Source organism: Marinobacter sp. R17 (assembly GCF_003789045.1).
Classification (GTDB): domain Bacteria; phylum Pseudomonadota; class Gammaproteobacteria; order Pseudomonadales; family Oleiphilaceae; genus Marinobacter_A; species Marinobacter_A mangrovi.
Genome location: NZ_RHGZ01000031.1, coordinates 1 through 57,479, shown reverse-complemented (window position 1 = coordinate 57,479; position 57,479 = coordinate 1). Strand labels below are relative to the sequence as shown.

General features: G+C 62.7%; 50 protein-coding genes and 1 riboswitch. Of the genes, 31 read left to right on the top strand and 19 right to left on the bottom strand.

What is annotated here, in order from left to right; translation table 11 throughout:
- The first annotated feature begins 53 nt into the window (after positions 1-53).
- The 5 genes from EB809_RS18230 to EB809_RS18210 all read left to right on the top strand — a co-directional run bounded on the left by EB809_RS18230 (position 54) and on the right by EB809_RS18210 (position 6,543).
- On the top strand, positions 54-1,238 hold the full coding sequence (locus EB809_RS18230; RefSeq protein WP_123636273.1) for an acetyl-CoA C-acyltransferase: 1,185 nt from the start codon (positions 54-56) through the stop codon (positions 1,236-1,238).
- Positions 1,239-1,480: 242 nt separating this feature from the next.
- Entirely contained in the window at positions 1,481-3,283 is a 1,803-nt protein-coding gene (locus tag EB809_RS18225; RefSeq protein WP_123636272.1) for an acyl-CoA dehydrogenase, read from the top strand.
- 229 nt (positions 3,284-3,512) lie between these two features.
- A complete protein-coding gene (locus EB809_RS18220) occupies positions 3,513-4,619 on the top strand; it encodes a zinc-binding dehydrogenase (protein ID WP_123636271.1) in 1,107 nt (368 codons plus the stop codon).
- Between the two features lie 20 nt (positions 4,620-4,639).
- On the top strand, positions 4,640-6,055 hold the full coding sequence (locus EB809_RS18215) for an aldehyde dehydrogenase family protein (protein ID WP_123636270.1): 1,416 nt from the start codon (positions 4,640-4,642) through the stop codon (positions 6,053-6,055).
- A 56-nt stretch (positions 6,056-6,111) separates the two neighbouring features.
- The gene (locus EB809_RS18210; RefSeq protein WP_190294958.1) at positions 6,112-6,543 is read left to right on the top strand and encodes a hotdog fold thioesterase; all 432 of its coding nucleotides are present in this window, start codon (positions 6,112-6,114) and stop codon (positions 6,541-6,543) included.
- Between the two features lie 39 nt (positions 6,544-6,582).
- Here the strand turns inward: EB809_RS18210 and EB809_RS18205 are convergent, their stop codons facing one another.
- Positions 6,583-7,209 carry a QsdR family transcriptional regulator gene (locus EB809_RS18205; RefSeq protein ID WP_223808030.1) on the bottom strand — a complete coding sequence of 209 codons (627 nt, stop codon included), beginning with the start codon at positions 7,207-7,209 and terminating at the stop codon, positions 6,583-6,585.
- Between the two features lie 496 nt (positions 7,210-7,705).
- Between EB809_RS18205 and EB809_RS18200 the strand changes: the two genes are divergently transcribed.
- Together EB809_RS18200 and EB809_RS18195 are read left to right on the top strand one after the other, a co-directional pair.
- Complete coding sequence (locus EB809_RS18200; protein WP_123636269.1) at positions 7,706-8,680, top strand: NAD(P)H-dependent flavin oxidoreductase; 975 nt, start codon at positions 7,706-7,708, stop codon at positions 8,678-8,680.
- A gap of 11 nt (positions 8,681-8,691) precedes the next feature.
- Entirely contained in the window at positions 8,692-9,591 is a 900-nt protein-coding gene (locus EB809_RS18195; RefSeq protein ID WP_123636268.1) for an SMP-30/gluconolactonase/LRE family protein, read from the top strand.
- Positions 9,592-9,605: 14 nt separating this feature from the next.
- Here the strand turns inward: EB809_RS18195 and EB809_RS18190 are convergent, their stop codons facing one another.
- Complete coding sequence (locus tag EB809_RS18190; RefSeq protein ID WP_123636267.1) at positions 9,606-11,285, bottom strand: phytoene desaturase family protein; 1,680 nt, start codon at positions 11,283-11,285, stop codon at positions 9,606-9,608.
- Positions 11,286-11,514: 229 nt separating this feature from the next.
- Between EB809_RS18190 and EB809_RS18185 the strand changes: the two genes are divergently transcribed.
- Entirely contained in the window at positions 11,515-11,922 is a 408-nt protein-coding gene (locus EB809_RS18185) for a globin (RefSeq protein WP_123636266.1), read from the top strand.
- 153 nt (positions 11,923-12,075) lie between these two features.
- Here EB809_RS18185 and ccoM read toward each other — a convergent pair whose 3' ends face one another.
- Positions 12,076-12,198: a cytochrome c oxidase subunit CcoM gene (gene ccoM, locus EB809_RS21255; protein WP_317848734.1), complete on the bottom strand. Its 123-nt coding sequence runs from the start codon at positions 12,196-12,198 to the stop codon at positions 12,076-12,078.
- Positions 12,199-12,407: 209 nt separating this feature from the next.
- On the opposite strand from ccoM, the gene EB809_RS18180 reads away from it, so the two are divergent.
- Positions 12,408-13,769, top strand: coding sequence for an MBL fold metallo-hydrolase RNA specificity domain-containing protein (locus tag EB809_RS18180; protein ID WP_123636265.1), 1,362 nt, complete (start codon positions 12,408-12,410; stop codon positions 13,767-13,769).
- 287 nt (positions 13,770-14,056) lie between these two features.
- Here the strand turns inward: EB809_RS18180 and EB809_RS18175 are convergent, their stop codons facing one another.
- Complete coding sequence (locus EB809_RS18175; protein WP_223808031.1) at positions 14,057-14,476, bottom strand: GGDEF domain-containing protein; 420 nt, start codon at positions 14,474-14,476, stop codon at positions 14,057-14,059.
- 305 nt (positions 14,477-14,781) lie between these two features.
- Between EB809_RS18175 and EB809_RS18170 the strand changes: the two genes are divergently transcribed.
- Positions 14,782-15,849: a BMP family ABC transporter substrate-binding protein gene (locus tag EB809_RS18170; protein ID WP_190294956.1), complete on the top strand. Its 1,068-nt coding sequence runs from the start codon at positions 14,782-14,784 to the stop codon at positions 15,847-15,849.
- Between the two features lie 276 nt (positions 15,850-16,125).
- On the opposite strand, the gene EB809_RS18165 is transcribed toward EB809_RS18170, so the two are convergent.
- Positions 16,126-17,484, bottom strand: coding sequence for an amidohydrolase family protein (locus EB809_RS18165; protein ID WP_123636262.1), 1,359 nt, complete (start codon positions 17,482-17,484; stop codon positions 16,126-16,128).
- Between the two features lie 525 nt (positions 17,485-18,009).
- On the opposite strand from EB809_RS18165, the gene EB809_RS18160 reads away from it, so the two are divergent.
- The 3 genes from EB809_RS18160 (at position 18,010) to EB809_RS18150 (ending at position 20,544) form a co-directional block, all read left to right on the top strand.
- Entirely contained in the window at positions 18,010-19,008 is a 999-nt protein-coding gene (locus EB809_RS18160) for an ABC transporter substrate-binding protein (RefSeq protein ID WP_123636261.1), read from the top strand.
- A 127-nt stretch (positions 19,009-19,135) separates the two neighbouring features.
- Positions 19,136-20,140 (top strand): 2OG-Fe(II) oxygenase family protein, encoded by a 1,005-nt coding sequence (locus EB809_RS18155; RefSeq protein ID WP_123636260.1) that lies wholly within the window; start codon positions 19,136-19,138, stop codon positions 20,138-20,140.
- 113 nt (positions 20,141-20,253) lie between these two features.
- Positions 20,254-20,544 (top strand): helix-turn-helix domain-containing protein, encoded by a 291-nt coding sequence (locus tag EB809_RS18150; RefSeq protein WP_123636259.1) that lies wholly within the window; start codon positions 20,254-20,256, stop codon positions 20,542-20,544.
- A 436-nt stretch (positions 20,545-20,980) separates the two neighbouring features.
- Here EB809_RS18150 and EB809_RS18145 read toward each other — a convergent pair whose 3' ends face one another.
- Genes EB809_RS18145 through xdhA form a run of 7 tightly spaced genes read right to left on the bottom strand, consistent with a single transcriptional unit; the run spans position 20,981 to position 29,109 of the window.
- A complete protein-coding gene (locus EB809_RS18145; RefSeq protein WP_123636258.1) occupies positions 20,981-22,192 on the bottom strand; it encodes a urate hydroxylase PuuD in 1,212 nt (403 codons plus the stop codon).
- Positions 22,173-23,534 (bottom strand): guanine deaminase, encoded by a 1,362-nt coding sequence (gene guaD, locus EB809_RS18140; protein ID WP_190294955.1) that lies wholly within the window; start codon positions 23,532-23,534, stop codon positions 22,173-22,175. The genes EB809_RS18145 and guaD overlap by 20 nt, the downstream gene beginning before the upstream one ends.
- Before the next feature lie 5 nt (positions 23,535-23,539).
- A complete protein-coding gene (gene uraH, locus EB809_RS18135) occupies positions 23,540-23,884 on the bottom strand; it encodes a hydroxyisourate hydrolase (protein ID WP_123636257.1) in 345 nt (114 codons plus the stop codon).
- Positions 23,881-24,381, bottom strand: coding sequence for a 2-oxo-4-hydroxy-4-carboxy-5-ureidoimidazoline decarboxylase (uraD, locus tag EB809_RS18130; RefSeq protein ID WP_123636256.1), 501 nt, complete (start codon positions 24,379-24,381; stop codon positions 23,881-23,883). The genes uraH and uraD overlap by 4 nt, the downstream gene beginning before the upstream one ends.
- Positions 24,382-25,260 carry a xanthine dehydrogenase accessory protein XdhC gene (gene xdhC, locus EB809_RS18125; RefSeq protein WP_123636255.1) on the bottom strand — a complete coding sequence of 293 codons (879 nt, stop codon included), beginning with the start codon at positions 25,258-25,260 and terminating at the stop codon, positions 24,382-24,384.
- Entirely contained in the window at positions 25,245-27,614 is a 2,370-nt protein-coding gene (gene xdhB / locus EB809_RS18120; RefSeq protein ID WP_123636254.1) for a xanthine dehydrogenase molybdopterin binding subunit, read from the bottom strand. The genes xdhC and xdhB overlap by 16 nt, the downstream gene beginning before the upstream one ends.
- Positions 27,607-29,109, bottom strand: coding sequence for a xanthine dehydrogenase small subunit (gene xdhA, locus EB809_RS18115; RefSeq protein WP_123636253.1), 1,503 nt, complete (start codon positions 29,107-29,109; stop codon positions 27,607-27,609). Before xdhA ends, xdhB begins: the two co-directional genes overlap by 8 nt.
- A gap of 262 nt (positions 29,110-29,371) precedes the next feature.
- Here xdhA and EB809_RS18110 point away from each other — a divergent pair, with 262 nt between their 5' ends.
- The 10 genes from EB809_RS18110 to EB809_RS18065 all read left to right on the top strand — a co-directional run bounded on the left by EB809_RS18110 (position 29,372) and on the right by EB809_RS18065 (position 39,566).
- Positions 29,372-30,913: an ABC transporter ATP-binding protein gene (locus EB809_RS18110; RefSeq protein ID WP_123636276.1), complete on the top strand. Its 1,542-nt coding sequence runs from the start codon at positions 29,372-29,374 to the stop codon at positions 30,911-30,913.
- A complete protein-coding gene (locus EB809_RS18105; RefSeq protein ID WP_123636252.1) occupies positions 30,900-32,009 on the top strand; it encodes an ABC transporter permease in 1,110 nt (369 codons plus the stop codon). The genes EB809_RS18110 and EB809_RS18105 overlap by 14 nt, the downstream gene beginning before the upstream one ends.
- 1 nt (position 32,010) lies before the next feature.
- On the top strand, positions 32,011-32,937 hold the full coding sequence (locus EB809_RS18100; protein WP_123636251.1) for an ABC transporter permease: 927 nt from the start codon (positions 32,011-32,013) through the stop codon (positions 32,935-32,937).
- 161 nt (positions 32,938-33,098) lie between these two features.
- The gene (locus EB809_RS18095) at positions 33,099-33,875 is read left to right on the top strand and encodes an outer membrane protein OmpK (protein WP_123636250.1); all 777 of its coding nucleotides are present in this window, start codon (positions 33,099-33,101) and stop codon (positions 33,873-33,875) included.
- A gap of 57 nt (positions 33,876-33,932) precedes the next feature.
- Positions 33,933-34,625 (top strand): TetR/AcrR family transcriptional regulator, encoded by a 693-nt coding sequence (locus EB809_RS18090; protein ID WP_123636249.1) that lies wholly within the window; start codon positions 33,933-33,935, stop codon positions 34,623-34,625.
- Entirely contained in the window at positions 34,622-35,554 is a 933-nt protein-coding gene (puuE, locus tag EB809_RS18085; RefSeq protein WP_123636248.1) for an allantoinase PuuE, read from the top strand. Before EB809_RS18090 ends, puuE begins: the two co-directional genes overlap by 4 nt.
- Before the next feature lie 180 nt (positions 35,555-35,734).
- Positions 35,735-36,751: an allantoicase gene (alc, locus tag EB809_RS18080; protein ID WP_123636247.1), complete on the top strand. Its 1,017-nt coding sequence runs from the start codon at positions 35,735-35,737 to the stop codon at positions 36,749-36,751.
- On the top strand, positions 36,748-37,239 hold the full coding sequence (locus EB809_RS18075) for an ureidoglycolate lyase (protein ID WP_123636246.1): 492 nt from the start codon (positions 36,748-36,750) through the stop codon (positions 37,237-37,239). The genes alc and EB809_RS18075 overlap by 4 nt, the downstream gene beginning before the upstream one ends.
- A 6-nt stretch (positions 37,240-37,245) precedes the next feature.
- Positions 37,246-38,592, top strand: a complete 1,347-nt coding sequence (locus EB809_RS18070) for an amidohydrolase family protein (protein WP_123636245.1) — start codon at positions 37,246-37,248, stop codon at positions 38,590-38,592.
- A gap of 20 nt (positions 38,593-38,612) precedes the next feature.
- Complete coding sequence (locus tag EB809_RS18065) at positions 38,613-39,566, top strand: isopenicillin N synthase family dioxygenase (RefSeq protein ID WP_123636244.1); 954 nt, start codon at positions 38,613-38,615, stop codon at positions 39,564-39,566.
- 367 nt (positions 39,567-39,933) lie between these two features.
- On the opposite strand, the gene EB809_RS18060 is transcribed toward EB809_RS18065, so the two are convergent.
- The 5 genes from EB809_RS18060 to EB809_RS18040 all read right to left on the bottom strand — a co-directional run bounded on the left by EB809_RS18060 (position 39,934) and on the right by EB809_RS18040 (position 45,740).
- Positions 39,934-40,431, bottom strand: a complete 498-nt coding sequence (locus EB809_RS18060; RefSeq protein ID WP_123636243.1) for a 6,7-dimethyl-8-ribityllumazine synthase — start codon at positions 40,429-40,431, stop codon at positions 39,934-39,936.
- 184 nt (positions 40,432-40,615) lie between these two features.
- A riboswitch (FMN riboswitch) is annotated at positions 40,616-40,766 on the bottom strand.
- A gap of 109 nt (positions 40,767-40,875) precedes the next feature.
- Complete coding sequence (gene tkt, locus EB809_RS18055; RefSeq protein ID WP_123636242.1) at positions 40,876-42,864, bottom strand: transketolase; 1,989 nt, start codon at positions 42,862-42,864, stop codon at positions 40,876-40,878.
- A gap of 21 nt (positions 42,865-42,885) precedes the next feature.
- Complete coding sequence (gene tal / locus EB809_RS18050) at positions 42,886-43,845, bottom strand: transaldolase (protein ID WP_123636241.1); 960 nt, start codon at positions 43,843-43,845, stop codon at positions 42,886-42,888.
- 219 nt (positions 43,846-44,064) lie between these two features.
- Positions 44,065-44,718 (bottom strand): dihydroxyacetone kinase subunit DhaL, encoded by a 654-nt coding sequence (gene dhaL / locus EB809_RS18045; RefSeq protein ID WP_123636240.1) that lies wholly within the window; start codon positions 44,716-44,718, stop codon positions 44,065-44,067.
- Between the two features lie 26 nt (positions 44,719-44,744).
- A complete protein-coding gene (locus tag EB809_RS18040) occupies positions 44,745-45,740 on the bottom strand; it encodes a dihydroxyacetone kinase subunit DhaK (protein ID WP_123636239.1) in 996 nt (331 codons plus the stop codon).
- 434 nt (positions 45,741-46,174) lie between these two features.
- Here EB809_RS18040 and rpiB point away from each other — a divergent pair, with 434 nt between their 5' ends.
- From rpiB to EB809_RS18005, 7 genes are all read left to right on the top strand, one after another.
- Entirely contained in the window at positions 46,175-46,660 is a 486-nt protein-coding gene (gene rpiB, locus EB809_RS18035) for a ribose 5-phosphate isomerase B (protein WP_123636238.1), read from the top strand.
- A 93-nt stretch (positions 46,661-46,753) separates the two neighbouring features.
- Positions 46,754-47,734: a sugar-binding transcriptional regulator gene (locus EB809_RS18030; protein WP_123636237.1), complete on the top strand. Its 981-nt coding sequence runs from the start codon at positions 46,754-46,756 to the stop codon at positions 47,732-47,734.
- 282 nt (positions 47,735-48,016) lie between these two features.
- Entirely contained in the window at positions 48,017-49,129 is a 1,113-nt protein-coding gene (locus EB809_RS18025) for an MDR/zinc-dependent alcohol dehydrogenase-like family protein (protein ID WP_123636236.1), read from the top strand.
- 64 nt (positions 49,130-49,193) lie between these two features.
- Positions 49,194-49,850, top strand: a complete 657-nt coding sequence (locus EB809_RS18020; protein ID WP_123636235.1) for a DUF2291 family protein — start codon at positions 49,194-49,196, stop codon at positions 49,848-49,850.
- Positions 49,847-51,394 carry a sugar ABC transporter ATP-binding protein gene (locus EB809_RS18015; protein WP_123636234.1) on the top strand — a complete coding sequence of 516 codons (1,548 nt, stop codon included), beginning with the start codon at positions 49,847-49,849 and terminating at the stop codon, positions 51,392-51,394. The genes EB809_RS18020 and EB809_RS18015 overlap by 4 nt, the downstream gene beginning before the upstream one ends.
- 119 nt (positions 51,395-51,513) lie before the next feature.
- Positions 51,514-52,662 carry an ABC transporter permease gene (locus EB809_RS18010; RefSeq protein ID WP_123636233.1) on the top strand — a complete coding sequence of 383 codons (1,149 nt, stop codon included), beginning with the start codon at positions 51,514-51,516 and terminating at the stop codon, positions 52,660-52,662.
- A gap of 57 nt (positions 52,663-52,719) precedes the next feature.
- Positions 52,720-53,676 (top strand): D-ribose ABC transporter substrate-binding protein, encoded by a 957-nt coding sequence (locus EB809_RS18005; RefSeq protein WP_123636232.1) that lies wholly within the window; start codon positions 52,720-52,722, stop codon positions 53,674-53,676.
- A 132-nt stretch (positions 53,677-53,808) separates the two neighbouring features.
- On the opposite strand, the gene EB809_RS18000 is transcribed toward EB809_RS18005, so the two are convergent.
- Both EB809_RS18000 and EB809_RS17995 read right to left on the bottom strand, forming a co-directional pair.
- On the bottom strand, positions 53,809-55,194 hold the full coding sequence (locus EB809_RS18000; RefSeq protein ID WP_411711082.1) for a sigma-54-dependent transcriptional regulator: 1,386 nt from the start codon (positions 55,192-55,194) through the stop codon (positions 53,809-53,811).
- Positions 55,191-56,684, bottom strand: a complete 1,494-nt coding sequence (locus tag EB809_RS17995; RefSeq protein WP_223808027.1) for an ATP-binding protein — start codon at positions 56,682-56,684, stop codon at positions 55,191-55,193. Before EB809_RS17995 ends, EB809_RS18000 begins: the two co-directional genes overlap by 4 nt.
- Positions 56,685-56,908: 224 nt before the next feature.
- On the opposite strand from EB809_RS17995, the gene EB809_RS17990 reads away from it, so the two are divergent.
- Entirely contained in the window at positions 56,909-57,298 is a 390-nt protein-coding gene (locus EB809_RS17990) for a DUF4168 domain-containing protein (RefSeq protein ID WP_123636230.1), read from the top strand.
- Positions 57,299-57,479 lie beyond the last annotated feature (181 nt).

The window sequence follows — 57,479 nt, the reverse complement described above, 5'->3', positions numbered from 1 at the left end:
CGGGGTAGCGCGTTTCACGCTAATAACCAGAAAACGCTTCCCAGGAGGCTCTCATGTCAGATGCCGTTATCGTCTCCACCGCCCGCACCGGTCTGGGTAAATCCTACCGGGGTGCCCTGAACAACACCCACAGCGTCGACCTGGCCGGTCACGTGATCCAGCACGCGGTCCAGCGCGCCGGGATTGATCCCGCCATCGTCGAGGATGTGATCCTGGGCGCGACCTTCCATGAAGGCGCCCAGGGCAAGAACATGGCCCGCCTGGCAGCCATCCGTGCCGGTCTGCCGGTCACCACCGCCGGCCTGTCCATCAACCGCTTCTGCAGCTCCGGCCTGCAGTCCATCGCGCTGGCGTCCCAGCGGGTGCTGTCCGAGAAGGTCCCGGCCATGGTCGCCGGCGGCGTCGAGTCCATCAGCCTGGTGCAGAACGACAAGATCAACCAGTTCCACGCCACCAACGAATGGCTGATGCAGAACAAGCCGGAACTGTACCTGTCCATGATCGAAACCGCCGACATCGTGGCCCAGCGCTATGGCGTCAGCCGTGAAGCGCAGGACGAGTATTCCCTGATCAGTCAGCAGCGCACCGCGGCCGCGCAGGAAGCCGGTAAGTTCGACGATGAGATCGTCCCTTACGACGCCACCATGCTGGTGAAGGACAAGGAGACCGGCGAGGTCAGCGAAAAGCAGGTCACGCTCACCAGGGACGAGTGCAACCGTCCCAACACCACGTTGGAAGGTCTGGCGGGCCTGAACCCGGTACGCGGTGACGACCAGTTCGTGACCGCCGGCAACGCCAGCCAGCTGTCCGACGGCGCGTCGGCGTGTCTGGTCATGGACAGCACCTACGCCGAGAAGAACAACATCGAACCGATGGGCATCTTCCGCGGCTTCGCCGTTGCCGGCTGCGAGCCGGATGAAATGGGCATCGGTCCGGTCTTCGCGATACCGCGTCTGCTGGATCGCACCGGCCTGACCATGGACGACATCGACCTGTGGGAACTGAACGAAGCGTTCGCATCCCAGGTGGTGTACTGCCGTGATCGCCTGGGCATCCCGATGGAGAAACTGAACGTCAACGGCGGCTCCATCTCGATCGGCCATCCGTACGGCGTGACGGGCTCCCGTCTGACCGGCCACGCGCTGATTGAAGGCAAGCGCCGCGGCGCCAGGTATGTGGTGGTCACCATGTGCATCGGTGGCGGCCAGGGGGCAGCCGGGTTGTTTGAGGTCGTTTGAGACCTGAGTAAGCAGAAGGGTTAAGGTGCCTGACGACGTCGCGGTGATGGCCGTTGCGGGCGCCGATGGCGCCTCAGAAGCTGAAGCATCTGCGACATGCTCGAGTGGGCGGCCCAATGTAGCCGACGCTTCAGCTTCGGAGCAGCCCGAGAGGGCTGCTGTTCATACCCCGAGCGCCCAGGTGAAAACGACACAAGAAATCCACGTCTTTGCAGCAAAACCAAAAACAACAGGTCAACGCCATGCAGCAGCACATCATCAACCCCCACGATCTCGCCTTCCAACTGTTTGAACTGCATCAGACGGAAGACGTCCTCCAATACGACCGTTACGCCGATCACAGTCGCGACACCCTCGAAGCGGCGCTGGATCTGGCGCTGAAAGTGGCCGCGGAAGAATTCGCGCCCCACGCCCGTCTGGTGGATGAGGAAGAGCCCACCTTCGAGAACGGCCGGGTCGAGATGCGTCCGGAAGTGAAGAAGGCGCTGGACGTGCTGCGCGAGACCGGTTTGATGGCCGCGGGCCAGGACTACGAACTGGGCGGTATGCAGCTGCCCGCTACTGTGGCGCAGATGTGCGTGGGCCTGCTCAAGGGGGCCAATGTCGGCACCCAGGGCTACGCCGGCCTGACCATTGCCGCCGCCAACCTGATCCTGGCGCACGGCAGCGAGGAACAAAAGGAACGCTACGCCCGTCCTATGCTGGCGGGGCGCTTCTTCGGCACCATGTGCCTGACCGAACCCCATGCCGGCTCGTCACTGGGCGACCTGAAAACCCGGGCCGAGCCGGCCGGTGACGGCAGCTATCGCCTGAAAGGCAACAAGATCTTCATCTCCGCCGGCGACCACGAGCTGAGCGAGAACATCGTGCACATGGTGCTGGGCCGTCTGCCGGACGCGCCGGCGGGCGTTAAGGGCATTTCCCTGTTCCTGGTACCCAAGTTCCTGGTGAACGAGGACGGCTCTCTGGGCGAGCGCAACGATGTGGCGCTGGCCGGATTGATCCACAAGATGGGCTATCGTGGCACCACGTCCACCATGCTCAACTTCGGCGAAAAAGACGGCGCCGTCGGTTACCTGGTGGGCGAACCCCACAAAGGGCTGGCCGCCATGTTCCACATGATGAACGAGGCGCGTATTGGCGTCGGCCTGGGCGCGGTCATGCTCGGCTATACCGGTTACCTGCACGCGCTGGATTACGCCCGCGATCGCAAGCAGGGTCGCCCCATGGGTGAGAAGGACCCGAACACCGGCCAGGTGCCATTGACCCGGCACGCCGATATCCGTCGTATGCTTCTGACCCAGAAAGCCTACGTCGAGGGCGGCCTGTCCCTGTGTCTGGAGGGGGCGCGACTGGTCGATGAAAAGAAATTTGCCGAGAGCGAGGCCAACAGGAAAGAAGCCGCCGGTCTGCTGGATCTGCTGACGCCGCTGATCAAATCCTGGCCGTCACAGTATTGCCTTGAGGCCAACAGCCTGGCGATCCAGGTGCACGGCGGCTATGGCTACACCCGGGAGTACCCGGTGGAGCAGTTCTATCGTGACAACCGGTTGAACCCCATCCACGAGGGTACCCACGGCATCCAGGGCATGGACCTGCTGGGCCGCAAGGTGATGCAGGCGGAGGGGCAACACTACCGGGCATTGCTCAAGCGCATTCGGCGGACGATTGCCGAGGCGCAGGAAGTGCCGTCGCTGGCGGACAACGCGGCGCGACTGAACAAGGCGCTCGCCCAACTGGTCGAGGCCACCGATGCGATCAACGTCGTGCGCGCCACCGGTGCCACCGAGCGCGCGTTGGCCAATGCCTCGCTGTACCTGGAGGCCTTCGGTCATACGGTTGTGGGTTGGCTGTGGCTGAGACAGGCCCAGGCGGCGCTGGCCGGTATCGAGAACGCTGGTCCGCAACCGGAAGCCTTCTACCGCGGCAAGCTGCGGGCCTGTGACTATTTTGCCCGATACGAACTGCCGCGGGTCGGCTCACTGGCCGGACTGTTGGCTGAGGTGGATACGACCGCCCTGGACATGGCGGAATCGGAGTTTTAACAGTTGACGTCGGGGCCTGACGCCGCGTTTACGCCCCCCCAAGTTAGCGGGGCGCGAATGGTCACCCTGGCCGGAGGAAGCACAAGGACGTGCTGGTCGGAATAGCGGCCAGGGACGGCCGTCTATTCCAGCGTAGGCCAGGGTGACCATTGGTGTCCCTGGCACGGACTGGAAGTCAGGGACGACATGGCAAAGTAATCAGGCGAAAACAACAAAGGAGATCGGACGAATGACACGTGAAGCAAAAGCCGTGATCTGCCGGGAATGGGGCCAGCCCATTACCGTCGAGACCATCCAGGTCGCACCACCCAAGCGCAACGAAATCACCATCAAGGTCGCCGCCTGTGGCGTCTGCCACAGTGATCTGTCCGCCACTACCGGCAAGATCCAGTATCCGCCACCCCTGGTGCTCGGCCACGAGGCCGCCGGTGTGGTCATCGAAGTGGGTGAGGGCGTGTCCGACTTCAAGGAAGGCGACCACGTCGTCAGCTCCTTCATCTCCATGTGCGGCAAGTGCCGCCAGTGCGTCCGGGGCCGCCCGGTACTGTGTGAAAATGCCCGCAAGGCCATGTTCACCCTGCCCGATGGAACGGTGCGCACCACCGACGCCGACGGCAACGACCTCAATGTGTTCGGCGCCTGCGGCGTGATGGCGGAATACGCCACGCTGCATGTGGACAACGCGGTCAAGATCGAAGAGGGCGTGCCCCTGCAGAACGCGGCGCTTGTGGGCTGCGCCGTGATGACCGGTGTCGGTGCCGTGTTCAACACCGCCAAGCTGGAACCCGGCTCGCGGGCCGCGGTGTTTGGTATCGGGGGCGTGGGTCTAAATGCGATCCAGGGCTGCGCCACGGCCGGCGCCGAGATGATCGTCGCCGTCGACACCAACGACAAGAAACTGGAAATGGCCAAAGAATTTGGTGCCACCCACACCGTCAACATCAACGAAGTGGACGATGCGGCCAAAGCGGTCAAGAAGCTGACCGGCGGTGTCGACTACGCGTTTGAGTGCGTCGGCGCGGGCGCTGTGGCGGCCCAGGCGTACAAGTGTCTGGGACGGGGCGGCACCGCGGTGGTCGTCGGCGTCGCCGATCCCAGGGACAAGACCGAAATCGGCACCCTGTCGCTGCCGGCGGACGAGCGCACCCTCAAGGGCAGCTGGCTGGGCTCGGCGCGGCCGCAGCACGATTTTCCCCGTATCCTGGCCCTGTACAAGGCCGGTAAGCTCAAACTGGATGAACTGATCACCCAGACCTACCGCATCGACCAGGCGCCCCAGGCGTTCGATGATATGGTGGCTGGCAAGAACGCCCGTGGCGTTATCGTGTTCGACTGAGGTCAACCAAGGAGCGCATCATGAACGATCTGAGCAAGCTTTACATCAACGGCCAGTGGGAAGACTGGACGGGCGACACCCTGGACGTGCACGAAGCGGCCACCGGTGAGGTCATGGCCAAAGTGCCGGCCGCCGGACGGGATGAAATGGAGCGCGCGATCGCCGCCGCCCACGCCGCGTTCGACAGCTGGTCGGAATCCACGCTGGAGCAGCGTACAAAAGTGCTTGAGCAACTGCTGGACGGCCTCAAGGCCCGCGCCGACGAGATCGCCGAGACCGTGAGCCGGGAAGTGGGGATGCCACTCAAGCTGGCCGGCCAGATCCAGGCGGGCATGCCGATCCTGACCACCCAGTCCTACCTGAAACTGCTGCCCGAGTTTGCCTTCAGCGAACGGGTGGGCAATTCCGAGGTGCAATACGCGCCGGTGGGCGTCGTGGGCTGTATCACGCCGTGGAACTACCCGCTGCATCAGGTGATGCTGAAAATCGTCCCGGCGATTGCGGCCGGTTGCACCGTCGTCCTCAAGCCCAGTGAGATCGCGCCAGGCACGGCGTTCATCCTGGCGGACATCCTGGATCAGACCGATCTGCCCAAGGGCGTGTTCAACATGGTCTGCGGCCTGGGCCAGACCGCCGGCGACACCCTGATCAAGCACCCGCAGGTGAACATGGTGTCCTTCACCGGGTCCACCCGCACCGGTCATCTGATCGCCCATGCGGCGGCGGACGACTTTAAGCGGTATGCCCTGGAAATGGGCGGCAAGTCGGCTTCGGTGATCCTTCCGGACGCCGATCTCAAGGCGGCGGTGAAAGGCACGGTCAACAACTGTCTGCTGAACTCCGGCCAGACCTGCACGGCGTTGACCCGCATGCTGGTGCCGGCCAGCCAGCACGATGAGGCCTGCGAGCTGGCGGCGGAAGCCGTGGCGAAAATGACCCCGGGCAATCCGCTGGAAGAGACGACCCGTCTCGGGCCACTGGCTTCCGCCCAGCAGCGCGACAAGGTGTTCGACTACATCCGTCTGGGCCAGGAAGAGGGTGCCACGCTGGTGGCTGGCGGCGCCGGTGCGCCCGATGGACTGGAGCAGGGCTATTTCGCGAAAGCCACTGTGTTTGGCAACGTGAAGCCCGACAGCCGTCTGGCGCAGGAGGAAATCTTCGGCCCGGTGCTGTGTGTGATTCCCTACGCGGATGAAGCGGAGGCGATTCGCATTGCCAACGGCACGGCCTACGGTCTGTCCGGCGCGGTCTGGTCTGGTGATGCGGACAAGGCGAAGAAAATCGCCGGCAAGCTGCGCACCGGTCAGGTGTTCGTCAACGGCGGTGCCTTTAACCCGCAGGCGCCGTTTGGTGGCTTCGGACACTCCGGTGTCGGCCGCGAGTTCGGCAAATGGGGACTGGAAGAGTTCCTGGAGGTCCGTTCTCTCCAGCTCTGATTGGTGGTTTAATAGGTCGCTAATCAAAGTGAGGCCTACCGAGAGGATCAACGACAATGAGCAGTATCTGGACGCGGACCCCAACCGTCGAGGCGATGACCGAAGGCTCAGCCAACACCGCTGTGCGCAGCCTCGGCATTGAATACCTGGAAGTGGGTGATGACTTCATCAAGGCGAAGATGCCGGTGGACGAACGCACCCGTCAGCCATTCGGCATTCTTCATGGCGGTGCGTCCGTGGTCCTCGCGGAAACCCTCGGCAGCATGGCGGCCAACTACTGTTTGCGTAAGCCGGACCAGGTGGCGGTGGGGCTGGAGATCAACGCCAACCACATCCGCTCGGTGGCGTCGGGCTGGGTCTATGGCACAGCCCGTCCTTTCCACATCGGTGGCAGCACTCAGGTGTGGGAGATCCGGATCGAGAACGAAGAGGGCAAGCTGACCTGCGTCTCGCGGATCACCATGGCCGTCATCAACAAGCCCGGCTGATCGCCGTTCTTCGGGGCCTGGAAGGTTCCAGGCTCGCGCTCAGTCTGCCGTGCCGCCCAGCAATATGCGTACGGCGCGGCAGGCGTCTTCCAGCTCGTCCTGCCGCGGCGCCCGACCGCTGATCACGTCACTGTAGAGGCAGGATTCCGCCAGTCGCACCATGAAATAGGACAGGCTCTCCACCTTCATCGATGGTTTGGGCAGGTGGCCTGCGTCGATCTGTTCCCACAGCATGCGGGTATTGGCCTGCACCACCCGATTGTGCAGTGTTGAACTGGCGGACGTGAGAATGCGCAGGGCGTATTCCGGATCCTGGCTGATAAAGCGGCGCAGGGCGGCGTCGTTGAGCAGCACGGAATTGATCCGGTGATAGACACCGGCGATGTAGTCGATGCCTTCCCCAGGCGTCTGTTCCCGGGCCCACTCACGGATGGGCGCGTAAAGGGACCAAAGGATCTCCCCCAGCAGCAGGTTCTTGTTGCCGACCCAGCGGAACAGGGTCGCGCGGCCGATATTCAGTTCTTCCGCCAGTGAGGCCAGATGGATGCGCTCGCCGGCGAGCCACAGCTCCCGGGCGCGATTGAAGGCATCATCGGGCGTGGCCCGGGTGGGGCGCTCGGTAGCGTGTCCGGGGGTCGATCGGAGTGAGTTTGCGTGTCGTGCCACAGTTACCTTTCCTGTCCGGTCGTTTGTTGTTATTGGGTGTCGAGTCATGCACTGCCGGTTCCGTCCGCACTGCGAAACTAACCATATCACGGTTTGGTGGCCACCCAATGCTCTGTCGGCGTTTCGGTGACCGGAATGTGATCTGTAAAGCGCCCGCTGATCGGGCGGTCAATTGATTCAGGGCATCTCCGTTCATGGCTGCCGGGAACTTGACGTGGATCCCACCGTCTTGAACACGTCGGACGGTCAGGTACTCCCCCTGACCGCTTGACCATTGGAGTGTTCTCATTGCTCCCGGATGGCACGCTTCGGAGCCGTTTTATGCGTCTCGGCTACCGGGGAAGTCTCCAGCCCTCTTTTGGCGGGCACGTGCCCTGCCCGCCTTTTTTCCTGCCTTTCTTGTCGTTCCGTTCGTTGATTCTGCTCGCCGCAGCATTAATAATGAAATCTAGTTCCAATAAACAGAATAGTCGAATCATTTTTAACTGGGGTGCCCATGAAGACACGAATTACCGAACTGTTCCGGATCCAACATCCCATCATCCAGGGCGGCATGCACCACGTGGGGTACGCTGAACTGGCGTCGGCGGTCTCCAACGCCGGCGGGCTCGGCATCATTACCGGTCTGACCCAGCCCACGCCGGAGGATCTGGCCCGGGAAATCGCTCGCTGCCACGAGATGACCGACAAGCCGTTCGGCGTGAACCTGACGTTCCTGCCCAGCTTCAAGGCGCCGCCCTATCCGGAATACATCCAGGCGATCATCGAAGGTGGCGTCAAAGCGGTGGAGACCGCCGGCCGCAGCCCGGAGCAGTACATGCCAGCGCTCAAGGACGCGGGCATCAAGGTGATCCACAAGTGTACCTCGGTCCGCCACGCGCTGAAGGCGGAGAAGATCGGCTGTGACGCGGTCAGCGTCGACGGCTTCGAGTGTGGTGGTCATCCCGGTGAAGACGACATCCCCAACTTCATCCTGCTGCCCCGGGCAGCGGAAGAACTGACCATTCCGTTCGTGGCCTCCGGCGGCATGGCGGACGGCCGAAGTCTGGTCGCCGCCATGGCCCTCGGCGCCGAGGGCATGAACATGGGCACGCGCTTTATCGCCACCACGGACGCGCCGGTCCACGAGAACGTGAAGCAGGCCCTGGTCGAAGCGGACGAGCGCCAGACCCGGCTGATCATGCGCGGCCTGCGCAATACCGAGCGGGTCATGAAGAACGCCGCCGTGGACGAAATCGTACGGATCGAAGCCGAGAAGGGCGACGACGTCAGCATCGACGACATCCGCCATCTGGTGACCGGCGTCAAAGGTCGCAAGGTGCTGCAGGAGGGCCAGATGGATGAAGCGGCCTGGAGCTGCGGCATGGTGGCGGGCCTGATCCACGACATCCCCAGCTGCGCCGATCTGCTGGCGCGCATCATGGACGAGGCCGAAACGCTGATCCGCCAGCGGCTCGTCGGCAGCCTGTAAGGAGGTGTGTTATGGCAACACTCGAACCGTTTATTGAAGGTGGCACGTTCTTCGAAGGCCCGCGCTGGCACGACGGTGCCTGGTGGGTGTCGGACTTTTACGCCCACACGGTCAGTCGCATTGGACCGGGCGGCACGATGGACACGGTTCTGGAAGTACCCGGCCAGCCTTCCGGGCTCGGCTGGCTTCCGGATGGGTCGATGCTGGTCGTCTCCATGCTGGACCATCGGGTGTTGCGACGCTGGCCGGATGGGCAGGTCACCACCCATGCGGACCTCAGCGAACTGGCCACGGGTCATGCCAACGACCTGGTGGTGGCACGCGACGGTAGCGCCTGGGTCGGCAACTTCGGCTTTGACCTGATGGACGGGGACGCCATGCAGCCGGCCTGTCTGGCTCGCATCGCACCGGATGGCTCCGTCAGTCGGGCGGCCGATGACCTCTACTTTCCCAACGGCGCGGTCATCACCCCGGACGGCGGCACGTTGATTGTCGGCGAGACGTTCGGCAACGGCATGACCGCGTTTACCATCGCGGCCGATGGCGCACTGACGGACCGGCGCGACTGGGCCCGGTTTGGTCCCAGGCCATCGCCGGGAACCGACCGCGCCGATCTGCTGAAACAGCTGTCGGTCGGCCCGGATGGTTGCTGCCTCGATGCGGAGAATCACCTGTGGATCGCCGACGCCTTCAACCAGCGCTGTATCCGGGTGGCACCGGGCGGCGAGATTGTCGACGAGCTGAAGCCGGCCAACGGGCAGGGCGTGTTTGCTTGCATGCTCGGCGGCGACGATGGCCGCACGCTGCTGGTCTGCGTCGCGCCGGATTCCAGCGCACGCCGGCGCCGGACTGTCCGGGAGGCGACGTTGTGGACCGCCCGGTTGGAGGTGCCCCACGCCGGGCGTCCCTGAATCGTCTGCGATGCTTAGCCGGTCTCGGTCACCAGTTGCAGGTCGGGGCCGGCTGGCCCACGGTCCACGAAGATCTGTTTGGCCAACCCCGCGCCTTTGACGCCCTGGATCGCCAGGGTCGTCACCAGCCCGCCAATCATGGCGCCCACCACACCGCAGGTCAGGACGTCCTGGCCGGTCAGGTAGAGGCCGGGAATTTCGGTTTTCGGCCGTAGCCAGGCCTGATCGAAGCGCTCCGGCGTGTGCTCCAGCCCGTAGATTTCGCCCTGGCCGTAGCGACAGAACCAGTCGGTCGACAGCGGGGTTGAGGTCTCCACGTAGTCGATCTTGCCCCGCAGCTGCGGCAGCTTGTCGTAGAGGTGTTCCAGAATCCGCTCGGTCAGTTGCTGCTTCAGGGCTTCGTATTCCTCACCGCGCTTGCCCCAGGTGGTGTCCTTCCAGGGGGCGAACTGGGCCCAGGTGGTGGGGGCGACAATTTCAATGGTCGCCGTGCCGGGACAGCGGTTCAGGTAATCCGGATCCTTGGCCGACGGGAAGGAAACGTAGACCACCGGGAGCGGCGATTCCGGATCGTCCAGGAACCGTTCCACATTGGCGTCGTGGTGCTCGTCCGGGTAGATCCAGAAGTTGGTCTTGGGCAGGCCCAGTTCCTGCGCCGTTCCCTTCAGGCCGATATAGAGACCCAGGTGGGACATGGACGGCTCAATATGCCGGCGCTGGCGTGGGTAGCGGGTCCCCCTGATCACCTCGGCGGGCAGGAGCGATTCAAACGTGTTGATCACCCCGGCATTGCTGATGATGCGGTCCGCGCGAATCGTGTGGTCATCCGCCAGACGCACCCCGCAGGCGCGACCGTTTTCCACCAGGATCTCCGTCACGTCGGCGTAGGTCATCACCTCACCGCCGCCCGACTGGATCACCGGGATGATGGTTCGGGCCATTTCCGCCGCGCCGCCCACGGGGTAGTAGCCGCCGTGGATGTAGTGCTTGGCAATCAGCGCATGGATCAGGAAGCTGGAGTGCTTCGGCGTTACCCCGCAGTCGCCCCACTGGCCGGTCAACGCGCCAATCAGGGCCTCGTTACGGGTCAGGCCGGAGAGCACCTCGTAGGTGGTCTGGTTAAAGCATTTGGGCAGCACGAACCGCAGGGCCCGGCAGATCACCGGCGAGGCGATGGCCGGCGACAACTTGGACAGGGTGTACCACTGCATGCCGGAGGCCACTTTATCCAGCAGCTTGATGTAGCGATCAATGGCCTTGTTCTCGCCGGGGAAGGCGTCGAGCAGCGACTGGCGGAAACCGTCCTTGCCAGCGCGCAGGTTGACCACCTGACTGCCGAGATAGAAGCGGTCGTAATTGTCGTCCATCGGCGCCCATTTCAGTTGGCCGTCGGTAATCGTATCGAACAGCTTGCGACCCAGCGTATTGGGGCTGCCCATATCGCCGATGTAGTGAACCCCCACATCCCACTCATAACCGTTGCGGCCATAACTGTGGGTGAAGCCGCCGGCGGTGTAATGCTGTTCCAGCACCAGGACTTTCTGGCCGGCTTTGGCCAGCAGCGCAGCGGTGGTCAGCCCGCCGATGCCAGAGCCGATCACAATGGCGTCGTAATGATCGTCGACCCGGGAAGCGCGATAGCGCTTGCCGATGCGGATGGTACTGGGTTTGAGTGCGGAAGCGGTGGTGGTCATGTGGTGCCTCTGGGTATTTATTATACGGCGCAGTTTACGACGAAAGTCGGATTGGGCCCAGCCGTCACGTTTCAAACGGTTACACCGGGATGCCCCGTTTATTGATGGACGTCAATGAAGCGGACGATCGTTGCTCCGGATACTGTCCCGGCGCTGAGAATCGGCGACGGCGTCTGTTATTGTGCGCCGCGCCCCTCCGTGCTCCCCTGGCTGATACAAGGAACCCACCATGCCGCTGGTCGCGTCAAAAGACAGTGATATCGTTTTCCAGAGTTACGGTCGCTGCTGTAACAACCCGATTTTCTTCGTGGACTTCTACGACCGCTTCATGGGCTGTTCCGACGCGATCCGCGATCAGTTTCGCGACACCGACATGAAGCAGCAGCGCCACCTGTTGCGCAACGGCATCATGCAGCTGGTGCTCTATGCCCGCGGCATGTCGGACGCCAAGCTGAAGGCGCTGGGCGAAAGCCATAACCGGCACGGTTACAACATCCGGCCGGAGTGGTACACCCAGTGGGTGGATGCCCTGATCACCACCCTGCGGGATCACGATCCCCAGTTCGACCTGAACGTGGAAGCCGCCTGGCGCCGGGCGATCGCCCCCGGTGTCGAGCTGATTCGCAGTGCTTACTAACTGACCGCGCCGTTGACCCTGCCGGGACACCGGCCGCTCCTGAATCCAGCGGACATAAAAAAGCCCCCGCGGCGGACGGAGCCGGGAGGCGAAGCTTGCTACCCCAATTTTCCTGCGATGCAATCCGGGTGCTTTTTGCGGCCCGGTTGCTTCTCAGTGCCTGTGTTTCGTGCCCTTGTGCGAATCCCGATAGATGAAGTAACCCACCCCGCCAAAGAAGGCGAACATCAGGGCCACTGTGGCAATGCCTGCAATTACGAACGCATCCATATACATGGTGGCTCCCCCGTTTTCATTCGTCAGGCTTACTGTAGGTCCGGAATGGGGGCCGAGCCTTGACTTGCATCAAGGGTGAGCGGGGCGTTTATTGATTGGCGTCAATTGTCGACCGATTGCCCGGGAATGGCGTTCGGGTTGCGCTGGGTCAATATGACGCCTCCGTCATTCTGTTATTACTGCACACTGACGGTGATTCGGGAGGGGGTATGGAACTACAGTTTCTTGGCGGTGTGGGCACCGTCACCGGCTCCCGTTACCTGGTCTCCAGCGGTCCGTCCCGATTGTTGGTGGACTGCGGCCTCTACCAGGGCGTCAAGACCTTGCGTAAACGCAACTGGAACCGCTTTCCTGTGGATCCCGCCACCCTGGATGCCGTGGTTCTGAGCCACGCCCATATCGATCACTCGGGCTACCTGCCGGCCCTGGTCAAACAGGGGTTCCGGGGGCGCATCTACGCGACGGCGGCCACCTGTGCCCTGTGCCGTGTGCTGTTGCCGGACGCCGGCTTCCTGCAGGAGGAAGACGCCCGTTACGCCAACCGAAAGAAGTACTCCCGCCACCGTCCGGCGGCGCCGCTGTTCACCGAACTGGACGCGCGGAAAGCCCTGGAGCAGTTTGAAGCCATGCCCTTCCAGATTCCGTTCGAGCCGGTGCCCGGCCTGCGGGTCCGCTTCACCCATGCCGGGCATATCCTGGGATCGGCCTGTGTCCACGTCACCGAGACGGGCACCGGGCGAACCTTGGTTTTCAGCGGGGATGTGGGGCGACAGCGGGCGTTGCTGATGGACGCGCCGGAGCCCATTGACGAGGCCCGTGTGCTGGTGTGCGAATCCACCTACGGCGACCGGTTGCACCCGGCCGAAGACCCGGAAGACACGCTGGCCGCAGTGATCGGCCGCACGGTGGAACGCGGAGGGTTGGTGTTGATTCCGGCGTTCGCCGTGGGCCGGGCCCAGGCGATCCTGTACCTGATCCACAAACTGATCGGCGAGAAGCGGATTCCATCGGTACCGGTCTTCCTCAACAGTCCGATGGCGATCCGGGCGACGGAGATCTTCTGCCATTTCCACAAGGAACATCGCCTCACACCGGAACAGTGCGCCCTGATCGACGATCACACCACCTACGTGCGCACCGTGGACGAATCCATTGCGCTCAATCGGCGGCGGTCGCCCTGCGTTATCGTGTCGGCCAGTGGCATGGCCAGCGGTGGGCGTGTCCTGCATTACCTCAAGACGCTGTTGCCGGATCCCCGCAACAGCGTGATCTTTGCCGGTTTCCAGGCCCCGGGTACCCGGGGAGACGCGTTGGTCAGCGGGGTCGAGCGGGTGAAAATCCACGGCGAGTACTGGCCGGTGAAAGCGGAGATCCTCAACATCGACACCCTGTCCGCCCACGCCGACTATCAGGAAATCCTGGACTGGCTGGGGCAGGGCCGGCTCAAACCCGAACAGGTCTATCTGACCCACGGCGAACCGCTGGCCAGTGACCTGATGCGCAAACGGATCGAGGAACGTTTCGGCTGGAAAGCCGACGTGCCCGACCTGTATGAGGTGGTGTCGGTCTGAGGTGCTGGACTGAATCAGGTCATTACCGCCAGGGACTGTGGGCCACGCCATGACCTTCACCACCCTTGTTTCTGGAACGCCTGGTGCTGGGCAGCCAGACCCTATTGATCGTGGTTCGGGGCCTCTGGGCCGGTCGCCTGGAAGGCTGGCCCTGGCGGGATGCGCTCGATTGGGCCTGCATTACCGGAACCGCCGTGGGTTATGGTGATAGGTCCCCCAGCGCAGCGGGGCTCGGGCGCTGGCGGTTGTCTTGCGCCCGCTCCGGCGCCGTCTGCGTTTGGGCCGGATCAGCTGCGGTGTCTTGGGCCAGAGCCGGAAGGGCCCAGCAGGGCAGCAGAATTACCGCGGTCAGGGGCGCGGGGAGAAGGCCGAGCTGTCGCATCATCGTTGTCTTCCTTGAAGACCGGGGCCACCTGGACGCAGTTTCGACCGCAATCCTTGGCCCGATAAAGCCCCTCATCGGCCCGGTTGATCAGCGTGTCCGGACTGTCGCCGGAACACCAGATCGCCAGGCCGACACTGATGGTGACGTGACGCGGGATGGAAAAGCAGTGCCCCTCCACCGTCTGGCGCAACTGCTCTGCCACATTGCGGGCACCGCTTAGATCGGTTTCCGGTAACAGGATAAGAAATTCTTCGAGTACCCATTGCTCTATAGTGAATTGGCATTTGTATGCGGTGACCATTGTTGAGCATGCTGTTTGCAAAGCTTGGATAGAAGAAAATCCGAAATTTTGTTTTGGACTAAAAGGATGTGCACTTCGATGGCAGGCAATTGGATTTGCACAATTTGGGTGCTTGCTCAACAGAGTGATTACCGTAATCCAAGCAGGGAAGAACGCTTTAATACGCGATCAGAGATTTCCTGAACAGTTGGCCAGCTTTTTGCTGATGTATTGGCCAGTGCTGATTCTTGCCCGGGGCCTGCTATCTTTTGCGGATGTCAGGTTAAACTCACGGGCCACGAATGAGTCGCTCATAAAAGAAAGTGACATAACAGGAGACGGTGCGAATGCGCTTTTTAAAGAAACTGGCTGTGCTGGCGGCCCTGATTATCCCCATGCACGCCTTTGCGGACGATCCATTGAAAGTCGGTTTTATCTACGTGGGCCCGATTGGTGACCATGGCTGGAGTTACCAGCACGATCAGGGACGTAAGGCCCTGGAAGAGCATTTTGGCGACAAGGTCCAGACCACCTACGTTGAGAACGTCAACGAGGGCGCGGACGCCGAGCGGACCCTGCGCCGTCTGGCCCAGGCCGGCAACGACGTGATCATTGCCACCTCCTTCGGTTTCATGAACGCGATTGCCCGCGTGGCCAAGGACTACCCGGACAAGGTGTTCCTGCACGCGACGGGCTACAAGCGCGCCAAGAACCTGGGCACCTACCTGTCCGTAACCTATGAAGGCCGCTACGTCAGCGGTACCGCGGCGGGTCTGGTGACCAAGTCCAACAAGATCGGTTACATCGCCTCCTTCCCGATTCCGGAAGTCATCCGCGACATCAACGCGACCTTCATGGCAGCGCGTAAGGTCAACCCGGACGTCGAGCTGAAAGTGGTTTGGGTCAGCACCTGGTTCGATCCGGCGAAAGAAGCCGACGCCGCGAACACCCTGATGGATCAGGGCGTGGACGTGATCATCCAGCACACCGACAGCCCGGCGGCCATGCTGGCGGCCGAGAAGCGCGGCAAGTGGGCCGTGGGTCAGGCGTCTGACATGTCCCATTTCGGTCCGCACGCGCATCTGCTGTCTGTGGTGGACGACTGGGCACCGTACTACATCCAGGCGGTCCAGCAGGTCATGGACGGCACCTGGAAGTCCACCGACTACTGGGGCGGCATCAAGGAAGGCGACATCAAGATTGTGGGCCTGAGCGACCGTCTGACCGACGAGCAGACCAAGAAGGTCAACGACACCATCGAAGCCATCCGCACCGAGAAGCTGCATCCGTTCACCGGTCCGATCTACGACCAGGACGGCAAGCTGCGCGTGAAGGAAGGCGAGGTGGCGACCCGTGAACAGCTGTCCAGCATGGACTGGTACGTTCAGGGGATGACCGCGACCTATCCGCAGTAAGACACACGACAAGGCGGAGCCCGGCTCCGCCAACGATCGCTGTCAGGCCCGAAGCTCCATGCGACGGGCCTTTTTGGTGTCTGGGGAATGGGGGGCTGCGATAAAGGCAGTGCGGTGCAGATTGACCACCCTCAGGTGACACCTCAGGCAGGCCTTTCGGCCGGCTCGGAAGCTGAAGCGTCCGCTACATTGAATGGCGTCAACGCAAACGTTGGCGGTTGGGCACGACCATGTAGCCGACGCTTCAGCTTCGGAGGCGCCGGCAGACGCCCGTTTTCAGGCCACTCGGGCCATCAGATCCGCAAGCCCGTTCCGAACATTCCCAACCAGTTCCCGTTCTTCCAGCCCCAGCACCGAACCGTCCTCGACCACCGGCTTCCCGTCCACGAAACTGTGACTCACCTGCACCGGCTCGCCACACATCAACGGCGCAAACAGGGGCGTATGCACGCCGGCAAAACGCGGCGAATCAATGTCGTAGATCGCCAGATCGGCGGCCTGACCCACGGCCAGTTCGCCGATGGCTTCAAGACCCAGCAGCCGGGCGCCGTCGCGGCTGCCCCATTGCAGCACCTGTTCCAGGGTGGTGGCTTCCGGCCCGTGCAGGGCGCGGTGGATCAGCCAGGTCAGGTTCAGTTCCTGCAGCATGGAGCCGGATTCCGCCGACGCCGAGCCATCCACGCCAATGCTGATGGGCATGCCTTTTCCGGCCATCTCGATGACCGGTGCGACCCCGCTGCCCAGGCGACAGTTGGACGTGGGGCAGTGGGCGATCCCGGTGCCGGTGGCGGCCAGCCGCTCAATGGCGTGGGGATCGCTCTGCACAAGGTGGGCGAACCACACATCGGGGCCCAGGAAGTCGCAGCGCTCGGCATAGTCGATGGCCGCCATGTCGAACTTCTCCCGCGCCTGCACCTCATCGAACCCGACTTCCAGCAGGTGGGAGTGCATGCGCAGGCCATTTCCGCGGGCGTAGGCGGCCATCTCCTTCAGGAAATCCGGCGGGCTGGAGTGAATCAGGCTGGTGGGAGCGACCACCAGGCGTCGCATCGCATCCGGGGCGGCCTGGTGATAGCGGGTCCGGGTGTGTTCCATGCGGTCAATCACCTGGCCCGTGGTTTCCGGCTCGATGTTGTGCCGGCCGAGGCCCTTGTGGCTGCCTTTCTCCACCGCGCTGCCCCGGCACAGCACCAGGCGGATGCCCAACTCGTCGGCCGCCTGCCAGACGGCATCTTCCAGCTCGTCCGGCGTGTCCCGGTGATACAGGTAGTGGTGGTCGGCACAGGTGGTGGTGCCCGAGCGCAGCAGTTCATACAGTCCCAGCCGGGCAGCGTGGTACAGCAGCTCCGGCGTGATCTGCGGCCAGAACCGGTAGGGCACCGAACCCAGCCAGTCGCCGAGGCCCTGGTTCAGCCCCTCAGGCACGCCCTTGAGAATGGATTGGGCCAGATGATGATGGGTGTTCACCAGGCCGGGGTAGATCACGCCGCCGCGGGCGTCGATCACGGTATCGCCGTCCTCGGGCTGGAGGTCGCGGCCCAGGGCTGTAATGCGGTTGCCGTCGATCCGGAGAGCGGTGGCATCGGGCTGCTCCGGCGAGAAGATCGCCGTGGCGTTGCGAATCAGGTAGGACATAAGGGCTCCTCAGTGTACAAAGAGCAATGTCCCGGAGGCTGGGTGCAGCTCCTGACCGCTTCTACTCTTGGGGTTGAATCTGTGGCTGTTCTAAAACTGTCTCTCTGGTCAGTTTTATGGATGACTGGGAATGAAGCAACTTTCACTCCATATCCCGTCCGTGGTGCTGGCCTGTTCCTATTATTTTGAACACCCATTCTGCTTCAATGTCGTGCAATGGCTCCGAAATTGCGCTGATCTGGTGCGAAATAATTCAATCTGAAAATGCTGTGATGCAAGATGCGCCCGGACCTTTGTGCGTTTTGATGAGCTGGCATGGCAACTGCAACCATCCGGGCACGTGACTGAGTAGAAGCAGTCAGATTCTCCCAACGGAGGATCGGGGCATTGCTCATCGCGCATCGGCGGGTGTTGGACACCGCGGCCGGGCGTGATTGGTGCAATGTCCGATACCGATCGTCCCGCCGTTCTGTCCGCACCTCCCTTGAACGATGGCCTGCAACGCAGGTCCACAGGAGACAGGACATGACCATCAAAGCAAAACGGCTTCGTGCACTGACGTTCGCTGCGCTGGCACTCGGTGCCTCGTTGAGCCATGCCGCTGACAAGGTGACCTTCCAACTGGACTGGCTGCCCGGCGGTGACAAAGCCCCCATCTACGTCGGTCTCGAACAGGGCTACTTCGCGGACGAAGACCTGGACGTCACCATCGCGTCCGGACGCGGTTCCACCGATGCCATTACCAAGCTGGTCACCGGCCAGGCCGATGTCGGCCTGTCGGATCTGGTGTCGCTGCTGGTGGCCCGGGCCCAGGACGATGTGCCCGTCAAAGGGATCTATTCCGTATTCAGTGAAGCGCCCCACGCGTTCTTCACGGTCAAGGGCTCCGGCATCGACAGCGTGAAGGACGTGGCCAACAAGACCATTGCCACCTCGCCGTTCACCTCGTCGAATCTGTTCCTGCCATTGCTGCTGGACGTGAACCACGTTGATGAAGGCAGCATCAAGCTGGTCAAGACCGACCCGGGTGCGCTCAACCCGATGCTGCTGACCGGCCGCACGGACGTGGTGATCAGTTGGGTGACCGACACCGAAAAATATCGGGCCATGGCGAAACAGGCCGGCAAGGAACTGAACGTGATGCCTTGGTACGACGCCGGGCTGGCCTTCTACTCCACCTCGGTGATCGCCAGCGAGAGCTTCCTCAAGGAGCGTCCCGACGTGGCGCGCCGGTTCGTGAAGGCCTACGCGAAGGCGATCCAGTACACCTGGGCGCACCCGGATGAAAGCGGGCAGGACGTCCACAACGTGGTCCCCGAGGTGGATGCGGAGACGGCCGCAGCCACCATCCGCTCGATTCGCCCGCTGGTCTACAACAACGTCAGCAAGGCGCAGGGCATGGGCGCTTTCAATCCGAAGCGCCTGGGCACCACGTGGGAATGGACGGCCAAAGCGCAGCACATCGCCGTCGATTCATTTGATCCGGAAATGGCGGTGGACCGCTCGTTCATGCCGGAATCCTGAGTGCGGACTGGCCGCTACGGCGGCCGGCCCTGTAACGGAGTAGAAGCGGCAGGCGAGGGGATGATCTCTCGCCAGGCATTGCTCCAATCACTGGCGGGGCAGCCCGCCAAGCCATTGGAGAAACATCATGACAAGCAGCAAAGCATACGGCCTGAAAGAACTGGAATTCGAAAGCACCCTGGGCGGCGAAGGTGTGGAGACCGACCGCCAGATCCCGATGATCGACCTGAGCGATTTCGAGACGCGTCGGGCTGAGATCACTGGGCAGCTGTGGGAGGCCGCCTGCGAGGTGGGCTTTTTCCAACTGGTGAATCACGGTCTGGATGTGAAGAAGGTGCGTGAGGCGTTTTTGGCCGCCGAAGCCTTCTTCGCTCTGGACGCCGACACCAAGGGCAAATTCCCGCTCAAGGAAGGGCTGAACACCGGCTGGGAGTTCAAATCCCAGGTGCGTCCATCGACCGGTACGGCCGATGAAAAGGAATCCTTCCAGATCACGCTGCCCTACATGGACGACCTCTGGCCGGGCCAGACCACCTTGCCGGAATTCCAGCGCATCATGCTGGATTTCGAGCACCGGGCCTGGCAGGTGGGGATGGATATCCTGTCCTGCTTCGCCGACCGGCTGGGCTTCGAGCGGGACTTTTTCACGCGTGCCCACGACCGCAGCTCACCGGAATACCAGAGCACCCTGCGGCTGCTGCATTACCTGCCGCTGCCGGAGGGCGCCGAGTACCCGCCCGGCACTTGGCGCGCCGGCGCCCACACCGACTTCGATTGCCTGACCATGGTGTTCCAGAAGGAAGGGCAGTTCGGGCTCCAGGTCTGTCCCGGGAAGGACGCCCAGGGCCGCGCCGATCAGGCGTGGACCAGTGTGGTCCCGCGGGACGACGTTATCACCTGCAACATCGGCGACATGCTGATGCGCTGGAGCGACGACACACTCAAATCCACCCTTCACCGTGTACGCATGCCCCGGGCCGGCGAATACCAGGGCCCGCGCTACAGCATGGCGTTCTTCTGCCAGGCCAATAAGGACGTGATGATCCAGGGACCGGAGAAGAAGTATCCCGAAATATCGGCACGGGATTACCTGTTGCAGCGGATCAACGCGAACTTTGCCGGGAAGATGTAGATCGTTGTGAAAGTGAGGAAGCCCGTGCCGGGAGGTGCGGGCTTTTTTGTGGCCGGCCTGATATTTTGAGTTATCATAAATGATAACTTTTGAGCGTTTAGGCAATAGAAACTATGGCGCTGAAGGCACTTAAGCAGAAAGCATTTCAAAACGAAGCGGTCCGGAAAGAATACGAGGAATTGGCTGGTGAGTTCGAATACATCGAGCAGCTGATCAGCATGCGTGCTCATGCTGGCTTGACCCAGGATGACGTTGCAAAGCGAATTGGCACTGCGAAGAGCAATATTTCCCGGCTGGAAGGAGGTCGGGGTAATCCAAGCTGGAGTACCCTGAAAAAATACGCCTCTGCTTGTGGGTATCGCATCAAATTGGAAGCGATTGAGGACAAGCCGGCAGGTGCCTGAGGAGATGGCTTTGCATGCTTCGGGAGGCTGAAACCAATGGATGCCATCGCTTCCGCCGCCCTAGAGGGCCATCCATGGCCCGCTATTGCGGTCAAAGACATCCCTGTCTTTTTCTCCAGCGATGGCATCCATTGGTTTCGATTGAAACGGGTGCAAGCCGCCTGTTAGCACTGACTGGGGTGAGAGAACCAACGTGCTCTCATTGGCGATAACGCCAAAGTCAGAAAGAAGCGAGTGGATGCCCTTGCCGAAGGAGGGACAAGGACGTCCCGGTCGCATTAGCCGGCCAGGGACGGCCGTCTAATGCAGCGTAGGCAAGGGTGTCCATTGGCTTCCGGCTCGAGGGCGCAGTCTTACCAAGCCCAGCCTTCCTCAAAAAAGGCACCTGGCGGCGCCTCAGAAGCTGAAGCGTCTGCTACATGGACTCCCCGGGCTGTTACTTCTGGGCCTGTATCCAGCTTCCCAGTTCTTTCCGTTCCTTCTCCGTCATCCCGGTGGTGTTGCCCAGCGGCATGTACTGGCTGTTCACCGCCGCCTGCATGATCTGGGCGCTGTGGTCTTTGACCGCTTTGAGCGAGTCGAGCGCAATGCCCGCGGGCGGCGCCTGGAAGGCCGGGTTGCTGGGATCCTTCGCGTGACACGCCGAGCAGTGGGTATCCACCAGTTGCCGGATGTCGGTATCGGCCACCTTGGGCGCGTCAGCGTTCGTGGCGGCGGTTTCCGCCTGCTTGCCGGTGGGCGGGGCGATCACGCCGATCAGGATCACGGTCATGATGCCGCAGGCCAGGAGAATCGACGGCCGGTAGACGCCCCGGTGCTTCAGGTTGAAGAAGTGCCGCGCGAAGGCGGTGATAAAGCCGATCGCCGCCAGGATCATCCAGCCTTCCGGATGCCCGTACAGCATCGGGTAGTGGTTGCTGATCATGATGAAGATGATCGGCAGGGTCAGGTAGTTGTTGTGGGTCGAGCGCAGCTTGGCCAGCGCCGCCAGGCGCTCCACCCGCGCGTCCGGTTCCCGGCCCTGTTCCACCGTCTCCACCAGCGCCCGCTGGGACGGCATGATGCCGAGGAACACGTTGCCCACCATGATGGTGCCGATCACCGCGCCCACGTGGATGAACGCACCGCGTCCGGCAAAGATGTGGAACAGTGCCCAGTCCACCGCCACCAGCAGGACAAACAGCACGGCGCCGAAGGCCATCCCGTTCTTCGCCAGCGGGCTGCGGATCAGCAGCTCATAAACCAGCAGCATGCCGCCGATAAAGCCCAGGCCGATCAGTGCGGCAGACAGGGTGGTCAGTTCTACCTTGGAGTTGTCGATCAGGTAGCTGCTGGAGCCGAAGTAGTACACCGAGAACAGCAGCGCGGTGCCGGAGAGCCAGGTGCTGTAGGCCTCCCACTTGAACCAGTGCAGGATGCCGGGCATTTTCTCGGGCCCCAGCTTGTACTTGGCCACTTCGTAGAAGCCGCCGCCGTGGACGGCCCACAGGTCGCCCTTGATGCCTTTTTTCTTCTTCCACTCGGGCGGATCTTCCAGGTGGTTATCCAGCCAGATGAAATAGAACGACGCCCCGATCCAGGCGACGCCTGCAATCACATGAAACCAGCGGATGAGCAGGCTGAGCCATTCACTGAGGTACGCGGCCATCGGTTACTCCTTTTTCTGAAACATGGTCTGCATCCCGATCGAACCGACACTGGCCGGCAATGTAGGTGCGTTGGATGACCCGGTCGTCGCCCAGGATCATCAGGTCGAACAGCCTGTCGCGCAGACGGGTGCTGTGCTGCTTGAGACTCAGCATGGGGGTGGCGTCCGTATCCAGCAGCACGAAATCGGCGACCTTGCCGGGGGCGAAGTTGCCGATCTCGTCGTCCCGGTGCAGCGCTTTTGCGTTGCCCAGGGTGGCCAGGTAGAACGCCTGGAAGGGCGTCAACGCCTGCTCGCGCAGCTGACAGACCTTGTAGGCCTCGGCCATGGTCTTGAGCAGCGACAGGCTGGTGCCGCCGCCCACGTCTGTGGCCAGACTCAGGGTGACGCCCGCCTGGTGGGCGCTGCGCAGGTCGAACAGGCCGCTGCCGAGGAAGGTGTTGGAGGTCGGACAGAAGGCGATGCGCGCGCCGGTTTCCACCAGCCGCTGGCGATCACCGTCGTTGATGTGGATGCCGTGGGCCAGCACCGCACGGTCAGTGAGCAGGCCGTAGTGGGCGTAGACGTCCAGGTAATCCGCCCGGTCCGGGAACAGTTCGCTCACCCAGGCGATTTCCGCCTTGTTCTCGGCCCAGTGGGTCTGCATCAGCACGCCCGGGTTGTCCGCCACCAGTTTGCCGGCCAGCTCCAGCTGACGCGGGGTGGAGGTGGGTGCAAAGCGCGGGGTCACGGCGTATTGCAACCGGCCGTGGTGGTGCCAGCGGTCGATCAGCGCCTGGCAGTCCTGGTAGCTGCTCTCGGCCTCGTCGCAAAGGCCTTCCGGCGCGTGGCGGTCCATCATCACCTTGCCGGCGGTGATGGCCTGGCCGCGGGCTTCGGCGGCCTCGAACAGGGCGTCCACCGACTGCGGATGCGACGTGCAGAACACCAGTCCGGACGTGGTGCCGTGGCGCAGTAACTGATCCAGGAACAGGTTGGCCTGGCTCTTGGCCCAGTCGGTCTCGGCAAAGCGCATTTCCGCCGGGAAGGTGTAGGTCTCCAGCCAGTCCAGCAACTGGGCACCGTAGCTGCCGATCACCCCGAGTTGCGGCAGGTGCACGTGGGTGTCGATAAAGCCGGGCAGGATGACGTGCTCCGGCCAGTGCTCGATCGGCGTGCCTTCGGGCAGCGATCCGATCAGCTCATCCGCGGAGCCCACGGCTTTGATCCGGCCGTCTTCGACCACCAGCAGCCCGTCCTCGAACCACTCGTAACTGTTGTCCGCCGGTGTCTCCAGGCCGGGGTCGGCCAGGAAATGCAGCAGCCGACCCCGGTAGGCCTGCACCGGTTGCGATGACGCCATGGTGATCAGCTCCCGCGATACGTCGAGTAGCCCCACTGATTCAGCAGCAGCGGCACGTGGTAGTGGTCCTGGTCACCGCTGACGGAGAAGTCGATGGTCACCTGGGGGTAGAAGCAGTCCTTGCCGTAGGCCTGGAAGTAGTCGCCGGTAGCGAAGGTCAGGCGATACAGGCCGGTCACCAATGGGCCGTCGAACCATTGGCCGATGCGGCCGTCGCTGTCGGTGGTGCCCTTGGCCACCTGGGTCCAGCCGTCGCCGTCCTGCTGCTCGAGGGTCACGACGACGCCTTCGGCGGGGTAGCCGCTGCCGAGGTCGAGGATATGGGTCGTAATCGGGCTGCGTTCGCTCATACCAGTTTATCCAGTCTCAGGTGGGTGATTTTGGCCTGCTCGCGGCCGGCGTTCTCGATTTCCTGCTCGCGGGTGTTGGGCAAACGGGCTTCCAGCAGGGCCAGCATCTCGTCGGCGGACTTGCCGGTGGCACAGACGATGAAGATAAACCCGAACTTCTCGTGATAGGCGTCGTTGCCGTCCTTTAGACGGTGCAGGACGTCATCGCTGGCGACGGCCGTGGAAGACTGCTCGCCGCTGGCCAGGGCGTGGGTGTTGGCGTACTTGGCCTTGAGGCTCTTCACGTCGCCGATCTTGGGGTGCGCGTCGAACGCCGCGAGCCAGTCGCGCTCGGTCATGGCCGGCCACAGGGCCTCCGCTTTGCTATGCAGGTCATCGCGATCGGCAAACGGACGGGCGGCGACCATGCCCTCGACCCAGCGGTCGGCGGCGCAGCAGGTGCGCAGCACCTCGGCGGCCTCGGTCGCGCTCATCGCGTTGAGGGATTCCAGGGACATTCAGTTCTCCAGTTTCGGGTTTGATGCGGGCGCGGGTTCGGCGTCTTCCCGCATCAGGGTTTTCAGGTTGGACCAGGACAGGCCGCGGCGGGCCGGTTTGTCCATCGTTTCGGTCGCCAGCGTCAGCAGCTCGGCGGAAATCGACACTGCCACTTCCATGGGCCGCTTGCCGGGCACGTCGCGCCGGCCGACCGGGCAGCGGATGCTGTCGATCTGGGCCTCGCTGTAACCGCGATGGGCCAAGCGCTGGCGGAAGCGGTCCGCCTTGGTGTCGGAACCGATCAGGCCGATGGAGGCGGCGTTGCCCGCGTCCAGTAGCGTGCGGCACAGGTCGAAATCCAGCTGGTGATTGTGGGTCAGGATCACCACGTGGGCGCCATCGGCCAGCGCGGCGGCATCGCCCACCGGATCGTCGGTGTGGTGGCGGCGCACGTTCTCCGGCAGCGCGTCCGGGAAACTGTCGGCACGGCTGTCCACCCAGGTGATCTGCCAGGGCAGCTCGCCCATGATGGTAATCAGCGATTTGGCCACGTGACCGGCGCCGAACACCACCAGCCGGCCATCACCGCCGGCGTGGCCTTCCATCAGGACCGCGACGCTGCCGCCGCAGCACTGACCGAGGCTGGCGCCCAGCGGGAAATGGGCCATCTCGTAGGTGTAGTCCCGCGCCGCCAGACGCTCCCGGGCGCTGGCGATGATGCGGTACTCCAGGTGGCCGCCGCCGATGGTGTCGTGGCTCTGCTCGCCGGTGACCACCATCTTGCTGGCGGGCTCGCGCGGCACCGAACCGGTCACACCCAGCACGGTCACCAGCACATAGGGTTCACCGCGCCGCTCGCAGTCGGCCACGGCTTCGTACCAGGTCAGGCGCTTTTGCATGAGGCATCGCCTCCGTTGTCGGCCAGCCACTGCCGGGTGGCGGTAACGGCCTTGAGAACCTGCTCCGGCGTGGCCGGGCTGTCAAAAGGCGGGCTGTAGCGGTAGTCCGCCAGACTGGCGACGGCGTCGCGCAGGGCGCACCAGACCGCAATGCCCAGCATCAGCGGCGGCTCGCCCACCGCCTTGGAGCGGAACACCGTCGCTTCCCGGTTGGGGCTGTGGGGCAGCAGGGACACCCGGAAATCTTCCGGCGCGTCGGACACTGCCGGGATCTTGTAGGTGGCCGGTCCGGTGGTCATCAATTGGCCCTTGTCGCTGTACATCAGCTCCTCAGTCGTCAGCCAGCCCATGCCCTGGATGAAACCGCCCTCGATCTGGCCGATGTCGATCTCCGGATTCAGGGACTGGCCCACGTCGTGGAGGATGTCGGTGCGCACCACGCGGTATTCACCGGTCAGGGTGTCCACGACCACTTCGGAGCAGGCGGCGCCGTTGGCGTAGTAGAGGAACGGGCGGCCCTTGCCGGTGTCCGGGTCGTAGTGAATCTTGGGGGTGGCGTAGAAGCCGGAGGACGACAGCGACACGCGGGCCATGTAGGCCTGCTGCACGAAGTCGGCCCAGCCAAAGAGGTCCTTGCCCACACGCACCTGGTTGTTGGCGAATTCGACGTCGTCGGCCGAAACACCGTAGGTCTCAACCGCAAACTCCACCAGCCGCGCCTTGATCTTCTCGCAGGCGTCCAGCGCCGCCATGCCGTTCAGGTCGGAGCCGGAGGAGGCGGCGGTGGGGGAGGTGTTCGGCACCTTGTCCGTGCGGGTGGCGGAGACCTTGATGCGGTCGATGTCCACCTGGAACGCGGAAGCCACCACCTGGGCGACCTTGATGAACAGGCCCTGGCCCATCTCCGTGCCGCCGTGGTTCAGGTGGATGCTGCCGTCGGTGTAGACGTGCACCAGCGCGCCCGCCTGGTTCAGGTGCTTGGCGGTGAAGGAGATGCCGAACTTCACCGGCGTCAGCGCCAGCCCGCGTTTGACCACCGGGCTGCGGCGATTGAATTCGGTGATGGCCTGTCGACGTTCGCGGTAATCGGAGCTGGCTTCAAGCTGTTCAATCAATTCCGGGAGCACGTGCTGCTCCACGGACTGGCCGTAATGGGTCTCGTCCCGGCCCGGGCCGTAGAGGTTGCGCTTGCGCACGTCCAGCGGGTCGAGGCCGCGGTGCCGAGCGATGTCGTCCATGGCCCGCTCGATGATCATCATGCCCTGCGGCCCGCCGAAGCCCCGGAACGCGGTGTTGGACACCGTGTGGGTCTTGCAGCGGTGACCGACTACCCGGGCCTGGTCCAGGTAATAGGCGTTGTCGGCGTGGAACATGGCGCGGTCGACGATGGCGTCGGACAGGTCGGGCGAGTAGCCGCAGCGTCCGGCCACCATGATGTCGGCACCGTGGATCATGCCCTCGTCGTCGAAGCCGATGTCGTAGGTGTTGTAGAAGTCGTGGCGCTTGCCGGTCTGGACCATGTCGTCCGGCCGGGCCATGCGGTATTTCACCGGGCGGCCGGTGTGCCGGGCCAGCAGGCTGGAAATGCAGGCCAGCGGCGCCGCCTGGGTTTCCTTGCCGCCAAAGCCGCCGCCCATGCGACGCACTTCCACCTGCACTTCGTGAATCGGCAGGGCCAGGACCTCGGCCACCAGTTTCTGCACCTCGGACGGGTGCTGACTGGAGGTGTGCACGAACACGCCGGCGTCCTCGGTAGGTTCCACCAGGCAGGCCTGGCCTTCCAGGTAGAAGTGTTCCTGCCCGCCCACGTGCATCTCCGCCTGCAGGCGATGGGGGGATTCGGCCAGGGCCTTGTCCGGATCGCCCCGCTCCTGGGTGTGGGAGGGGCGAACGAAGAACTGTTGGGCCAGCGCGTCTTTGGTGGTCAGCACCGGCTCCAGTGGCTCGTACTCCACCTTCGCCAGTTTGGCGGCCTGGCGCGCGGCGCGCAGGGAGGTGGCCGCCACCGCAAACAGGGGTTGGCCGATGAATTCCACCAGATCGCCGGCCAGCACCGGATCGCCGGGAAAGACCGGGCCGATGTCGGTGTGGCCGGGCACGTCGTCGACGGTCAGCACGGCTTCCACGCCGGGATAGGCGCGCACGGCGCTCAGGTCCATGGACTTGATGCGGGCGTGGGCCTGGGTGCTTTGGCCGACGGTGGCGTGCAGCAGGCCGGGCGGCTCGGGCAGGTCGTCGATGTAACGGGCTTGTCCGCTGACGTGCTTCCAGGCGCTGTCGTGGGCGATGCGTGAACCCGCGGTGCCGCGCGCGCGCGCCGGCGGCTGGACAATGTTTTCGGGCAATTTACGCATAGTCGGTCACCGTCAGGGGCATTGCAGAGTCGAAGTGGCTGCCGGTCTCCAGCAGGGCGCGTTGCAGCAGGTTGCCGGCGACCTGCAGGCGGTATTCGGCGGACGCACGCACGTCCGACATGGGCTTGAAGTCGGTGGCCAGGGCGGCCATTGCAGCGGCGACGGTGGCGTCGTTCCACGGCTGGCCCAGGATGGCCTGTTCGGCGGTGCTTGCCCGCTTGGGAATGGCCGCCATGCCGCCAAACGCGAGCCGGCCGTCGCGCACGGTGCCTGCTTCGATGTGCAGCCAGAACGCGCCCAACACGGCGGAGATATCGTCGTCCAGGCGCTTGGAAATCTTGTACAGCAGCAGGTGCTCGTTGGCCTTGGGCGGCGGTACCCGCACGCCGCGGATGAATTCATGGGGCTGCAGGTCGGTCTGCTTGTAGTCCTTGAAGAAGTCGGCGAGTGGCAGTCGGCGCACGCCGTCCAGGCTGTCCAGTTCCACCTCGGCGTTCAGGGCGATCAGGGCCGGCGGCATGTCGCCGATGGGGGAGGCGTTACCAATATTCCCGCCCAGGGTGCCGCGATTTCGAATCTGTAACGATCCCAGACGTTCCAGTAACGGTGCAAAATGTGGCCAGTGGGTCGGCAAGACCTCGTTGAGCTGGCGATAGGTCAGCCCGGCTCCCAGGTAAAGATGGTCGTCGGCCTCTGTGAGCTGTTGCAGCTCGGCCACGCGTTCCACGCTGATCAAATGATCGAGGTCCTTGAGCTGCTGGGTGATCTCCAGCGCCAGGTCGGTGCCGCCGGCGATCAGGCGGGCTTCCGGATACTGCGCGCGCAGGGTGCGCAGCTCGTCCAGGGTTTGCGGCAGGTCGCAGCGACGGCCGTGTTCGTCACGAAGGCTGCCTTTCTCGCCGTTGATGCGTTGCAGGGCCGCGATCATGGCGCCGTCCTGCAGCCAGTCCGGGCCGTTGAAGCGTTTGCCGGTCTCGCCCGGTGTCCAGGTCTCGACGCAGGCACGGCGGCCGGCCTCAATAATGGGGCGGTAGCCGGTGCAGCGGCACAGGTTGCCCGCGAGCGCTTCCAGCAGCTCGTGGTGACTGGGGGGCGCGGCGAGCCGGTTGGGATCCGCCTGACGCGCCGTGTGCAGGGTGAACAGAGACATGACGATACCCGGCGTACAGAACCCGCATTGTGCCCCGTGGCACTCGATCATGGCTTTCTGGACCGGATGGGCAGGTTCTTCCTTTAAGACATCCACCGTCACCAAGTGTTTCCCGTGCAGGCTGCCGATCACGGCGATGCAGCTGTTCACCGATTCATAACGCAGCGCGCGGGCGCCGGGATCGAGGACGCCCACGCTCACGGTGCAGGCGCCACAGTCGCCGGACGCGCAGCCCTCTTTGGTGCCGGTCAGGCGCATTTTGGTGCGCAACCATTCCAGAATGCTCAGATTTGGGTCAGTATCCGATAACTTCCGGGGCTCGCCATTGAGAAAAAATTCGATCACGGGTCTCACCATCTTGCGTATTATGGCCACCCTCCAGGCCCATGAATCCGCGCTTTTCAGGACGCGTGGGCGGGGCGGTCTGCTTGGCGTAACAGGCTGATGCCCGTTACTTAATTCATTACCTGATCGGTGTTTTTGCAATTTTCTGACCAACTAGTCGAGTTTATAGCAAAATGATTTTTTGTGACCAGTTGGCAAGCAAATTGCTCACGTTCGAAATGTTGATTGTCTGGTCAGTTTATTACACGAATGAGGTTCAATGATGACGGCAGCGGCACGGCTACGTCTGGAACATATCGTCAAGGAGTACCCCGGTTGCCGGGCCAATGACGGTATTGACCTGACCGTAGCACCCGGTGAGATCCACGCCCTGCTGGGTGAGAACGGGGCCGGCAAGAGTACCCTGATGAAGGTGATCTACGGGGTGATCCAGCCGGACGAGGGCACTCTCTACTGGGACGGTGAAAAGCTGACGCTGCAAGGTCCGGCCCATGCCAGGCAGCTGGGGATCGGCATGGTCTTCCAGCACTTCTCCCTGTTCGAGACCCTGACCGTCGCCGAGAACATCGCCCTGGGCCTGCCGGCCAGCGAGGCCAGGGATCGCAAGAAGCTGGAGCAGCGCATCCGCGACGTCTCGACCCATTACGGCATGGCGCTGGATCCCCGCCGCCACGTCCACAGCTTGTCCACCGGCGAACGCCAGCGGGTGGAAATCGTCCGCTGCCTGATCCAGGACAGCCGGCTGCTGATTCTCGACGAGCCCACCTCGGTGCTGACCCCGCAGGAAGTGGCCGATCTGTTCCGCACCCTGCGCCAACTGGCCAACGAAGGCTGCAGCATTCTCTTTATCAGCCACAAGCTGCAGGAGGTCCGCGACCTCTGTCATCACGCCACCGTCCTGCGCAACGGCAAGGTCACCGGCGAGTGCGACCCCACCGAAACCTCCACCGACGCCATCGCCCGCCTGATGGTCGGTGACGAAACCCCGCTCAGCACCGACGTCCCGCCGGCCACGCCCGGGGCGCCTTTGCTGGAGGTGAGCGGGCTCAGTTACGCCAGCGACGACCCGTTCGGTACCGCGTTGCGTGACATCACGATGGAACTGCGGGCCGGCGAGATCGTCGGTATCGCCGGCGTGGCCGGTAACGGCCAGGACGAGCTGCTGCGGGCGTTGTCTGGCGAGTACAAGGCCGCGGCCAACCAGGTACGTTTTGACGGGCAGGATGTCGGTCAGATGGGACCGGACGCGCGGCGCCGGGCCGGCATCGCCGTGGTACCGGAAGAGCGGCTGGGGCGCGGGGCCGTCCCGGACATGTCCCTGGTGGACAACACCCTGCTGACCGCCTCTGCCCAGGGGATGGTGAGTAAGGGCTGGGTGGCCTACCGCAAGGTGCGGGAGTATGCGGCTCGGGTTCGTGACCGCTTCCAGGTGAAGTCGGACGGCGTTGAAGCCACGGCCCGCAGCCTGTCCGGCGGCAATCTCCAGAAATTTATTATCGGCCGGGAAGCGCTGCAGGCGCCCAAATTACTGGTCGCTTCCCACCCCACCTGGGGTGTGGACGTGGGCTCCGCGGTGGCCATCCACCAGGTGCTGGTGGAGCTGCGCGACAAAGGTGCCGCTGTCCTGCTGATTTCCGAGGATCTTGATGAGCTGTTTGAACTCTGTACCCGCATGGGAGCCCTCTGCGGGGGACGGCTGTCGCCGCTCGTGCCGACCGAATCCCTCAGTATCGAACAGCTGGGGCAGTGGATGGCCGGCGATTTCGCGGACGCGGCCGGGGAGGTGAACCATGCTGTCGCTTGAACGCCGCCAGGTCGATTCGCGTCTGATGGAGTACCTGTCGCCGGTGCTGGCGCTGATGCTGACCATCATCACCGGCTTCCTGATTTTCCTCGGCCTGGATCGCGACCCGGTGGAAGGGCTGCGCCTGTTCTTCATTGTGCCGATCAGCGATGCCGTCGGTGTGGCGGAGCTTGGGCTCAAAGCGGCGCCGCTGTTGCTGTGTGCCGCGGGCCTGACCATCTGCTATCGCGCCAAGATCTGGAACATCGGGGCGGAAGGCCATTTCCTGATGGGCGCGGTCGGCGCCACCATCGCGGCCCTGCAGTTCGGCGAAGGCACTGGCTTCTGGATTTTGCCCGTGGTGCTGCTGGCAGGCATCGCTTGTGGCGCCCTGTGGTCGGCGATCGCGGCGTTCCTGAAGACGCATTTCCACTGCAATGAAATCCTCACCACCATCATGCTCAACTACATCGCCCTGAACCTGCTGCTGTACGCCGTGCACGGGCCGCTGAAGGATCCTTACGGCTTCAGCTTCCCGCAGTCGGCGATGTTCGGTGACGCCGCCCTGCTGCCGATGCTGATTCCCGGAACGCGTCTGCACATCGGCCTGCTGTTCGCGCTGCTGGCGGCGGTGGCGGTCGGCGTCCTGTTTGCTCGCACCTTTATCGGTTTCCAGCTCAAGGTGCTGGGTGAGGATGAGAAGGCCGCCGAGTTCGCCGGCTTTCCGCGCAAAAGACTGATCTGGTTCGCCTTTCTGGTAGCTGGTGGCATGGCCGGTCTGGCCGGAGCGTCCGAGGTGACCGGCCCGATCGGGCAACTGATCCCGCAGGTGTCGCCGGGCTACGGCTACACCGCCATCATCGTGGTCTTCCTGGGCCGCATGCGGGCGATCGGCCTGATCCTGGCCAGTGCATTGCTGGCGCTGACCTTCCTCGGTGGCGAGATGATGCAGATCGGCATGAATCTGCCCAAGGCCATGACCGGCCTGTTCCAGGGCCTGCTGCTGTTCTACCTGCTCACCTGCGACGCTTTTATTCACTACCGGATACGCCTGACCCGCAAGCACATCACCGCGTCGGCCGGTTCCAACACGCCGCTGGCCACACAGGAGAGCTGAGATGAGTCCCGACATGATCGTCAATATTCTCGCCGCAACCGTGGTGGCCGGTACCCCGCTGCTGATCGTGGCGCTGGGGGAACTGATCTGCGAGCGTTCCGGCGTTCTTAACCTGGGTCAGGAAGGCATGATGCTGATCGGCGCGGTGGCCGGGTTCGCCGGCGTCTACGCCAGCGGCAGCCTGCTGGTCGGTGTCATTGCCGGCATGGCCGCCGGGGTGGGCATGTCGCTGCTGTTCGGCTTCATGGCCATCACCCTGGCGGCCAACCAGTACGCCGCCGGTCTGGCCCTGACTATTTTTGGCACCGGCCTGAGTGCCTTCGTCGGCACCGATTTCGTGGGCAAGACCATCGACGGTTTCACCAAGCTGCCGATCCCGTTCCTCAGCGACATCCCGGTGCTCGGCCCGGTCCTGTTCAATCATGACCTGCTGGTTTACGTCTCCCTGGGGCTTTTCGTGGCGGTCTATGTCTTCCTGCGCCACAGCCGGGGAGGCCTTTTGTTGCGGGCGGTGGGTGAATCGCCCGAATCCGCCAACGCCAACGGCCTGCCGGTCCTGCTGATCCGCTACCTCGCGGTGAGCTTCGGCGGGGCCATGGCGGGTTTGGCGGGCGCCTACCTGTCCCTGGCCTATACCCCGCTGTGGACGGAAGGCATGACCGCTGGCCGCGGCTGGATTGCCCTGGCGCTGGTGGTGTTCGCCACCTGGCGGCCGGTGCGGGTGCTGTTGGGCGCGTATCTGTTCGGCCTCGCCAGCATCCTGCACCTGGTGTTGCAGGGCTTTGGCTGGGACATCTCCCCGGAACTGCTGGCCATGCTGCCGTATGGGGTGACGGTGACCGTGCTGGTCCTGCTTTCCGCGAACCCGACCCGGACACGGCTGCATACGCCGCTGTCCATCGGTCAACCCTGGCGGCCCAGTCGTTAGGAAAGAAGAAATGGGAGGCGGCCGTCAATGTAACGGCCGCCCCGACAAGCTTGCGAGTAGACAAGTTTCAATAACGAAAAATGCCACTGCCAACGATGAAAAAGGCGACTCAGGGGGCTCTCCGAACCGCCGCAAAATAAATGACAGAGGATACTTCGACCATGAATGCACTTCGTAAAACACTGCTAGCGACTTGTGTAACGGCGGCCTGCATGCCGGCGGCCCACGCGGAAAAATTCTTTTCGGACTCCAGCATTTCGCTGCTGCACAGCGCCGACTATGAAGCGTACGGCGACCGTCAGGAGGAAGACACCGTCTTCACCTTCGAGAACGTTACGGCGCACGACTGGGGCGGGACTTTCCTGTTCTTTGACCGCAATCACGGTCGCGGACCGGATAAGGGCAACGACAACGTCTATGGCGAGTTCTCGCCCTCACTGAGCCTCGGCTGGCTCACCGGGAATGACCTCAGCTTTGGTCCGGTGAAGGACGTCTACCTGGCCGGCACCTACGAATACGGCGGTGCCCCGGAACAGAACAACATCCTGACGGGCTTCGGCCTGTCCTGGGATCTGCCCGGCTTCCAGTACTTCAACACGGTTGGGTACTATGCCAGTAACAACAGCAGCGCCGCCGGATTCAGCGATCCGGACAACGACTGGCAGCTGACCGTCACCTGGGGCTCGCCGTTCGAAGTGGGCCCCGCGCGATTCCTGTTCGACGGCTATATGGACTGGTCAACAGCCGAAGGGGATCACGCGTCCGAGATGCACTTCAATCCCCAGTTCAAGCTGGACCTGGGTAACTTCACCGGCAATCCGGGTGTGCTGTATGCCGGTATCGAGTACTCCTACTGGAACAACAAGTACGGAGTCGGTGATGATGACATTTACGGGACCGAGAGCGCCGTCAGTGCCCTCGTGAAGTTCCACTTTTAACGCCAACCCGGGGGAGTCCGGTATCGGTCTCCCCCGCCTCTAAAGCGATGGATGCCCATGACTCTGCAACCTGAAGCGAACATCAACGAGATCGAGGACACACCGGAGAAAGGCCGGACACGTCGATACCGTCCGGGACGCATTCGGGAGAAGAATCGGGAACGGATTATCGCCGCCGCCGAGGAGGAGTTTGCCCACCACGGCTTCCGCGGTGCGACAATCCAGAACATCGCCGAACGGGCGGAATTGCCCAAGTCCAACGTGCTGTATTACTTCAGCAACAAGCAGCGCATCTACTCGGCGCTGTTCGATGACATCATGAGCCGCTGGAACGCGGTGTTCTCCGAGATCAGCCCGGACGACGATCCGGCGGAGGCGCTGGAAACCTTTATCCGGACCAAGGTGGAGATGTCGCGACAACACCCCATGGCGTCCCGCCTGTTTGCCCAGGAGATCATCCAGGGCGCGCCTTTCCTCAAGGACCACCTGCGCACCAACATGCGCGAATGGGTCCGGGGGCGGGCCAAAGTCATTCAGCAATGGATCGATGACGGCCGTATGGCGCCGGTCGATCCGGTGCAGCTCATCTTCCTGATCTGGTCCTCGACCCAGCATTACGCGGACTTCCAGGTCCAGATCCTGATGGTGGAGAACAAGGCCGAATACGAAGCGCAGGATTTCGAGCACGCGGCCAACTTCCTGACCGGCGTGATCCTGCGCGGCTGCGGTTTGGAGCCCAAGACATCATGAGTACGAACAACGACTACCCGCGCGATCTCCTCGGCTACGGCGCCCATCCGCCTCACGCCAACTGGCCGGGAAAAGCTCGGATCGCGATCCAATTTGTCCTGAACTACGAGGAAGGTGGCGAGAACTGCGTCCTTCACGGGGACAGCCATTCCGAGATCTTCCTGTCCGAGATCATCGGCGCGCAGCCCTATCCGGACCGGCACATGAGCATGGAGTCGATCTACGAGTACGGCTCCCGCGCGGGTGTCTGGCGCGTACTGCGGGAATTCAGAAAGCGTGACCTGCCGTTGACGGTGTTTGGCGTCGCCATGGCGTTGCAGCGCAACCCGGCCGTCACCCAGGCGTTTATCGACGATGGCCACGAGATCGCCTGCCACGGCCTGCGCTGGATTCACTACCAGGACATGGACGAATCCCGCGAGCGCGAGCACATGGAACAGGCCATTGCCATCCAGACCGAGCTGACCGGCCAGCGTCCGCTGGGCTGGTACACGGGACGCGACAGCCCGAACACCCGCCGACTGGTGGTGGAAGCCGGCGGCTTTGAATACGACAGCGATTACTACGGCGACGACCTGCCGTTCTGGACCACGGTCGAAACCCGCGACGGTGAGCAAAAGCCGCATCTGGTGGTGCCCTACACCCTGGACACCAACGACATGCGCTTCGCCACCAACCAGGGCTTCAACTCCGGCGAGCAGTTCTTCCAGTACCTGAAAGACGCGTTCGACGTGCTTTACGAGGAAGGGGCCGAAACGCCCAAGATGCTGTCCGTCGGTCTGCATTGCCGGCTGGTCGGTCGACCGGGTCGCTTCCGGGCGCTGCAGCGGTTCCTCGACTACGTCCAGAAGCATGAGCAGGTGTGGATCTGCCGGCGGTTGGATATTGCGCGGCATTGGAAGGCGGAGCATCCGTACAAGCCAAAATGAATCGATAACAGGGCAATGAGGGGCACCTGCGGTGCCTCAGAAGCTGAAGCATCTGCTACACGCTCGAGTGAGCTGGAAATGTAGCCGACGCTTTAGCTTCGGAGCAGCCTGCAAGGCTGCCCTGATTCAATAAAGTGCATTCACGCCGCTGCCCCGGAACAACCAGAGAGCCAACAGAACATGACCGATGTACAAGTCGCCCCCATCATCGAAGGGCCTGATTTTTCAAGGCACTACCTGAACCTCGCCGACGGCAGCCTCGGCGCCGAGGTGACCTGGGTCACCGACGAATTCTTCGCCCCCCGTGAGCGTATGCTGGATCCCGAGCCCGCGCGCTTCTACCCGGATAAATACGACGATCACGGCAAGTGGATGGACGGCTGGGAGACCCGCCGCCGTCGCAACACGGGCCACGACTGGTGCATCCTGCGCCTGGCCATGCCGGGCGTGCTGCACGGCGTCGATTTCGACACCAGCTTCTTCACCGGCAACTTTGCCCCGGCGGCGTCCGTCGAGGCCTGCTGGTCGCCGGAAGCCGATCCCGACAACGACGCCGACTGGCAGGAAATCCTGCCGGCGGTGTCCCTGTCGGGCAATGATCATCGCTTTGAAGCGCTGGCCGCTTCCGGACCCTGGACCCACCTGCGCCTGCACATCTGGCCGGACGGCGGCATGGCCCGTTTCCGGGTCTACGGCCAGCCGTTCTGCGACTGGGACAACCGCAGCGCCGACGAGCGCCTGGACCTGCTGGCGTTGGCCAACGGCGGCGACCAGGTGGCCTGGAGCGACGCCCATTACGGCGAGCCGCGCAAGCTGTTGCGTCCCGGCCGGGGCATCAACATGGGCGACGGCTGGGAAACCCGTCGCCGCCGGGAGCCGGGCAACGAGTGGTGCATCCTCAAGCTGGGTCACAAGGGCTTCGCCGAAGGCCTCGAGATCGACACCGCCCACTTCAAGGGCAACTTCCCGGATCGCGTCTCCATCCAGGCCGCCTGCGTGGAGCAGGGCACGCGCCAGTCCATCATCACCCAGAGCATGTTCTGGGAAACCCTGCTCGATGAGCAGCCGTTGACGGCCGACGCCATCCACGAATTCGGCGAACTGAACGACCTGGGGCCGATCACTCACATCCGGGTGAACAGCATCCCCGACGGCGGGATCAGTCGCGTGCGGCTGTGGGGGAAGCCGGTCCAATGAGCGCGCCTCGGGTCATCCAGAGTCAGCCCCTGACCCGGGCGGCCTTTGCGCCGTTCGGGGATGTGATTGAAACGAACGGGGCCGCCTCGTTTCCCATTAACGCCGGTCGCACCGAGCGTTTCCACGCCCTGGCGGCGGTGGAAACCCTGGGCGAGGATGCGGATGCCATCATCTCCATCTTCCGCGGCCAGCCGCTGGAACCGCTGCTGATCGACCTGATGGAGCGCCACCCGCAGGGCAGCCAGGCGTTTATGCCGATCGGCAATGAGCCCTACTGGGTGGTGGTGGCGCCGCCGGGTGAGTTTGATCCGGCAAGAGTTCATGTTTTTTACGCCAAGCCCGGACAGGGTGTGAACTATCACGCCGGCACCTGGCATGCGCCCCTGCTGCCGGTGAACCGGGATGCGGATTTCCTCGTGGTGGACCGTCGTGGCCCGGGGGATAACTGCGACACCGTCGACCTGGACCCGCCGATCCGGCCGGAGTAATCGGATATGTCCCGTTTCGCCATCACGCACGTGGCCGTGTTTACGGTTGATTCCAGGAACACGGTCATTCCGGACGCCACCGTCCTGGTGGAAGACGACCGAATCAGCGCCGTCGGTCCTTCTGAAGCTGTCGACGCACCAGCGGACTGCCCGGTGGTGGATGGCCGCGGCAAGGTGCTGATCCCGGGCCTGGTGGACGCCCATTCCCACTCCAGCCTGATGCGCGGCGTGACGGAAAACATGCCGCTGATGGAGTGGCTGCCTTATTATCAGTTGGAACATCGCGCCCTGACCGAGGAAGACGCCTACCATTCGGCCCGCCTGTGCTACCTCGAAGCGCTCAAAGGTGGCACCACCTGCGTCATGGACATGTTCCGGTTCATGGACCGCTGCGCCGATGCCGCCGGTGAGGTCGGCCTGCGGGTCAATCTGGCGCCCTACGTGGCGGACCAGCCGGGCAAGGATTTCTTCGCGACCCGTGACGAAAACAAACGCCTGATCCGGACCCATCACGACAGCCAGTCCGGCCGCATCCAGGTGTGGATGGGGCTGGAGCACTTGTTCTATTGCAGCGAAGACGCCTATCGCGACGCGGTGCGCTGCCAGCAGGACTACGGGGTGGGTATCCACACCCACGCCTGCGAACAGAAAGAAGAGGAAGCGGCGGTGCTGGACGCGTTCGGCCGTCGCTCCATCGGGATGCTGGACCACTACGGTGTGCTGGGGGAAAAGACCCTGATCGCCCATTGCGTCTGGCTCAACGACGATGAGATCAAACGACTCGCCGACACCGGCACCTCGATTGCTCATTGCCCGGTCAGCAACGCCAAACTCGCCAGCGGTGTGGCCCGCACGCCGGACATGCTGGCGGCGGGGCTGACGCTCGGGCTGGGCACCGATGGCCCGGTGTGCAACAACAGCCTCGACCTGTTCGAGGAAATGAAATTCGCCTCCCTGATCCAGAAGGCCACGCGGCTGGACGCCACCGCGCTGCCGGCGGACCAGATCCTGCGCATGGCCACGATCGGCGGTGCCAAAGCACTGGGGCTGGACGGGGAGATCGGATCGATCGAGGTGGGCAAGAAAGCCGATCTCGTGATGCTGGACCTGGGGGCGCCCAACCTGACGCCCCACGACATCAGGGACGATGGCGGCAATCTGTTATGGAATCTGGTGTTTGCCGCGCGCGGCAGCAACGTCACCCACGTCTGGGTGGACGGGCGCTGCCTGATTGAGAACGGTCGGTCGACGCAGGTCGACGAGGGCCATGTGGTCGCCACGGCACAAGCCTGTGGCCTGTCCCTGTATGAACGATGCCGTGCTCTGGATCATCTTCGCGTCGACATGGTTTAGAGCGCTCCGAAGGAGTGTATATGAAAGAAATTCCCCTGATTTCCATCGCCGGTCTGCGCAGCGACGATATCGAAGAGCGCCGCAAGACCGCCGCCGAGCTGGGTCGCGCCTGCCGTGAGGTGGGCTTCTTCTACGCCGTGGATCACGGCATTCCCCAGTCGGTGATCGACACGGCGTTTGCCGAGTCCCAGCGCTTCTTTGCCCTGCCGGTGGACGACAAGCAGGCGCTGTCCATCAAGCGTTCGCCCCACAACCGCGGCTACGTGGCCATGGCGGACGAGAAGCTGAATCCGGAATCCGGCGCCGACATGAAGGAAGCGTTCAACCTGGGCGTGGAACTGCCGGAAGACCATCCGGAAGTGGTGGCGGGCAAGCCGTTTCGCGGTGTGAATTTCTGGCCGGAACTGGCCGGCTGGCGCGACAACCTGCTGGCGTACTTTGACGCGTGCCTGGATCTCGGCCGCGTGATCCATCGCGGCTTCAGCCTGGATCTGGGCGTGCCGGAAGATTTCTTCGCCCAACATCTGGCCGAGCCGGTCGTCACCATGCGCATCCTGCGTTACCCGGCCAGTGCCGGCCAGTCGGATCGTAAGGACGGCGCCGCCGGCGCCCATACCGATTACGGCAACCTGACCCTGCTGGCCACCGACAAGGTCGCGGGACTGGAAGTGCTGACCCGTCAGGGCGAGTGGATCGACGCGCCCCACGTGGAAGGGGCGTTCGTCTGCAACATCGGCGACTGCCTGATGCGCTGGAGCAACGACACCTACGTGTCCACCCCGCACCGCGTGCGCCCGCCGGAGCAGGAGCGCTATTCGATCGCCTACTTCCTGGAAGCCAATCCGGATTCGGTGGTGGATCCGCGGGACATCTACCCGGATGAGACACCCAAGTACGCGCCGGTGACGTTTGCGGATTATCTGAAGTCGCGGCTGGATGCTACCTATGAGCATCGGACCGCAGACAACTCGTAGGTATCGTTAAAATGTAGCAGACGCTTCAGCTTCTGAGCCGTCCACAGGACGGCCTTTTTTCAGATCGAAAGGCATCAACGTCGCCAGCCTGAACTTATGGAGCCAGAAGCCAATGAACCCCCTTGCCTCCGCCGCAATACACCGCCATCCCTGGCCGGCAATTGCGGCCAGGACATCCCTGTCCTTTCTCCGGCAAGGGCGTCCATTCGCTTCGATTAGACTATGGCGATATCGCCACAAGGTTGAGCACAAGACGCTTCATCTTCGGGGGAATTGATAGCGACTGGGGCGCCTGGGCGGCGCCTCAGAAGCTGAAGCGTCTGCTACATGCTCGGGGCCGACTCGTCCCAGAGGCAGCCCTTCTCACCTACTGGGCCGTCAATTTCCGCGCCTGTTCCATGTTTTCCAACGTCATCAGGCACGCCCGCGCCACTTCCACGCCTTTTTCGGAGAAGTGCTTGTAGAAGTAGTCGTGGTGCGTCGCATGCTCGTGGAAGTGGTGCGGCGTCAGCACAGCGGACAGGACCGGCACGCGCGTATCCAGCTGCACCCGCATCAGCCCGTCGATCACCGCCTGGGCGACGAATTCGTGGCGGTAGATGCCGCCGTCCACCACGAAGCCCGCGCCGACGATGGCGCCGTACTGGCCGCTTTCGGCCAGCAGCTTGGCCTGCAACGGGATTTCAAAAGCCCCGGCGACAGTGATGATGTCTACCTGATCGGCGTCCAGACCATGCTGGCTGACTTCCGCCAGGAAGGCTTCACGCGCCTGATCGATGATGTCGAGGTGCCAGTTGCCCTGAATGAAGGCAATACGCTGGTTGCGGCTGGCGTCGGAAAGGTTCAAGGAGGTTTGCTGATTCATAGTTGATCTCTCATGGGGAGCCTTTGATGGGCTCCTGTCACTAGAATCAGGGCATGCAGGCACAACCGACAGCGTTCGCAACGCTCTACGGCCATGCCATTTGGAAACGCAGAAAATGGCATACGGCGGAAAACGCAGGAGGCTGTGCGCCCCGTGGTTCATCCGCGGTCTGGACTTTTCAATCGTTCCTTCTCTTCCATCCGGACTATCACCGTCGGCTTCGGATTTTAACCGAATCTGCTGACCCTCCGGGCAAAGCCCTGAGGCGCTCGCGGGCTGAGGCGCCAGGCGCCATCACCGCCGGTGGGGACTTTCACCCCGCCCTGAGAACGAAGCCCGTGGTTTCCCACGGGCGACGCTATTGTATGCGGTGTGGCGCCACGCCACCAGTGCCGGATTGACGGCGGGGTGACGTGAGGCATGGCCAATGAGTCAGACGGGACACTAGCCCAGCAGGGCCTCCGCCTCGGCCAGTACGTTTTCCACGGTAAAGCCGAACGCCTTGAACAGTTCCGGCGCGGGCGCCGATTCGCCAAAGGTGCTCATGCCGATCACGCGGCCATCCAGTCCCACATACTTGTACCAGCCATCCGGGTGGCCGGCCTCGATCGCCAGCCGCGCCTTCACCGCCGACGGCAGCACCTGTTCCCGGTAGTTGGCCGGCTGGGCATCGAAAGTGTCGCAACTGGGCATGGAGACCACGCGCACGGCGCGTCCTTTCGCGGTCAGCTTGTCGGCCGCCGCCATGGCGAGGCTGACTTCCGAACCGGTGGCGATCAGGATCAGCTCGGGCTGGCCGGCACCATCCTGCAACACATAGCCACCCTGTCGGATGGCGTCGATCTGATCACCGGTGCGCGTCTGGTGGGGCAGGCCCTGGCGGGAGAAGACGAGTGCGGTGGGACCGTCGTTCCGTTGCAGGGCGGTCTGCCAGGCCGCGGCGGTCTCCACCGCATCCGCCGGACGCCAGGTGGACAGGTTGGGTGTGGCCCGCAGCGTGGCCAGCTGTTCGATGGGCTGGTGGGTTGGACCGTCCTCACCCAGACCAATGGAATCGTGCGTGAACACGTAGATCACCCGCTGCTTCATCAGCGCGGCCATGCGTACGGCATTGCGCATGTATTCCGAGAAAATCAGGAAGGTGGCGCCGTAGGGGACGAAGCCCCCGTGCAGGGCGATCCCGTTCATGATGGCGGCCATACCGAATTCCCGCACCCCGTAGTGGACGTAGTTGCCGCCGGGCGTTTCCGCGCTGATCGCCTTGGCGCCGTCCCAGAACGTCAGGTTGGATGGGGCCAGATCGGCACTGCCGCCCAGCAGCTCCGGCAGTTTCGGACCCAGGGTATTGAGGCACCCGAGCGAGGCCTTGCGCGGAGCGATCGACTCGGTGCGCTCGTTGGCGGCGCCCACCAGGTCCAGGGTGTCGAACGACGTGGGCAGCTCGCCCGCCATGCGGCGCTCGAAGTCTTTGGCGGCGTCCGGGAAGGCCTCGGCGTAGCGGGCAAAGCGTCGGTTCCACTCGGTTTCCAGCCGGGCGCCGGTGGCCCGGGCATCCCAGCCGTCGTAGATGGACTGCGGGATGCGGAAAGCATCGTGCGGCCAGTCCAATTGGGTTCGGGCGGCGGCGACTTCGTCTTCGCCCAGCGCGGCGCCGTGAGCGTCTTCCTTGCCCTGTTTGTTGGGCGCGCCGAAGCCGATCACGGTCTTGCAGATCAGCAGGCTGGGGCGGTCGGCCTCCGCGCGGGCCTGTTCGATCGCGCGCCGGATGGCCTCCGGATCGTGCCCGTCCACACGCTGGACGTGCCAGTGGTAGGCGTCGAAACGCTGGGCGGTGTCGTCGGTGAACCAGCCCTCCACCTCGCCGTCGATGGAAATGCCGTTGTCGTCGTAGAACACGATCAGCTTGCCCAGGCCCTGGGTGCCCGCCAGAGAGGCGGCTTCATGAGAGATGCCTTCCATCAGGCAGCCGTCGCCCACCAGGCAATAGGTGTGGTGATCGACAATCCGGTGCCCGTCGCGGTTGAACTGGGCCGCCAGGGTGCGCTCGGCCAGCGCCATGCCCACGGCGTTCGCCAAGCCCTGACCCAGCGGGCCGGTGGTGGTTTCGATGCCGGGGGTGTAACCGTATTCCGGGTGTCCCGGCGTTTTCGAGTGGAGCTGACGGAACTGCTGGAGGTCGTCGAGGCTCACCTCATAACCGGACAGGTGCAGCAGGGCGTATTGCAGCATCGACCCGTGGCCGTTGGACATCACAAAACGGTCGCGGTTGGGCCAGTCCGGATTACCGGGGTTATGACTCAGGAAATCGTTCCACAGAACTTCGGCAATGTCCGCCTGCCCCATGGGTGCGCCGGGATGGCCGCACCCAGCTTTCTGGACGGCATCCATGGCGAGCGCGCGGATGGCATTGGCCAATTCGAAACGGGATGGCATGGGTATCCTCCTCGGGCAGGTTCAGAGAGCGGAAAGTCGATCGTCAATCAGGTTTTCCAGATGATCCTGATCGGCGGCGAAGCGGCGGATGCCTTCGGCCAGCTTGTCGTTGGCCATGGGATCCTGATTGTGGCCCCAGCGGAAGTCCGCCTCGGACAGCGGTGTCGCAGGCTGGCCTCCCCGGTCGGATGGGGCAACCTGAGGCTCAACCGGGCCGTCGGTGGCCGCGAGTGCTTCCAGCAGCGCCGGTGAAATGGTCAGCCGCGGGCATCCGGCCAGCGCCAGCACCTGGCCGGTGTTGCGGAAGCTGGCGCCCATGACCACGGTGTCGTAGCCGCCGGCATGGACCCGCTCGCAAACGCCGCGCACGAAGCGCACGCCGGGATCGTTGGCCGGCGTGTAGTCCTCGCCGGTTTGCTGCTTGTACCAGTCGGTCACCCGCCCCACGAAAGGCGAGACCAGGAACACGCCGGCATCGAAACAGGCCTGGGCCTGGGCATCGCTGAACAGCAGTGTCAGGTTGCACTGGATGCCTTCCTTCTCCAGCACCTCGGCAGCGCGGATCCCTTCCCAGGTGGAGGCCAGCTTGATCAGGACGCGCTCGCGGCCGACGCCCCGCTTGTCGTATTGCTCAATCAGATCGAAGGCCTTGCGGATGCTGGCGTCGGTGTCGAAGGACAGGCGTGCGGCCACTTCCGTGGACACCCGGCCGGGCACCAGCTGGGCGATTTCGCAGCCCATGGCCACGGACAACACGTCGACGGCCTGTGACACCTGCTGCGACCGGTCGGCGCCCGAGGCCGCAATGGCCTGCAGTTCCCGGTCGATCAGCGGTTGGTAATCGGGAAGTTCGAACGCCTTGAGAATCAGTGACGGGTTGGTGGTGGCATCCTGCGGGGTATAGCGCCGCATGACGGCCGGGTCACCGGTATCGGCGACGACCAGGGAATGGGCTTTGAGCGCGTCGAGTTGCGATGGCATGACTGGGCTCCTCTGTCTGGGAACGGCAAAATGTGGATGCTGCGATCGTTGAGTCCATGAAAGTCGAGGCCGGCGAGCGTTCAGCCCTGCACCGATGGCACTCGTTAATCACAGTGTCCGCTGGTGTGGTGTCGTGAACGCGACGGCGCCAGCGATTTGAAGCAGGGAAGGCATACCGGAGCGCCGTTACTGAACGGCGACGCCCCGGAATCAGCGGTTTCAGGCCGCCTGTTGCTGCAGGCGGGACTCGGTGCTGTCCGCCAGTTGGGTCAGGAGCAGGCAGCAGGACACCGCGCCGGCATCCAGGTGACCCCGTGAGCGCTCGCCCAGTCGGGCCGACCGTCCGATGTTCGAGACCAGGTCCCGGGTCGATTCCTTGCCCTGTTCAGCGCTCTGGCGCATCTGTTTCAGCGCCACGGTGAAATCGTCGCCGTTGGCCACCGCGTGCTGGTACGCTTCGACGGCCGGCACCAGCGTATCCAGCAGACACTTGTCGCCCACCTGGGCATCGCTGATGTCCTGCAGCGAGCGCAACCCGCTGGCCAGCATCTCGCCGAAGGCGGCCTCGTCGATCGTGTCCTTGTCCTTGACGGCCGTGGCCATGCCCAGGAACAGGCTGCCGTAGAGCGGTCCCATGGAGCCGCCGATGGAGCCCATCAGCACGCTGGCCAGCTTGCCCAGGCCCTTGGACAGGGACAGCGACTGGCCGTCGATGGCTTCACCGCACTGGCGAAAGCCTTTTGCCATATTGATACCGTGGTCGCCGTCGCCGATGGCGCCGTCCACTTCGCTGAGGTAATTCTTGTTTTCCAGAATGATGGCCACGAGATCCTGCAGGATGTCATGGCCTTTCGAGGTATCCAGGTAGTACATGATCGGTCTCCCAGGTGGCCGCGGGATTACTGGCTGAGCGCCAGGGATGTTGCCGGGGCATCGAGCAATGTTTTCAGTTCGTCGTCCAGTTTCATCAGGGTCAGGGTGGCGCCCATCATCTCCAGCGAGGTGAAGTAGTTGCCGATATAGGTGCGATGTACCGTTATGCCTGCCTCTTCCAGGATGTCCGCCACGTCGGCGTAGAGCAGGTTCAGCTCCATCACCGGTGTGGCACCCAGGCCGGAGACCAGCACGGCCACGTCGTCGCCCCGGTTGAACGGCCGGTCTTCGAGAATCGGCTTGCACATCGTGGCGGCCATCTCTTTTGCCGAGGTGAGATCGGTGACCTCAATGCCCGGCTCACCGTGGTGGCCGATGCCCAGTTCCATCTTGCCCGGCTCGATGGAGAAATTCGGTTTGCCGTTGGCGGGAATGGTGCAGCTTGAGAGGCCCACGCCGATGCTGGAGCAGGCGTCGACCGCCTTCTGCGCCAGGCGGATGACTTCGCTCAGGTTGTCGCCCCGGGCCGCGGCGGCGCCGCCGATCTTCCACATCATGATCTCGCCGGCCACGCCGCGCCGCTTGTCGCGTTGATCGGCGGGGGCCGAGGCCACATCATCCCGGGCGACCACGGTCTGCACCTCGATGTCGTCCAGTTCGGCCATCTGACGGGCCAGCTTCACGTTCATGTTGTCGCCGGCGTAATTGCCGTAGAGACAGGCCACGCCCCGGCCGCGATCGGCGGCGGCGAAGGCCTTGTGGAAAGCGTCGGCCGTGGGGGAGGAAAAGATTTCGCCGATCGCGACGGCGTCACACAGCCCTTCGCCGACGTAGCCCAGGAAGGCGGGCTCGTGGCCGGAGCCGCCGCCGGTGACCACGCCCACTTTGTCCGCGTCGACGTTGCCGGCGTATTTCAGGACCCGTGGATGGTCGGTGGCCGCGTAAAGAGTGGGGGAGGCGCGCAGATAACCGCGTACGGCGTCATCCACCACGTTGTCGGGATCGTTGATGATGCGTTGCATGGGACCTTCCTCATGGACGGGTTGTTTTTGTGAATCCAATGATCGACCGAGAGTCCATCTTAGAAGGCTCCCGGTCCGACGCCCAGCACGCGGGTTGATGAGCGCGCTCCAGGAGCTGCAATCGTCCACCCGAGTGATTTATGTTCTATATGCGATCAAATGTTTAGGTATTTGTCCGTAGGCTGTCAAGGTTCTTTGTCCGGCCTCGTGTTCGCCTTTTGTCTAATATTTGGCCCGTTTAGGTCGTTATAACTCATAAAAACAGGTGGTTATATGGAGCAGCTTGACCGACTCTTCGCTTTGTTCGACCCGCATTATTTTGATCAACCATTGCAATTTTGCACGCTTAGGCTTTACAAATGTACGTGCATTGATAATTTGTATATGTGCCTGCCGACATTGGGTCGGCGGCCAGTCGAGTTGGAGGTCTGTCCATGTCTGATGCAAATGGCGTCGGAAAAGGGGCGTTGCGGGTCGCTTTCGGTGGCGATGAGGCTGCATTCGAACTCAAGGAGATCCTGATGGCGCATGCCCGTGCGCTGGGCTTCGAGGTGATGGATTTCGGAACCTATAATGCCGAGCCGGTGCTCTATCCGGATGTGGCGGTTCGCGTGGCGCAGGCGATCAGCGCCGGTGAGGCGGATCGGGCTGTGCTGGTGTGCGGCACCGGTATCGGCGTCGCGATCTCGGCCAACAAGGTGCGCGGTATCCGGGCGGCCCAGGCGCACGATACCTATTCGGCGGCCAAGGCGCGTTCGAGTAACGATGCCCAGGTCGTCACGCTCGGTGCCCGGGTCGTCGGCCCGGAGCTGGCCAAGAATATCGTGACGGCCTTTCTGGAAACGGAATTCGGCGGTGGTGCTTCGGTCGACAAGGTGTCGCGCATCCGCGATTACGAGCGGGAGTTCTTTCGCGACTGAGTGGTGATTCCCGATACAACTGATCGGTAATCGTTCGCCTGTTCATTGTGCTATGGTGTGGCTCGCTAACCATAACGAACAAGAGATCCCGCCATGGATGAAAAGATTGAGAGCGCCGACATCAGCCTGATGACCGAGATCGCCACCCTGTATTACGTGGAGGGCGAGACTCAGGAGGTGATTTCAAAGCGTCTCAATGTGTCCCGGGTGAAGGTGGGGCGTCTGCTCAAGCGGGCGCATGCCGAGGGCGTGGTGGATGTGCGGGTGCGTCAGCATCCCTCTGCGAGCGCGGAGCTGGAGAAGGAGTTGTTGCGCCGCTTCAACATCAAGCGCGCCCTGATCGCTCTCGATCACGCGGATGAGGATACCCAGCGGGCCGGCGTGGCCAGCCTGGTGGCGGATCATCTGTCGCGGACCCTGCGCGACGGCTCGATTGTCGCCGTGGGGATGGGGCGCAACGTCGGTGCCGTGGCCGAGAACACCTTTGACCAGGGTGAGCGCAAGTGCTCCTTCGTCTGTGCCATCGGCGGATCGCTGCGGGCCGGTGAATACATGAATCCGGACCATATCTGTCGCCGGCTGGCGATGAAGTTCGGCGGTGACAGCGAAACCCTGTATGCGCCGGCCCTGGTCCAGAATCCCGAGTTGCGGGATGCCATGTACGAGAACCCGACCGTGCGCCAGACCATGGATCGCGCCCGGCGTGCAGACATTGCCCTGATCGGGGTCGGGGATGTCAGCGAGAACAGCAACATGGTACGAATGGGCTGGTTCTCGCCGGAAGAAATTGCCGAGGCCCGGTTGTCCGGGACGGTGGGCGACATGATGGGATACGACTTTATCGACCTGTACGGGAATCCGTCAGTGACGCCCATGCAGGGCCGGGTCATCGGTCTGAGCATCAGCGACCTCGCGCGCATCCCCGACGTGATTGCCATCGCCAGTGAAAACACCAAGGCTGTCGGCATCCTGGGTGCCCTGCGGACCGGCGTGATCGATACGCTGGCGACCAGTGTCACCAATGCCCATACCATCCTGCGTCTGGACGAGGCGACACCCGACTCCAAGGGGTAGAGGGTCTCCTCTCGCCGTATCCAGCTTTTCTCCTGCTGCGCTGAACATATGAACGCATCACGTTTATGCGCACGCCCTGATTTTGTCTGATTTTTGGTCGAATTGATAAGTGTGTTTTTGAGGATTGTATTAAATCTTTAAAAATCAGCAATCTATATTTTTAGACTAAAGTCGAATAAATAATTTCAGGCGCGTTGTTGACGTGAGCGCCCTGAGCGTTCTTAATGCAAATGTACACAACAAGATCAAATGAAAAGGCTTTGTCAGCCAGAGGAGGCCCTCATGAACGAAACGCTCGCCCAAACCGAATCTTCGGAAATCACCATCCCCAAAACCATGCGCGCGATTGTGGCCTATGCCCCTGGCGACTATCGGCTCGAGGAAGTCGATGTGCCCGAGATTGGCGAGAAGGAAATCCTGGTCAAGGTCGAGGCCTGCGGTATCTGCGCCGGTGACCTGAAAGCCTATGAAGGCGCCCCCAGCTTCTGGGGTGACGAGGAGCAACCGGCCTACATCAAGGCGCCGATGATTCCCGGCCACGAATTCGTCGGTCGTGTGGTCAAAATGGGGCCGGGCGCCAAAGGCTTCGAGATTGGCGACCGCGTGATCTCCGAACAGATCGTGCCCTGCTGGGACTGCCGCTTCTGCAACCGGGGCCAGTACTGGATGTGCGAAAAGCACGACGTGTACGGCTTCCAGAACAACGTCAACGGCGGCATGGCCGAGTACATGAAGTTTCCCAAGGAAGCCATCAACCACAAGCTGCCGGAAAATGTGCCGATCGAGAACATCGTGCTGACCGAGCCGTTCTCCTGCTCCATGCATGCCGTGGAACGGGCGCAGATCCAGTTGGGGGACATCGTCGTCCTGTCCGGTGCCGGCACCCTGGGCCTGGGCATGATCGGCCCGGCCAAGAAATCCGGTCCCGCCAAGCTGGTGGTGCTCGACCTGCACGGTGAGCGTCTGGAGCTGGCCAAGAAGTTCGGGGCGGACGTGGTGCTCAACCCGCGCGAGGAAGACGTGGTCCAGATCGTCAAGGACATGACCGACGGCTACGGCTGCGACATCTACATCGAGGCCACCGGGGCCCCGAAATCCGTAGAGCAGGGGCTGGCGATGCTGCGCAAGCTGGGCCGCTTCGTGGAGTTCAGCGTGTTCAAGGATCCTGTGACCGTGGACTGGAGCATCATCAGCGACCGCAAGGAACTGGATGTGCTCGGTGCCCACCTGGGCCCCTACTGCTACCCGCACGTCATTGAAGGCATCGAGAGCGGTGATTTCCCGACCGACGGCGTGGTGACTCACAAGCTGCCGCTGGAAGATTTCCATAAAGGCATCGACCTGATGAAGAACGACACCAGCGCGCTCAAGATCATGCTGGTTCCGGACCTGTAAGGCCGGACACCGACAACGCAAACGACAACTGTGACCAACAATAACAGCCAGAGGTCGACCTGCCATGAATGCACCGGCCAGCATTGCCGCCGTTAGCGGTCCCCTGAAGCGGCCCCGCGTTGCCGCGGCGATCATCGCTGCGGTGATCCTCCTGATCCTGATGGGCCTGGACACCAAGGTGGTGGTCATGGGTTCCGCCGAGGACGTCCAGGACGACGTGTTCTCACCCCAGAAGTACGGCGAGGCGCACTTCCCGGACATCCGCACCTTCGTTGAGGACAAAGCCGTCACCGCCGATGTGCTGGCCGCGGCCATTGCCCAGGACAAGGGCGCCGCCGGGAAGGAATACGGCACCCCGGCCGGTATCGGCCCGATCATGCCGGTCAGCTTCACCGGCGTGGTCGGCGAGGAAAAAGCGGGTATCTATTCGGTGAACGTTCCCGGCCTGCCCGATGGGGTGGCGGTGCGTGTCCAGACCGGTCCGGCCATCAACGGCACGGACCTGCGCGACGCCACCGGCGAGATTTCATTTGGCCAGTTCACCAACCAGATCGAGTACCAGAACGCCGGCGCGGGCATCAACAACGCCATGAAGGCGGACGTGCTGGCGGACATCGATACCGACAACCTCACCGGCAAGACCATCGAGGTCACCGGCGTGTTCAAGCTGATCAACCCGAAGAACTGGCTGGTGACGCCGGTAAGGCTGAGTGTGCAATGAGTGCCGAAGCCGTAACGCCATTGCCCGATACCGCCGACGATGTGGTCCTGTCGGCCCGGCACGTGGCCAAGTCCTTTGGCAGCGTCCGCGCGCTGAAGACCGTCAATTTCGACGTGCACCGCGGCCAGGTCACCACGCTTTTCGGTGAGAACGGGGCCGGCAAGTCGACGCTGATGAAGATCCTGTCCGGCGTGATCCAGCCCACCTCCGGCGAGATCCTGCTGGAAGGTGAGCCGGTGAGTTTTGCCTCCACCACCGAAGCCCAGCGTCACGGCATTTCCATTATTCACCAGGAGTTGAGCCTCGCACCCAACCTGAGCGTGCGCGACAACATCTTCATGGGCCGGGAACTGGTCCGCCGCGGCGGCATCGATTACGCCGAAGAGGAACGCCAGACCCGCCTGCTGATGGAGGAGCTGGACGAACCCATCGATCCGCGCACCCCGGTGGAAGACCTGCGCCTGGGTCAGCAGCAGATCGTCGAGATCGCCCGCGCCCTGTCCGTGAACTCGCGCATCCTGATCATGGACGAGCCCACCTCGGCGCTCAGCGCGTCGGAAGTGGAGGTGCTGTTCCGGGTGATCCGAGATCTCAAGAGCCGGGGCGTGTCCATCGTCTACATCTCCCACCACCTGGAAGAAGCGCTGCAGATCACCGATCACGCGGTGGTCCTGCGGGACGGCACCATGACCGCCTACGCCCGGCGCGAGGACATCGACCTGGAGTGGATCGTCCGCAACATGGTGGGCGACAACTTCAACCTGGGCGAGCCGCCCACCGGTCACGCCTTTGGCGAAGTGGCCCTGTCGCTGGACCGGATTTCCGTGGCGGACACCGCCGTGCCGGAACGCCATGTGGTGGACCAGCTGTCCCTCGACGTGCGCGCCGGCGAGATCGTCTGCATCTACGGCCTGATGGGCGCCGGGCGGACGGAACTGTTCGAGAGCGTGGCCGGACGGGTGCCCATGGTGGGTGGTCAGGTGATGCTGGAAGGGCAGGACGTGTCCGGACTGAGCATCGCCGAGCGCATCGAGCGCGGCCTGGTGCTGGTGCCCGAGGATCGTCAGCGGGACGGTCTGGTGCAGACCATGTCGGTGGGCGAGAACCTGTCGCTGGCCAGCATCGGCGCGTTCACCCGGGGCGGGCTGACGTCGTCGCAGTTGGAGCAGTCGGTGGTCGACGAGTCCATCCGCAACGTGCACATCAAGACCGACGGCGCCCAGGCGGGCATCGGGTCCCTGTCCGGGGGCAACCAGCAGAAGGTGGTGATCGGCAAGATGCTGGCCACCCACCCGCGCGTGGTGCTGCTGGACGAGCCCAGCCGCGGCATCGACATCGGCGCCAAGGCCGAGGTGTTCCGCCTGCTGGCCGAAGGCGCCGCGCAGGGGCTGTCCGTCGTCTATTCAACGTCGGAGGTGGGGGAGTGCCTCAGTATCGCCCACCGCATCATCGTCATGAGTCGCGGCCGCATCGCCGCGGAATTCGGGGCCGACGCCACCAAGGCCGAGATCATGGCCGCCTCCGGTGAGGCCGTCGTGGCGTGAGCCTGACCGGTGCCGGGTTCAACGGCACGGCCTTGAGCGTTTCAAAAGCACAGCCCTGAGCGGTTTTAAATAACAACAGCCTTGAGCGGTTCTTTATAACAAAAGCGGAGTCCAGAACCATGTCCGAAACCAGCCAAGCCGCCAGCCGCCCGGGAGGTCTGTTCTCCGGGGGGCAATTCGATCTGGGGCGCATGCTCCTGGAAGGCCGGGCGTTCTTCGCCCTGATCGCCATCATCCTGATTTTCTCGGCCCTGTCGCCGGTGTATTTCTCGACCAACAACTTCCTGACCATGTCGTCCCACGTGGCGATCTTCGGTTTGCTGTCGATCGGCATGCTGCTGGTGATCCTGACCGGCGGTATCGACCTGTCGGTGGGCTCCACGCTGGGGCTGGCGGGTGTCGTGGCGGGCTACCTGATGCAGGGCGTCCACCTGGATGCCTTTGGCGTGGTGCTCTATCCGCCGGTGTGGGTCGTGGTGATCCTGACCTGTGCGCTGGGGGCGTTTGTCGGCGCCATCAACGGCGTGCTGATCGCCTACTTCAAGGTGCCGGCCTTCGTCGCCACCCTCGGTCTGCTCTACGTGGCCCGCGGTGCGGCCCTGCTGATGACCAACGGCCTGACCTTCAACAACCTGGGCGGCTCTCCGGAGCTGGGCAATACCGGCTTTGACTGGCTCGGCTTCAACCGCCTGCTGGGCGTGCCCATCGGCGTCCTGGTGCTGGCGGCGGTCGCCATCCTGGTGATTATGATGCTCAACCGCACGCCGTTCGGGCGCTGGGTCTATTCCACCGGCGGCAACGCGCGGGCCGCGGAGCTGTCCGGGGTGCCGGTCAAGCGGGTGCAGGTATCGGTCTACGTGCTGTCGGGTATCTGCGCGGCGATTGCCGGGCTGGTGCTGTCCTCCCAGCTGACGTCCGCCGGGCCGACGGCCGGGACCACCTACGAGCTGACCGCCATCGCCGGCGTGGTGATCGGTGGTGCGGCGCTGGCCGGCGGCCGGGGCAACGTGCGCGGCACGCTGTTGGGTGCCTTCGTGATCGGCTTCCTGTCCGACGGGCTGGTCATCATCGGCGTTTCGTCCTACTGGCAGACCGTGTTTACCGGCGCCGTCATCGTTCTCGCCGTGCTGCTCAACAGCATCCAGTACAAGGGCAAGGCCCGCAAGAAACAGCCGCCCGCGGCGAAGGAAACGCCGTCATCGTCAACGTCCAACAGCTCTACACCGTCTTCGCAAGAGAGTGCCCGGGAACAGGCAGTCGGGCACTGAGCGGAATCCGTCGCCGGTCCGCCGGCATAACAATCATAAGAGAAAGGTGATCCCATTATGTTGATAACAGCAAAGCGCCTGCTGATCGCCGCCGCGTTTGCGACGTCCGCACTGTTTGCGTCCGTCGCGTCGGCCCAGGATCAGGGACTCATTTCCATCATTGTGAACGACACGTCAAACCCCTACTGGTTCACCGAGGGCAAGGTCGCCAAGGCCACCGCGGAAGATCTGGGTTACACGGCCAACGTCAGCTCCCACAAGGGCGACACCAATACCGAGAGCCGCCAGATCGATACCGCCATCACCAACCAGGCCAAGGCCATCATCCTCGATCCGGCCAACGCCAACGGCTCCATCGGTGCCGTACGCAAGGCTGTGGACGCGGGGATTCCGGTGTTTATCGTTAACGCCGAAATCAACAAGCAGGGTCTGGCCAAGGCCCAGCTCGTGTCCAACAACGCTCAGGGCGCGGCTCTCGGTGCCCAGCAATGGGTGCAGAGCGTGGGTGACGAAGCCAAATACGTGGAACTGAAAGGCGCGCCGTCCGACAACAACGCGGCCACCCGTTCCAACGGCTACAAGACGGTCCTGAGCCAGTATCCGAGCCTGGAAAAAGTGGGCGGCGATGTCGCCAACTGGGACCGCACCCAGGGCTACAACAAGATGCAGAGTATGCTGCAGGCCCATCCGAACATCGACGGCGTGATCAGTGGCAACGACGAAATGGCACTGGGCGCCATCGCAGCCCTGAAGGAAGCCGGCAAGCTGGACGACGTGGTCGTTGGCGGCTTCGATGGCTCACCGGATGCGGTGGATGCGGTCAAAGCGGGCGAACTGGCCTACACTGTCCTGCAGCCGGTCGCCATCTTCTCCGCCGAAGCGGTGCATCAGGCGGACCACTTCATCAAGACCGGCAAGACCGGTGTGGATCATGAAAAGCAGCTGTTCGACTGCGCCCTGGTCACGCCGGACAATGTGGATGACTACACTTCGGCTTTTGTACTGGAGCAATAAGTAACATGCTCGGGCCTTGCGAGGTTGGAAGAACCTCGCAAGGCCGAGTGCCTCACAGCGTGGTGCGACGCATCGACAAGCCTGCCTTGTTTCCCTCGCATAGTACGTTCTGCCGAGGCGGTTAAAGCTCCATTACTTATATCCATCCTGAGCGTCTAGCCACCGGTAAAGCGTCCTGCGATTAATTCCGAGAATCTGAGCTGCGCGACGTTTGTTTTCCCCGACCGCGGTCATGACCTGACCGACATAGCGCTTCTGCAGGGTTTCCAGAGTCGGCCAGTGAGCAATGGGCTGGTCGCCCTGTTGTTGGTCGACAGCAGTTGGCGCTGAAAGTTGACGTTTGCGAATCCTGGCCGGCAAGTGTTCCGGTCGCACCACATCGCCATGGCAGAAAGTGGCTGCCCGCTCCATGGCGCTGGCTAATTCCCTGACATTACCGGGGAACGGGTAATCCATCAGGACCTGCGCTGTGGCTTCGCTCAATTTAAGCCATCCTCGTTTGTGCCGGTTTGCTGACTGACTCAGAAAATGCATGGCCAACAACTCCACGTCGTCTCCCCGATCACGCAGCGGTGGCACAGTCAGCATCAGTGTTTCCAGCCGGAAGTAGAGATCTTCGCGGAAGTCGCCACGGGATACCGCTTCAAGTAAATCAATATGAGTGGCGGCCAGAATCCTGACGTCGACTGGCTCCTCCCGTTCTGCCCCAACGGGCTTGACTCGTCTCTCTTGCAATACCCTTAACAGTTTGGCTTGGAGCGGCAATGGCATTTCACCGATTTCGTCGAGAAAAAGCGTGCCGCCTGAAGCCTCTGGGAATAGGCCTTTGCGCGATTGCGTCGCGCCGGTAAAGGCACCCTGTTCATGGCCGAAAAATTCGCTCTCCATCAATTCCGCCGGAATACCCGCGCAGTTCACTGGAACGAATGGGCCGTCGCGACGGTTGCTTTCGCGATGGATGGCCCGCGCCACCAACTCTTTGCTGGTTCCACTCTCGCCATTAATCAGAACGGACGCATCGCTGCGTGCCACCAGGCGAAGCTCCTTCCTGAGAAGGTCCATGGCGGGACTGTCCCCCATTAGCCCCAATTGTGATGCTTCGCTGGACACGGAGCGGTAATGAGCCAGCTCCTGATTCAGCTCGGCCTGTGCCAGAAGACGCTTAACCTTGAGTCGTAAATGATCGACGGACAGCGGTTTGGTCAGAAAATCGTCGGCACCAGCCTGCAAGGCATCCACCGCCTGATCCACGGTGCCAAATGCGGTGATGATAATAAAAGGAACGTCACGACCTGCGGCTTGCAATCGTTTCAGTATGGACAGCCCATCCCCATCGGGAAGCCTTACGTCCGAAATCACCAGGTCAGGACACTGCTGCGTTGCCAGAGTGGCCCCTTCCGTTACGGTTCCCGCCGCAAGCACTTCATGGCCGTCCAGGCTCAGCTCTTCCTGCAACAAAGCCGACAGGCTGGCGTCGTCTTCGATCAGCAAGAGATGCTTAGGCTGTTCCACGGTTATACCTCCTGCCCATGCTGTGATGTCGGAACTGCGGGCCAATACAGTCTCATCCGGCACCCACCCCATTGATTGTCGCTGACGTCAAAATCTCCCCGATGCTCTTTCATCACACTTTTCACCATTGCAAGGCCCAGTCCCGTGCCTTGGCCTGCCGGTCGGGTACTGTAAAAAGGCTCAAATATCTTTTCCCGAACCTCGACAGGGATGCCTGTCCCATCATCGTCCACTTGCACAATCCAACCATCTTCCGCTTGGAGAACATTGATACTGACGCGTTTTTGAGCGGCTTTGCAGGCATTGCGAACAACGTTCAGGCAGGCCAGCTCAAGACGGATCGGGTCAGCCCAAACCAACGCCTCGCACCCTGGCAGGTTTAATTCGATGGGCACAGACGGTGCTCTGGAGTCGTCTTCGAGATCGTCAGTCATGCCTTGTAACAGTGGGATCAGACTGACCGACCGACGAGCATCGGGCACGTGACGAAAGCAGTCGAGCAACTGCTGGATAATCCGCGTCATTCGCTCGACCTGATGGTTGATATCATCCACATGGCGTTGCTGGGAGGCGTTAAGCCCGAGTCTGGCAAGAATGGTCGCCCGGCCCTGAACGACATTCAAGGGCGCTCCCAATTCATGTGCAACGCCGCCGGCGACCCGGCCAATCATGGCCACTTTTTCCTGGTATTCCAGCTGATTTCCGAGATCGCGTTCGCGCTCAGACCGCTCCTGTATTTCAGTCTCGGCGCGCGCCATTCGTTCACCCAGTGATTCAAGACCTCCATACAGTTGACGCACTTCACGAGGTCCAGACGCCTCCGGTGAGGGAATTTGCCAGTTTCGCGGAGCCATTCCGGACATGGCTTCCAGCAATCGATTGACGTAGCGGCCAATGGAGCGGTAGTGGCCAACCACCACCACGAGGCTGACGATGGCTGAAATCAGGCACCAAACAACAACGCCCCAGGTGCGGGAAAACGCAATCAGTTGCTGGAAGTCGCTTCTTTTCCTCGTGACCTGAAGCAAGCCGATGATGCGACCGTCCTCCGCGATTAGCGGCGTGAACTGGGAAAAGACTGACTGGCCCTCCACCTGACGGAAAGTGCCGCCACGTTTCCCGCTCTCAATAACCTCTGTAGCGCTCTTGCTCGAACGCACGTCACTGTCAACGACACCGAGACGCGCCACTTTGACGCCATCCTTGTCATAGACGGATGCGCCGTAAATTCGCCCGATACGGAAAATTGACTTGAGGGCTTCATCAAGAACGAGGTCGTCGCCCTCCTGCATGGCTTGTTCAAGCGGGCCACTTGCGGCCCTGGCGACCAACTCCAGATCCTCTTTGAGTCGAAGGTTCAGGTTCTCCTCGATCGCCGAGACAGCGATTGAAATGGTGATGCCCACAATGACGGTGAGCGGAATGACAATGCTTAGAAGCAGTGTCAGGCGTAGGGACTCAAACATGTGACCGGCACTGATCAGGATGCCCGGCATATTCTTACGCTCCGTGCAAAGTTGCCACGCAAAACTGGCACATGTGGCAAGTTGCCTCAATAGAGATTAATTAAAGTTCACTCGATTTTATTTTATGTGATTGTTTTTAAAGAAAAATAATAAAGTCCTTGGGGTTGGCACGACAGTTGATAGTGTCTTGGCACACTGCCTTTGAGTGATATTCAGGGCTATGGAACACACCAAGAGTTAACAAGGAGATCCAAATGAGAGCACTTCTTACGTCCGCCACGGTTTCCATCGCGTTGATGGCTGGCGCTTCAGTGACTTATGCGCAGAATCAGCCGGAGCAAACGTCCCAACAGGGCTACAGTAATCCTGCGGCGGCTGGCACGGCCCAAACCAACTTCAGCGACAAGCAGCTGCGTAAGTTTGCGGCCGCTCAGGGGGATCTGAAGGATGTACGAGACCAATACATGAAAAAAATTGAATCGGCCGACTCTCAGGAGAAAGCCCAAAAGCTTCAGATGGAAGCCAACGACAAGATGGTGACGGTCATCCAGGACGTTGGTTTGAAGATCCCAACGTACAACGAGATTGCCACGGCTTACAGCAGCGAGCCGAAGGTCCGGAGTCGAGTGGACGCTTTGCGCTAACGCTGCCGATATCAACCGCAGCCTTACCCCGCTTCTCACCCCGCATCAGCGGGGTTTTTTTGTGCGCCCGGCACGGGCGCACTCCTGGAGGTGCAAGTCCTCCCGTGAGCTGGCCACAGCGAGCGAAGTGAAGCGCAACTGCGGAAGGGCGACCGACCGTGGGGAGGAAGCGTGGAGCGTA

Excerpts from the sequence above, each read along its gene's own strand:
- EB809_RS18180 (WP_123636265.1), top strand. The coding sequence starts at position 12,408 with ATGGAACTACAGTTTCTTGGCGGTGTGGGCACCGTCACCGGCTCCCGT.
- EB809_RS17990 (WP_123636230.1), top strand. The coding sequence starts at position 56,909 with ATGAGAGCACTTCTTACGTCCGCCACGGTTTCCATCGCGTTGATGGCT.
- EB809_RS18010 (WP_123636233.1), top strand. The coding sequence starts at position 51,514 with ATGTCCGAAACCAGCCAAGCCGCCAGCCGCCCGGGAGGTCTGTTCTCC.
- EB809_RS18005 (WP_123636232.1), top strand. The coding sequence starts at position 52,720 with ATGTTGATAACAGCAAAGCGCCTGCTGATCGCCGCCGCGTTTGCGACG.
- EB809_RS18100 (WP_123636251.1), top strand. The coding sequence starts at position 32,011 with ATGAGTCCCGACATGATCGTCAATATTCTCGCCGCAACCGTGGTGGCC.
- EB809_RS18075 (WP_123636246.1), top strand. The coding sequence starts at position 36,748 with ATGAGCGCGCCTCGGGTCATCCAGAGTCAGCCCCTGACCCGGGCGGCC.
- EB809_RS18215 (WP_123636270.1), top strand. The coding sequence starts at position 4,640 with ATGAACGATCTGAGCAAGCTTTACATCAACGGCCAGTGGGAAGACTGG.
- EB809_RS18060 (WP_123636243.1), bottom strand. The coding sequence starts at position 40,431 with ATGAATCAGCAAACCTCCTTGAACCTTTCCGACGCCAGCCGCAACCAG.
- EB809_RS18040 (WP_123636239.1), bottom strand. The coding sequence starts at position 45,740 with ATGCAACGCATCATCAACGATCCCGACAACGTGGTGGATGACGCCGTA.
- EB809_RS18185 (WP_123636266.1), top strand. The coding sequence starts at position 11,515 with ATGCCGCTGGTCGCGTCAAAAGACAGTGATATCGTTTTCCAGAGTTAC.
- EB809_RS18165 (WP_123636262.1), bottom strand. The coding sequence starts at position 17,484 with ATGTCCTACCTGATTCGCAACGCCACGGCGATCTTCTCGCCGGAGCAG.
- EB809_RS18015 (WP_123636234.1), top strand. The coding sequence starts at position 49,847 with ATGAGTGCCGAAGCCGTAACGCCATTGCCCGATACCGCCGACGATGTG.
- xdhB (WP_123636254.1), bottom strand. The coding sequence starts at position 27,614 with ATGCGTAAATTGCCCGAAAACATTGTCCAGCCGCCGGCGCGCGCGCGC.
- EB809_RS17995 (WP_223808027.1), bottom strand. The coding sequence starts at position 56,684 with ATGCCGGGCATCCTGATCAGTGCCGGTCACATGTTTGAGTCCCTACGC.
- tkt (WP_123636242.1), bottom strand. The coding sequence starts at position 42,864 with ATGCCATCCCGTTTCGAATTGGCCAATGCCATCCGCGCGCTCGCCATG.
- rpiB (WP_123636238.1), top strand. The coding sequence starts at position 46,175 with ATGTCTGATGCAAATGGCGTCGGAAAAGGGGCGTTGCGGGTCGCTTTC.
- EB809_RS18065 (WP_123636244.1), top strand. The coding sequence starts at position 38,613 with ATGAAAGAAATTCCCCTGATTTCCATCGCCGGTCTGCGCAGCGACGAT.
- xdhC (WP_123636255.1), bottom strand. The coding sequence starts at position 25,260 with ATGCAAAAGCGCCTGACCTGGTACGAAGCCGTGGCCGACTGCGAGCGG.
- EB809_RS18190 (WP_123636267.1), bottom strand. The coding sequence starts at position 11,285 with ATGACCACCACCGCTTCCGCACTCAAACCCAGTACCATCCGCATCGGC.
- tal (WP_123636241.1), bottom strand. The coding sequence starts at position 43,845 with ATGCCATCGCAACTCGACGCGCTCAAAGCCCATTCCCTGGTCGTCGCC.
- EB809_RS18155 (WP_123636260.1), top strand. The coding sequence starts at position 19,136 with ATGACAAGCAGCAAAGCATACGGCCTGAAAGAACTGGAATTCGAAAGC.
- uraD (WP_123636256.1), bottom strand. The coding sequence starts at position 24,381 with ATGTCCCTGGAATCCCTCAACGCGATGAGCGCGACCGAGGCCGCCGAG.
- EB809_RS18160 (WP_123636261.1), top strand. The coding sequence starts at position 18,010 with ATGACCATCAAAGCAAAACGGCTTCGTGCACTGACGTTCGCTGCGCTG.
- EB809_RS18230 (WP_123636273.1), top strand. The coding sequence starts at position 54 with ATGTCAGATGCCGTTATCGTCTCCACCGCCCGCACCGGTCTGGGTAAA.
- guaD (WP_190294955.1), bottom strand. The coding sequence starts at position 23,534 with ATGGCGTCATCGCAACCGGTGCAGGCCTACCGGGGTCGGCTGCTGCAT.
- EB809_RS18145 (WP_123636258.1), bottom strand. The coding sequence starts at position 22,192 with ATGGCCGCGTACCTCAGTGAATGGCTCAGCCTGCTCATCCGCTGGTTT.
- EB809_RS18095 (WP_123636250.1), top strand. The coding sequence starts at position 33,099 with ATGAATGCACTTCGTAAAACACTGCTAGCGACTTGTGTAACGGCGGCC.
- EB809_RS18020 (WP_123636235.1), top strand. The coding sequence starts at position 49,194 with ATGAATGCACCGGCCAGCATTGCCGCCGTTAGCGGTCCCCTGAAGCGG.
- puuE (WP_123636248.1), top strand. The coding sequence starts at position 34,622 with ATGAGTACGAACAACGACTACCCGCGCGATCTCCTCGGCTACGGCGCC.
- ccoM (WP_317848734.1), bottom strand. The coding sequence starts at position 12,198 with ATGTATATGGATGCGTTCGTAATTGCAGGCATTGCCACAGTGGCCCTG.
- EB809_RS18025 (WP_123636236.1), top strand. The coding sequence starts at position 48,017 with ATGAACGAAACGCTCGCCCAAACCGAATCTTCGGAAATCACCATCCCC.
- EB809_RS18195 (WP_123636268.1), top strand. The coding sequence starts at position 8,692 with ATGGCAACACTCGAACCGTTTATTGAAGGTGGCACGTTCTTCGAAGGC.
- EB809_RS18150 (WP_123636259.1), top strand. The coding sequence starts at position 20,254 with ATGGCGCTGAAGGCACTTAAGCAGAAAGCATTTCAAAACGAAGCGGTC.
- alc (WP_123636247.1), top strand. The coding sequence starts at position 35,735 with ATGACCGATGTACAAGTCGCCCCCATCATCGAAGGGCCTGATTTTTCA.
- dhaL (WP_123636240.1), bottom strand. The coding sequence starts at position 44,718 with ATGTACTACCTGGATACCTCGAAAGGCCATGACATCCTGCAGGATCTC.
- EB809_RS18070 (WP_123636245.1), top strand. The coding sequence starts at position 37,246 with ATGTCCCGTTTCGCCATCACGCACGTGGCCGTGTTTACGGTTGATTCC.
- EB809_RS18110 (WP_123636276.1), top strand. The coding sequence starts at position 29,372 with ATGACGGCAGCGGCACGGCTACGTCTGGAACATATCGTCAAGGAGTAC.
- EB809_RS18170 (WP_190294956.1), top strand. The coding sequence starts at position 14,782 with ATGCGCTTTTTAAAGAAACTGGCTGTGCTGGCGGCCCTGATTATCCCC.
- EB809_RS18200 (WP_123636269.1), top strand. The coding sequence starts at position 7,706 with ATGAAGACACGAATTACCGAACTGTTCCGGATCCAACATCCCATCATC.
- EB809_RS18105 (WP_123636252.1), top strand. The coding sequence starts at position 30,900 with ATGCTGTCGCTTGAACGCCGCCAGGTCGATTCGCGTCTGATGGAGTAC.
- EB809_RS18090 (WP_123636249.1), top strand. The coding sequence starts at position 33,933 with ATGACTCTGCAACCTGAAGCGAACATCAACGAGATCGAGGACACACCG.
- uraH (WP_123636257.1), bottom strand. The coding sequence starts at position 23,884 with ATGAGCGAACGCAGCCCGATTACGACCCATATCCTCGACCTCGGCAGC.
- EB809_RS18225 (WP_123636272.1), top strand. The coding sequence starts at position 1,481 with ATGCAGCAGCACATCATCAACCCCCACGATCTCGCCTTCCAACTGTTT.
- EB809_RS18030 (WP_123636237.1), top strand. The coding sequence starts at position 46,754 with ATGGATGAAAAGATTGAGAGCGCCGACATCAGCCTGATGACCGAGATC.
- EB809_RS18210 (WP_190294958.1), top strand. The coding sequence starts at position 6,112 with ATGAGCAGTATCTGGACGCGGACCCCAACCGTCGAGGCGATGACCGAA.
- EB809_RS18220 (WP_123636271.1), top strand. The coding sequence starts at position 3,513 with ATGACACGTGAAGCAAAAGCCGTGATCTGCCGGGAATGGGGCCAGCCC.